This is a genomic window from Streptosporangium sp. LJ11, from assembly GCF_051918945.1.
Lineage (GTDB): Bacteria > Actinomycetota > Actinomycetes > Streptosporangiales > Streptosporangiaceae > Streptosporangium.
On sequence record NZ_JBPXMB010000016.1, the window covers coordinates 171,210 to 227,702 of the forward strand.

At 72.0% G+C, this 56,493-nt stretch carries 51 protein-coding genes (2 of these 51 running past the window's edge); 21 read left to right on the forward strand and 30 right to left on the reverse strand.

Translation table 11 applies throughout. The features are described from left to right. Window positions 1-465: the 3' portion of a DNA recombination protein RmuC gene (gene rmuC, locus ACTOQ3_RS24040; protein WP_440085649.1), read on the forward strand. The gene continues 840 nt to the left of window position 1, outside the view; the window shows 465 of its 1,305 coding nt (coding positions 841-1,305); the start codon falls outside the window, past its left edge; the stop codon is at window positions 463-465. 142 nt (window positions 466-607) lie between these two features. Beyond that, complete coding sequence (locus ACTOQ3_RS24045) at window positions 608-1,147, forward strand: DUF6542 domain-containing protein (protein ID WP_440085586.1); 540 nt, start codon at window positions 608-610, stop codon at window positions 1,145-1,147. Between the two features lie 109 nt (window positions 1,148-1,256). On the opposite strand, the gene ACTOQ3_RS24050 is transcribed toward ACTOQ3_RS24045, so the two are convergent. Further along, entirely contained in the window at window positions 1,257-2,225 is a 969-nt protein-coding gene (locus ACTOQ3_RS24050; RefSeq protein ID WP_440085587.1) for a 4-hydroxy-3-methylbut-2-enyl diphosphate reductase, read from the reverse strand. 112 nt (window positions 2,226-2,337) lie between these two features. Here ACTOQ3_RS24050 and ACTOQ3_RS24055 point away from each other — a divergent pair, with 112 nt between their 5' ends. Beyond that, complete coding sequence (locus tag ACTOQ3_RS24055) at window positions 2,338-3,852, forward strand: hypothetical protein (protein WP_440085588.1); 1,515 nt, start codon at window positions 2,338-2,340, stop codon at window positions 3,850-3,852. A gap of 27 nt (window positions 3,853-3,879) precedes the next feature. Further along, window positions 3,880-5,088, forward strand: coding sequence for an exodeoxyribonuclease VII large subunit (xseA, locus tag ACTOQ3_RS24060; RefSeq protein WP_440068353.1), 1,209 nt, complete (start codon window positions 3,880-3,882; stop codon window positions 5,086-5,088). Here xseA and ACTOQ3_RS24065 read toward each other — a convergent pair. Next, window positions 5,066-5,533, reverse strand: coding sequence for a GNAT family N-acetyltransferase (locus ACTOQ3_RS24065; RefSeq protein ID WP_440085589.1), 468 nt, complete (start codon window positions 5,531-5,533; stop codon window positions 5,066-5,068). The two genes, xseA and ACTOQ3_RS24065, sit on opposite strands and share 23 nt — an antisense overlap. A gap of 188 nt (window positions 5,534-5,721) precedes the next feature. On the opposite strand from ACTOQ3_RS24065, the gene ACTOQ3_RS24070 reads away from it, so the two are divergent. Beyond that, entirely contained in the window at window positions 5,722-5,952 is a 231-nt protein-coding gene (locus ACTOQ3_RS24070) for an exodeoxyribonuclease VII small subunit (RefSeq protein ID WP_350971911.1), read from the forward strand. Window positions 5,953-6,186: 234 nt separating this feature from the next. Here the strand turns inward: ACTOQ3_RS24070 and ACTOQ3_RS24075 are convergent, their stop codons facing one another. The 5 genes from ACTOQ3_RS24075 to ACTOQ3_RS24095 form a co-directional block, all read right to left on the reverse strand. Continuing rightward, entirely contained in the window at window positions 6,187-7,224 is a 1,038-nt protein-coding gene (locus tag ACTOQ3_RS24075; RefSeq protein WP_440085590.1) for a hypothetical protein, read from the reverse strand. Window positions 7,225-7,451: 227 nt separating this feature from the next. Then, the gene (locus ACTOQ3_RS24080; RefSeq protein WP_440085591.1) at window positions 7,452-8,585 is read right to left on the reverse strand and encodes an NAD(P)/FAD-dependent oxidoreductase; all 1,134 of its coding nucleotides are present in this window, start codon (window positions 8,583-8,585) and stop codon (window positions 7,452-7,454) included. Window positions 8,586-8,663: 78 nt separating this feature from the next. Continuing rightward, window positions 8,664-9,542, reverse strand: a complete 879-nt coding sequence (locus ACTOQ3_RS24085) for an RNA polymerase sigma-70 factor (RefSeq protein ID WP_440085592.1) — start codon at window positions 9,540-9,542, stop codon at window positions 8,664-8,666. A 456-nt stretch (window positions 9,543-9,998) separates the two neighbouring features. Next, window positions 9,999-10,532: a DUF4245 domain-containing protein gene (locus ACTOQ3_RS24090; protein WP_440085593.1), complete on the reverse strand. Its 534-nt coding sequence runs from the start codon at window positions 10,530-10,532 to the stop codon at window positions 9,999-10,001. A gap of 38 nt (window positions 10,533-10,570) precedes the next feature. Then, complete coding sequence (locus tag ACTOQ3_RS24095; protein ID WP_440068346.1) at window positions 10,571-11,176, reverse strand: TetR/AcrR family transcriptional regulator; 606 nt, start codon at window positions 11,174-11,176, stop codon at window positions 10,571-10,573. 82 nt (window positions 11,177-11,258) lie between these two features. Between ACTOQ3_RS24095 and glpX the strand changes: the two genes are divergently transcribed. Further along, on the forward strand, window positions 11,259-12,293 hold the full coding sequence (gene glpX / locus ACTOQ3_RS24100) for a class II fructose-bisphosphatase (RefSeq protein ID WP_440085594.1): 1,035 nt from the start codon (window positions 11,259-11,261) through the stop codon (window positions 12,291-12,293). 6 nt (window positions 12,294-12,299) lie between these two features. Here glpX and ACTOQ3_RS24105 read toward each other — a convergent pair whose 3' ends face one another. Continuing rightward, complete coding sequence (locus ACTOQ3_RS24105) at window positions 12,300-12,902, reverse strand: DUF1707 SHOCT-like domain-containing protein (protein WP_440085595.1); 603 nt, start codon at window positions 12,900-12,902, stop codon at window positions 12,300-12,302. 286 nt (window positions 12,903-13,188) lie between these two features. Between ACTOQ3_RS24105 and ACTOQ3_RS24110 the strand changes: the two genes are divergently transcribed. Then, window positions 13,189-14,355 carry an MFS transporter gene (locus ACTOQ3_RS24110; protein WP_440085596.1) on the forward strand — a complete coding sequence of 389 codons (1,167 nt, stop codon included), beginning with the start codon at window positions 13,189-13,191 and terminating at the stop codon, window positions 14,353-14,355. Between the two features lie 10 nt (window positions 14,356-14,365). On the opposite strand, the gene iolD is transcribed toward ACTOQ3_RS24110, so the two are convergent. The 7 genes from iolD to pdxR form a co-directional block, all read right to left on the reverse strand. Beyond that, complete coding sequence (gene iolD / locus ACTOQ3_RS24115) at window positions 14,366-16,207, reverse strand: 3D-(3,5/4)-trihydroxycyclohexane-1,2-dione acylhydrolase (decyclizing) (protein WP_440085597.1); 1,842 nt, start codon at window positions 16,205-16,207, stop codon at window positions 14,366-14,368. Window positions 16,208-16,226: 19 nt separating this feature from the next. After that, on the reverse strand, window positions 16,227-17,045 hold the full coding sequence (gene iolB / locus ACTOQ3_RS24120; protein ID WP_440085598.1) for a 5-deoxy-glucuronate isomerase: 819 nt from the start codon (window positions 17,043-17,045) through the stop codon (window positions 16,227-16,229). Between the two features lie 79 nt (window positions 17,046-17,124). After that, window positions 17,125-18,009 (reverse strand): class I fructose-bisphosphate aldolase, encoded by an 885-nt coding sequence (locus ACTOQ3_RS24125; RefSeq protein WP_440085599.1) that lies wholly within the window; start codon window positions 18,007-18,009, stop codon window positions 17,125-17,127. Continuing rightward, window positions 18,006-18,971 carry a 5-dehydro-2-deoxygluconokinase gene (gene iolC / locus ACTOQ3_RS24130; RefSeq protein ID WP_440085600.1) on the reverse strand — a complete coding sequence of 322 codons (966 nt, stop codon included), beginning with the start codon at window positions 18,969-18,971 and terminating at the stop codon, window positions 18,006-18,008. The genes ACTOQ3_RS24125 and iolC overlap by 4 nt, the downstream gene beginning before the upstream one ends. Then, window positions 18,968-19,987 (reverse strand): TIM barrel protein, encoded by a 1,020-nt coding sequence (locus ACTOQ3_RS24135; protein WP_440085601.1) that lies wholly within the window; start codon window positions 19,985-19,987, stop codon window positions 18,968-18,970. The genes iolC and ACTOQ3_RS24135 overlap by 4 nt, the downstream gene beginning before the upstream one ends. Window positions 19,988-20,037: 50 nt before the next feature. Then, on the reverse strand, window positions 20,038-21,015 hold the full coding sequence (locus tag ACTOQ3_RS24140) for a Gfo/Idh/MocA family protein (protein ID WP_440085602.1): 978 nt from the start codon (window positions 21,013-21,015) through the stop codon (window positions 20,038-20,040). A 143-nt stretch (window positions 21,016-21,158) separates the two neighbouring features. Continuing rightward, window positions 21,159-22,697, reverse strand: coding sequence for a MocR-like pyridoxine biosynthesis transcription factor PdxR (pdxR, locus tag ACTOQ3_RS24145; RefSeq protein ID WP_440085603.1), 1,539 nt, complete (start codon window positions 22,695-22,697; stop codon window positions 21,159-21,161). A gap of 67 nt (window positions 22,698-22,764) precedes the next feature. Between pdxR and ACTOQ3_RS24150 the strand changes: the two genes are divergently transcribed. Beyond that, a complete protein-coding gene (locus tag ACTOQ3_RS24150; RefSeq protein ID WP_440085604.1) occupies window positions 22,765-23,736 on the forward strand; it encodes a DMT family transporter in 972 nt (323 codons plus the stop codon). On the opposite strand, the gene ACTOQ3_RS24155 is transcribed toward ACTOQ3_RS24150, so the two are convergent. Further along, complete coding sequence (locus tag ACTOQ3_RS24155; protein WP_440085605.1) at window positions 23,642-24,010, reverse strand: hypothetical protein; 369 nt, start codon at window positions 24,008-24,010, stop codon at window positions 23,642-23,644. The genes ACTOQ3_RS24150 and ACTOQ3_RS24155 overlap by 95 nt on opposite strands. 248 nt (window positions 24,011-24,258) lie before the next feature. On the opposite strand from ACTOQ3_RS24155, the gene ACTOQ3_RS24160 reads away from it, so the two are divergent. Next, the gene (locus tag ACTOQ3_RS24160) at window positions 24,259-25,911 is read left to right on the forward strand and encodes a fumarate hydratase (protein ID WP_440068323.1); all 1,653 of its coding nucleotides are present in this window, start codon (window positions 24,259-24,261) and stop codon (window positions 25,909-25,911) included. Between the two features lie 26 nt (window positions 25,912-25,937). On the opposite strand, the gene ACTOQ3_RS24165 is transcribed toward ACTOQ3_RS24160, so the two are convergent. After that, complete coding sequence (locus tag ACTOQ3_RS24165) at window positions 25,938-27,278, reverse strand: AAA family ATPase (RefSeq protein WP_440085606.1); 1,341 nt, start codon at window positions 27,276-27,278, stop codon at window positions 25,938-25,940. Between the two features lie 243 nt (window positions 27,279-27,521). Between ACTOQ3_RS24165 and ACTOQ3_RS24170 the strand changes: the two genes are divergently transcribed. The 9 genes from ACTOQ3_RS24170 to ACTOQ3_RS24210 all read left to right on the forward strand — a co-directional run bounded on the left by ACTOQ3_RS24170 (window position 27,522) and on the right by ACTOQ3_RS24210 (window position 39,498). Next, on the forward strand, window positions 27,522-28,706 hold the full coding sequence (locus tag ACTOQ3_RS24170; RefSeq protein ID WP_440085607.1) for a serine/threonine-protein kinase: 1,185 nt from the start codon (window positions 27,522-27,524) through the stop codon (window positions 28,704-28,706). A gap of 35 nt (window positions 28,707-28,741) precedes the next feature. After that, complete coding sequence (locus ACTOQ3_RS24175; protein WP_440085608.1) at window positions 28,742-30,580, forward strand: protein kinase domain-containing protein; 1,839 nt, start codon at window positions 28,742-28,744, stop codon at window positions 30,578-30,580. A 123-nt stretch (window positions 30,581-30,703) separates the two neighbouring features. Further along, complete coding sequence (locus ACTOQ3_RS24180) at window positions 30,704-32,095, forward strand: class II fumarate hydratase (RefSeq protein ID WP_440085609.1); 1,392 nt, start codon at window positions 30,704-30,706, stop codon at window positions 32,093-32,095. Window positions 32,096-32,124: 29 nt separating this feature from the next. Further along, window positions 32,125-32,511: a tautomerase family protein gene (locus ACTOQ3_RS24185; protein ID WP_440085610.1), complete on the forward strand. Its 387-nt coding sequence runs from the start codon at window positions 32,125-32,127 to the stop codon at window positions 32,509-32,511. A gap of 189 nt (window positions 32,512-32,700) precedes the next feature. Further along, window positions 32,701-33,447 (forward strand): 3-hydroxybutyrate dehydrogenase, encoded by a 747-nt coding sequence (locus ACTOQ3_RS24190; RefSeq protein ID WP_440085611.1) that lies wholly within the window; start codon window positions 32,701-32,703, stop codon window positions 33,445-33,447. A 94-nt stretch (window positions 33,448-33,541) separates the two neighbouring features. Continuing rightward, window positions 33,542-35,536, forward strand: a complete 1,995-nt coding sequence (locus ACTOQ3_RS24195; RefSeq protein WP_440085612.1) for a helix-turn-helix domain-containing protein — start codon at window positions 33,542-33,544, stop codon at window positions 35,534-35,536. A gap of 151 nt (window positions 35,537-35,687) precedes the next feature. Continuing rightward, a complete protein-coding gene (locus ACTOQ3_RS24200) occupies window positions 35,688-37,007 on the forward strand; it encodes an MFS transporter (RefSeq protein ID WP_440085613.1) in 1,320 nt (439 codons plus the stop codon). A 20-nt stretch (window positions 37,008-37,027) separates the two neighbouring features. After that, window positions 37,028-38,071 carry an alpha/beta fold hydrolase gene (locus ACTOQ3_RS24205; RefSeq protein WP_440085614.1) on the forward strand — a complete coding sequence of 348 codons (1,044 nt, stop codon included), beginning with the start codon at window positions 37,028-37,030 and terminating at the stop codon, window positions 38,069-38,071. Between the two features lie 2 nt (window positions 38,072-38,073). Beyond that, window positions 38,074-39,498 carry a tannase/feruloyl esterase family alpha/beta hydrolase gene (locus ACTOQ3_RS24210; RefSeq protein WP_440085615.1) on the forward strand — a complete coding sequence of 475 codons (1,425 nt, stop codon included), beginning with the start codon at window positions 38,074-38,076 and terminating at the stop codon, window positions 39,496-39,498. Between the two features lie 84 nt (window positions 39,499-39,582). On the opposite strand, the gene ACTOQ3_RS24215 is transcribed toward ACTOQ3_RS24210, so the two are convergent. Then, the gene (locus ACTOQ3_RS24215) at window positions 39,583-41,559 is read right to left on the reverse strand and encodes a glycosyltransferase family 2 protein (protein WP_440085616.1); all 1,977 of its coding nucleotides are present in this window, start codon (window positions 41,557-41,559) and stop codon (window positions 39,583-39,585) included. Between the two features lie 60 nt (window positions 41,560-41,619). Next, window positions 41,620-42,363 (reverse strand): lytic transglycosylase domain-containing protein, encoded by a 744-nt coding sequence (locus ACTOQ3_RS24220; RefSeq protein ID WP_440085617.1) that lies wholly within the window; start codon window positions 42,361-42,363, stop codon window positions 41,620-41,622. A 313-nt stretch (window positions 42,364-42,676) separates the two neighbouring features. On the opposite strand from ACTOQ3_RS24220, the gene ACTOQ3_RS24225 reads away from it, so the two are divergent. From ACTOQ3_RS24225 to ACTOQ3_RS24235, 3 genes are read left to right on the forward strand one after another with little or no spacing between them, the layout of a single operon-like run. Beyond that, window positions 42,677-43,351 (forward strand): response regulator transcription factor, encoded by a 675-nt coding sequence (locus ACTOQ3_RS24225; protein WP_344921373.1) that lies wholly within the window; start codon window positions 42,677-42,679, stop codon window positions 43,349-43,351. A gap of 50 nt (window positions 43,352-43,401) precedes the next feature. Further along, entirely contained in the window at window positions 43,402-44,799 is a 1,398-nt protein-coding gene (locus tag ACTOQ3_RS24230; RefSeq protein WP_440085650.1) for an ATP-binding protein, read from the forward strand. Continuing rightward, window positions 44,796-45,458, forward strand: a complete 663-nt coding sequence (locus ACTOQ3_RS24235; RefSeq protein ID WP_440085618.1) for a hypothetical protein — start codon at window positions 44,796-44,798, stop codon at window positions 45,456-45,458. The genes ACTOQ3_RS24230 and ACTOQ3_RS24235 overlap by 4 nt, the downstream gene beginning before the upstream one ends. 163 nt (window positions 45,459-45,621) lie before the next feature. Here ACTOQ3_RS24235 and ACTOQ3_RS24240 read toward each other — a convergent pair whose 3' ends face one another. From ACTOQ3_RS24240 to ACTOQ3_RS24290, 11 genes are all read right to left on the reverse strand, one after another. Continuing rightward, entirely contained in the window at window positions 45,622-46,965 is a 1,344-nt protein-coding gene (locus ACTOQ3_RS24240) for a PhoH family protein (protein WP_440085619.1), read from the reverse strand. Window positions 46,966-47,186: 221 nt separating this feature from the next. After that, window positions 47,187-47,954 (reverse strand): isoprenyl transferase, encoded by a 768-nt coding sequence (locus tag ACTOQ3_RS24245; RefSeq protein ID WP_344750149.1) that lies wholly within the window; start codon window positions 47,952-47,954, stop codon window positions 47,187-47,189. A gap of 79 nt (window positions 47,955-48,033) precedes the next feature. Then, window positions 48,034-48,510 (reverse strand): hypothetical protein, encoded by a 477-nt coding sequence (locus ACTOQ3_RS24250; RefSeq protein WP_440085620.1) that lies wholly within the window; start codon window positions 48,508-48,510, stop codon window positions 48,034-48,036. Between the two features lie 88 nt (window positions 48,511-48,598). Continuing rightward, window positions 48,599-49,606 (reverse strand): DUF7064 domain-containing protein, encoded by a 1,008-nt coding sequence (locus tag ACTOQ3_RS24255; RefSeq protein ID WP_440085621.1) that lies wholly within the window; start codon window positions 49,604-49,606, stop codon window positions 48,599-48,601. A gap of 145 nt (window positions 49,607-49,751) precedes the next feature. Further along, window positions 49,752-50,534 (reverse strand): TIGR04222 domain-containing membrane protein, encoded by a 783-nt coding sequence (locus ACTOQ3_RS24260; RefSeq protein WP_440085622.1) that lies wholly within the window; start codon window positions 50,532-50,534, stop codon window positions 49,752-49,754. Window positions 50,535-50,728: 194 nt separating this feature from the next. Next, on the reverse strand, window positions 50,729-51,268 hold the full coding sequence (locus ACTOQ3_RS24265) for a hypothetical protein (protein ID WP_440085623.1): 540 nt from the start codon (window positions 51,266-51,268) through the stop codon (window positions 50,729-50,731). Then, window positions 51,261-52,076: a DUF692 domain-containing protein gene (locus ACTOQ3_RS24270; RefSeq protein WP_440085624.1), complete on the reverse strand. Its 816-nt coding sequence runs from the start codon at window positions 52,074-52,076 to the stop codon at window positions 51,261-51,263. Before ACTOQ3_RS24270 ends, ACTOQ3_RS24265 begins: the two co-directional genes overlap by 8 nt. An 89-nt stretch (window positions 52,077-52,165) precedes the next feature. Continuing rightward, a complete protein-coding gene (locus tag ACTOQ3_RS24275; RefSeq protein ID WP_440085625.1) occupies window positions 52,166-53,128 on the reverse strand; it encodes a TIGR04222 domain-containing membrane protein in 963 nt (320 codons plus the stop codon). A gap of 414 nt (window positions 53,129-53,542) precedes the next feature. Then, complete coding sequence (locus tag ACTOQ3_RS24280) at window positions 53,543-55,342, reverse strand: phosphoenolpyruvate carboxykinase (GTP) (protein WP_440085626.1); 1,800 nt, start codon at window positions 55,340-55,342, stop codon at window positions 53,543-53,545. A 290-nt stretch (window positions 55,343-55,632) separates the two neighbouring features. Next, window positions 55,633-56,160 (reverse strand): hypothetical protein, encoded by a 528-nt coding sequence (locus ACTOQ3_RS24285; protein ID WP_440085627.1) that lies wholly within the window; start codon window positions 56,158-56,160, stop codon window positions 55,633-55,635. Window positions 56,161-56,292: 132 nt separating this feature from the next. After that, window positions 56,293-56,493 carry the final stretch of a C40 family peptidase gene (locus ACTOQ3_RS24290; RefSeq protein WP_440085628.1) on the reverse strand. It continues 1,074 nt past the right edge of the window, so 201 of the gene's 1,275 nt are visible here — the last part of the coding sequence; its start codon lies off the right edge, out of view; its stop codon occupies window positions 56,293-56,295.

Here is a 56,493-nt window from a genome sequence, read left to right on the forward strand (position 1 = left end):
GCGTTCCTCGCCCCGGCCCTGGAACGCGACCCCGCCCTGCTGGAGTACGCCATGCGGCGCCGGGTCCACATCGCCACGCCCACCACGCTGATCACCATGCTCCGCACCGCGCAGTACGCCTGGCAGCAGGCCGCGCTCGGCGAGAACGCGCGGGCGATCTTCGAGGTCGGCAAGGAGCTGTACGAGCGGCTGAGCAGCATGGGACGCAACGTCGACGCCCTGGGCCGCTCGCTGAGCCGGGCCGTGGAGTCGTACAACAGGACGGTCGGCTCGCTGGAGACCCGGGTGCTGGTGAGCGCCCGCAAGCTGAACGATCTGGGGCTGGTCGAGACCGACCTGGACACGCCGCAGGCGGTCGAGGACCTGCCGCGCGCCCTGACCTCGCCGGAACTGCTCACGCAAGAGGAGCCAAGCTCACCTCTCGTATCCCGCCTGAACGGTAGGTTGGCCAACGACCTGCCCTAGAAACTGTTCCCTGACGGCTCCGGCGGCCGGACACTGGAGACATCGGGGTCGACGACGCGGAGGTCCGCGAGGGCCGGGCAGGGTCAAGGGGGCGAGTGGTGGACGAGCGAGGCGGCGTGCAGCCGGCCGGCGGGGTGATCGCATGAGTGAGCTTGACCGGACCGCGGGCATCCGGCTGACCGTCCGGGGCGCGCTGGCCTTCGTACTGGCGTCCACGCTGGTGGGCAGCCTGCTGCAGGCGTTGCTGGGAGTGGCGGCGCTGACCGGGGCGGCGTTCGTGGCCGGTTGCGTGGCCGCCGCGTCGCTCGTGAACCGCCGGGACCTGCTGTCGCTGGTGGTGTCCCCGCCCCTGGTCTTCTTCGTGACCACCGCGCTCATCGAGGCGGTCCGCTCCCTGTTCGCGGCCACCCCCGTCCAGGCCTTCGGCCTGGGCATGTACACGGCGCTGTCGCAGGGAGCCCCCTGGCTGTTCGGCGGCTCGTTCCTGGTGCTGGTCATCGCCTGGCGCCGCGGCCTGACCCGCTGCGTCCGGGAGCTGCGCGAGGAGCTCAAGGCGACCAAGGCCTCGGTCCCCCGCCCGAGGAGCGGCGGCGACGGCGGCGACGGCGGCACCGCCTTCGCCCCCGAGCCCGAGGGATACTTCGAGCCCAAGGTGTACGGCACCCCGCGCGAGGGGCAGTAGCGGCCGGGTGTGAGGCCTCGCCGGTGAGCGAGGCCTCGCCTGAGGGTCCCCGGGTGACGGGGTCTCCCGAGGGGGCGCCTGATCGGAGCCGCGTGATCCGGATCCGTGATCAGACCGTGGCGCGCAGGTCCTTGCGCAGCTCGTGCGGGAGCGCGAAGCGCACGCTCTCGTGGACGGACTCGACCTCTTCGACGTCCTCGAAACCGTTCCGCGCCAGGCGGGCCAGGACCTCGGCGACGAGCTCCTCGGGCACCGAGGCGCCACTCGTCACGCCGACCGTGGTGACGCCGTCGAACCAGGCGTCGTCGATGAGCGAGGCGTCGTCGACCAGGTAGGAGGCGTCGGCCCCGTGGTCGAGGGCGACCTCGACCAGCCGCTTGGAGTTGGAGGAGTTCTCCGAGCCGACGACGATGACCAGCTGGGCCTGGGCGGCGATCTCCTTGACCGCGACCTGGCGGTTCTGGGTGGCGTAGCAGATGTCGTCGCTCGGGGGGTCGATCAGGTTGGGGAAGCGCTCCTTGAGCCGGGAGACCGTCTCGGTCGTCTCGTCCACCGACAGCGTGGTCTGTGACAGCCAGACCAGCCGATCGGGATCCTTGACCCGCACGGTGTCGACCGAGTGCAGGCCGTCGACGAGCTGGACGTGGTCGGGCGCCTCGCCCGCGGTGCCCTCGACCTCCTCGTGGCCCTCGTGGCCGATGAGGAGGATGTCGTAGTCCTGGGAGGCGAAGCGCTTGGCCTCGTTGTGCACCTTGGTCACCAGGGGGCAGGTGGCGTCGATCGTCTTGAGGCTGCGCAGGGCGGCCTCCTGGTGGACGGCCGGGGAGACCCCGTGGGCGGAGAAGACGACGATGGCGCCCTCGGGCACCTCCTCGGTCTCCTCGACGAAGATCGCCCCGCGCTGCTCCAGCGTCTTGACCACGTGGGTGTTGTGGACGATCTGCTTACGAACGTAGATCGGGGCACCGTACTGCTCCAGTGCCTTCTCCACGGCCTGCACCGCACGATCAACCCCCGCGCAGTAACCACGGGGCTTCGCCACTAGTACGCGTCGGGTCGCGGGGGTGTCTGAAGTCATGCTCTTATGCTACGTGGACACGCCCGCGAGACAGCCCATACGTCCCACAGGTTCATGCGGCACAAGTCTTGCCACACTAGCCTTCTCGATACAGACCTCCCAGGGAGACGATATGTCAGTCCCCGACATGATCCGCAATGTCACACAAAAGGCAAAAGACCTGCCGCTGCACATGTTGCAGAGCGCGCTGAGCGGGGTCGGCCAGGCCCTGCTCCTCGGCGACCGCGTCCGGAACAGGTTCAAGGGCACCTCCGGCCAGGGCGAGACCGACGAGCCCCTCGGGACGGCCGGAGACAGCCCCGCGAAGACCGGCGAGAAGACCGCGGACCAGGCGGGGGAGCCCACCCGCCGCGAGCCCGTCATCTTCGCGCCGCGCCCGGAGAAGGCCGCGAGCAGGCCCGCCGCCGAGAGCAACGGGACCAGGACCACTCCCGACCCGGTCATCTTCAGCCCCACCAAGCCCGACACCGCGACGCCCTCCGCCCCCGAGGTCAAGGCTCCCGAGGCCGGGGCCGAGGCCGTCGACGCCCCGGCCGCCGCCGGAACCACCGAGGCACCCGCCGCTCCGGAGGCCGAGACCGCCACGGCGAAGCCCGCCGAGACCGTCGCCGCGGAGGCCCCCGCCGCGGAGCCGAAGACCACGCAGGCCCCCGCCGCCCCGGAGGCGAAGACCACGGAGGCCCCGGCCACCGCCGAAGCCGCCGAAGCCGCCGAAGCCGCCGAAGCCGCCGAAGCCAAGGTCGCGGAGGCCCCGGCCGCCGAGCCCACCAAGCCCGCCGAGCTCGAGGTCACCGAGAGCGCCGCCACAAAGGCCACAAAGGCCACAAAGGCCACGGAGACCACCGCCCCCGAGGCACCCGCCGCCGATGCCGAGGCTCCCGCCAGGAAGCCCAGGACCACCCGGGCCAAGGCTCCCGTCGCGAAGCCCGAGGCCGCGGAGCCCCAGGCCGCCGAGGCGAGCGCGGTCGCCGAGACCCCCGCCAAGAAGCCCCGGGCCACCCGGGCCACCCGGGCCAAGGCCAAGGCTCCGGCCAACGAGGCCGCCGCGCCCGAGACCGTGGAATCCAAGGCCGTGAGTTCCAAGGCCGCGCGGTCCAAGGCCGCGCAGTCCGGGACCACCGCGCCCGAGGCCGCCCAGACCGCTCCGAAGGCCAGGGCGACCAGGACCCGCAAGACCGCCAAGGCCGCCCCCGCGGAGACCGTGGCCGAGAACACGACCGAGAGCGCGGAGAGCGGCGCCCTGACGAGCGCCACGGAGAGCAGCACGGCGAACGCCTCCGCGGAGGCCGTGCTCGAGACCCCCTCGGCGGTGAAGGTCGAGGTGACGAAGGTCGAGACCGCGAAGCCTGAGACCGCGGACGCCGCGGTGGTCGAGGTGACGGAGACCAGGGCCGCGGTCCCCGAGGCGGCCGAGGCGACCGGTTCCTCCACGGCGACGACCGGCACGCCCGCCGAGCCGCTGCCCGGTTACGCGGAGCTGACGGTCGCGTCCCTGCGGGCGCGGATGCGCGGCAGGACGGCCGAGCAGATCCTGGAACTGATCACCTACGAGCGGGCCACCACCAACCGCGAGACCGTCGTGCGGATGTACGAGAACCGCCTGGCCAAGCTGGAGACCGCGGAATAGTCACGTCCGGCGCGTAGGCTCCCGGCCATGAGCTCGAAGACCACCCCTGAGCAGCCCCTCCCGGTTCGCACGGTGTTGCAGATGGTCGGCGGCTGGATCGGCAAGCTCGGCACCGTCTGGGTCGAGGGGCAGATCACCGAGCTGACCGCCCGCGGCGGCACGGTGTTCCTGACGTTGCGTGACCCGGTGGCCAACGTGTCGGCCCGGGTCACCTGCCCGCGCGGCGTGTACGAGGCGACCCTCCCCCGGCCGGTGGACGGCGCGAGGATCGTGGCCCACCTGAAGCCCGACTTCTGGGTCAACAAGGGTTCCTTCGCGTTCACCGCGCTGGAGTTGCGGCCGGTCGGGGTCGGCGAGCTGCTGGCGCGGCTGGAGCGGCTGCGCCAGCTGCTGGCCTCCGAGGGGCTCTTCGGTGTCGACAGGAAGCGGCGGCTGCCGTTCCTGCCGGGCACGGTCGGCCTGATCTGCGGTCGTGACTCGGCCGCCGAGCGCGACGTGCTGGAGAACTCGCGGCGCCGCTGGCCCGCCGTGCGGTTCAAGGTCGAGCCGGTGGCCGTGCAGGGGCCGTACGCGGTCGGCGAGGTCACCGAGGCGCTGCGCAAGTTCGACGCGGACGGCGAGGTCGACGTCATCGTGGTCGCGCGCGGCGGCGGGTCGATGGAGGACCTGCTGCCCTTCTCGGACGAGGCCCTCGTCCGGGCGGTGGCGGCGTGCCGCACGCCCGTGGTCAGCGCGATCGGCCACGAGCAGGACAACCCGCTGCTCGACCTCGTCGCCGACGTGCGCGCGTCCACGCCGACGGACGCGGCGAAGAAGGTCGTGCCGGACGTCGGCGAGCAGATGACGCTGATCCGCCAGCTCCGCGACCGGGGCCGCAGGGTGGCGGGCGGCTGGCTCGACCGCGAGACGGCCTGGCTGGCGGCGGCCCGCTCCCGGCCCTCTCTCGCCGACCCGGTGCGCGAGGTCGAGCGCAGGGCCGAGCAGGCCGAGCAGCTCAGAGACCGGGCGAGACGCTCCCTCACCGCCTCCCTGGACCGCGCCCAGGATTCGCTGGAGCACCTGCGCGCCCGCCTGGTCTCGCTGTCCCCGGCCGCCACGCTGGAGCGCGGCTACGCGATCGTGCAGCGCCCCTCGGGCGATGTCGTACGTCTCGCGAGCGAGGTCTCCCCCGGTGACGAGCTGACGGTGCGCTTCCCCGACGACCGGGTGACGGTCAGGAGTGAGACCGCCACGTGAGCGAGGGATAGCCGTCGTCGACGAAGCCGAACTGCCGGTAGAGGGGCTCGGCGTCGGAGGTCGCGTGCAGGTCGACCCTGTGGACCCCGCTGTCGCGGTACCACTCCAGGAGGGCTCCCATGATCGCCCGGCCGTGGCCCCGGCGCCGGTGCCGGGGGTCGGTGGCCATGCCCTGGACGTAGCCGTAGCGGCCGTCGGGGAGGGAGGGGCCGGGGAAACGCTGGAAGATGAGGCCGATCCCGCAGGCCGCCAGTCCTCGGGGGGCGTCCACCACGTAGACGGCCGTGTCGGAACTGCCCAGCCGCTCCTCAAGGCTCTCCGCGTAGGCCCCCTGCCACTCCTCGTCGATGGGGTAGGTGCCGTCCTGAGCCATCCGGTCGGCCAGGACCTCACGGAGACGCACCAGCTCGGGGATGTCCTCGGGGGTCGCGTCGCGAACACTCATCCGAGCATCCTCCCAGCCGTACGCCGCGGTGGAGCGACCGGGGAGGCGCCTTGTGGATCACCCGCGGGCGGCCGGTACGGCGAGCCGGGGCGCCGCCGGGTGGGCGTCACCGGTGAGACCGTGCCGTGACCACGCCGGGTGGACGTCACGGGCTGAAGATCCCCGGGACACGACCTAAGGTGGGAGGTGTGGCCGATGAGAAGACACCGTCGTACGAGCAGGCGCGCGAGGAGCTGACCGAGGTGGTCCGCAGCCTTGAGGCGGGCGGGCTCACTCTGGAACAGTCGATCGAGCTCTGGGAGCGCGGCGAGAGGCTGGCCGCGGTCTGCGAGGAGTGGCTCCAGGGGGCCAGGGTGAAGCTCGCGGCGGCCATGGCGCAGCGGCGGCAGCCCGACCCCGCCGGAGACGCCCCCTTCTGAGCCTTCTGAGCGGCCCGGTCCGAGCGCGCCCGCGCCAACGGTCACCTCGTGTTCGGCGTCGTCCGGACGGTCCTCGCGGTCACGTGACGGTCCGGCCCGGAGCTCCCGGTCGAGGGCGAGGAGTCTGGCCGCCGTTCCTTGAAGCGTCCGCCAAAGCGGCTTCTCCCGAAGAAACTCCACCCGGCCGTGGCGCACCGGGTCACCGTCCCCGTCGGCACGGGCGGCCCGGGACGGTCACATCACGGCCACCGCCGTCGCCTCGGGTCGCGGACGGCGGGCGGCGCGGCGGTCCGCGACGAGGAGGGACAGCAGGCCGGCGAGGGTCCAGAATCCCAAGGTGAGGGCGGGGGCGCCGGCTCCGGTGCCGTCGAAGAAGCCGATGGCGCGCACGAGGCTGCCGGAGGCGCCCGGGGGGAGCAACTGGCCGAGGGTGGCCCAGCCGGTGGGCAGCCAGTGGGGGCCGGCCAGGCCCGACAGCGGGTTGCCGAGGAACATCATCACGGCGGCGCCGGCGCCGAGGCCCGCCAAGCCGAACAGGGACTCCAGCGCGAGGAAGGGGATCGACAGCGCGGCCATGCCAAGGGCCAGCCCGAGCGCGGTGAGCCAGTAGGTGCCGTGCAGGGAGCCGAACCCGTACTGCAGGACGGCGGCGACGGCGGCTCCGGCGACCAGGGCGAACAGGATCACCCCGGCCAGGCGGCGGCGCAGGCCGGCGTGCCCGGGGAACAGGCGCAGCAGGGCGACCGCGGGCAGGATCCCGCCGATGAGCAGGGGGAAGGCGCCGGCGGTGAATCCGGCACCGCGGGGGTCGTCGGCGGGGAAGGGCACCACGTCCTGGACGGTGGCCCCGCTCCGCTGCCCGGCGGCCATCGCGGTGCCCAGAGCGCTGATCGCCGCGCCGGCCTGCTGACCGGCCGCGCTCGCGGTGTAGACGGTGATGCCGTCGGCACCGAGAGCGAGCCCGCCGACGACATCGCGCTGCTCGATGGCGCTCTGGAGGGCCCGCGGGTCGGAATAGACGGTGACGTCCCAGGCCTCGCCGTCCAGGCCGCCCTGGACGGCGTGGACGGCCTGCCGCGGTCCGGTCAGGCCGAGGGGCACGTGGTGGGGACCGCTGTTGAGGGAGGGGAGGGCGAAGGCGCACAGCATCACGAGGAGCACCGCGGTCAGCCCGACGACGACGCCGAGCAGCGTGCGCACCGTGGCGGGGGGCCGCGGACCGGACGGGGCGTCGGGGCCGGTGGCGGGGTGGGTCATGGGGGTGGCGGACATCGGGAATCTTCTACTTTCGGCTGTCGGGGAGGCGTTGTCGGCCGGTTGCCGGCCGGTTGCCGGCCGTCTTCTGTCCGGCTGCGCCGGTGGCCGTGTATCCGGCGTCTCCGGCGTCTCCGGCGTCTCCGGCGTCTTCAGGGGTGCAGAGGCGTTGGGGCATGGTCACGCGGGGCCGCGGAGATCGTGTCCCACCCGGATCCACCGGTCGGCGGATCCGGGCGGGAGCGTCACCCCTGCCTGGCGCCGATCACGGTCACGGCGGGGTGGCGAAGGTTGTACCAACCGGTGACGCCGAGCACGAACTTCTTGAGCATCGCCACCGGGCGACCCGTGCGCACCTTCCCGTGGGGGCTGCCGTCGAGGTCGGTGGGCTGGAGGAGGCCGTCCCACTCGCCGAGGCTGACGCACAGGGCGTCGGCCTTGACGCGCAGCGGCTTCGGGCTACGCCCGGCCATACGGGCTGTGATCGCGTGGAAGGCGCACGCGGCCGCCAGCCCCCCGGGTCCGCAGCCCATGCGCAGCACCTGTCCGTCCTGGGTGTGCGCGGCGGCGGCGTCCCCGATGCCGTAGACCTCCGGGTGCGACCGCGAGCGCAGGGTTCCGTCCACGACCATGCGGCCGTGGTCGTCCACGGCCAGCCCGGCCTCGCGCGCCAGCTCCGGGACCGTGAAGCCGGTGGTCCACGCCACCGTGTCGGCGGCGACGTGCTCGCCCCCCTCCAGCAGCACGCCGTCCGCGCCGACCTTGGCGACCCTGGCGTGTTCCCACACCTGGACGCCGAGGCGGCTCAGAGCGCGGTGCAGGTAGTCACGGCCCTGCTCGGACAGTTCCTGGCCCAGCGCTCCGCCGGTGACCAGCCGCACCGTGCGGTCGGGGTAGGTCTCGGCCAGCGCGGTGGCCGTCTCCAGACCGGTCGGCCCGGCGCCGACCACGGCGACCGTGTCGGCGGTGCGCATCCGGTCGCGCAGCCGCTCGGCCTGTTCCCCGCCGGCGACGGTGTAGGCGTGCTCGGCCACCCCGGGGACGGTGTCCAGGTCGGCGCGGCTGCCCAGCGCGTACACCAGCAGGTCGTAGCCGATCGGTTCGGCGCCACCGGCCAGTTCCACCCGCCTGCCCTCCGTGTCGACGCGCGTGACCCGGTCGACGATCAGCCGGACGCCGGTGCCCTCGAACAGTCCGCGCAGCGGCAGGTGGCGCACCCTCCGGCCGGAGGCGAGCTGGTGGTTGCGCATCCGCTCCACGAACCGGTCACGGTCGTTGACGATCGTGACGTTCGCGCCGGTGCGCCTGGCGAGCAGCTTGGCGGTCGTGACGCCGGTGTATCCGGCGCCCAGGACCGCGATGTTCGGTGTCGTCGTCATGAGCGTTCTCCATCCGTCGTTCGACGCTGGATGAACGGGATACGGCGGCGATTCGTGACACCTCGACCCGAGAAACGATTACATCTTTTGCTTCGCGATGAAGGTGAGCTTGTCTGGGTTGGCGATGGTACGGAGGGTAACGACGCGGTCGCCGTCGAACTCGAGGGCGGTGACTCCGGACAGCCGGCCGTCCAGGTACACCATGAGGGCGGGCTCCCCGTTCACCACGTCCGGTACGAGGCGGATGCGCTGCGCGTACTCGGCAAGGACGCGCAGGTAACGCAGGACCTGCTCCCGGCCGACCAGCGGACGCCGCACCGCTCGCGCCTTGCCGCCACCGTCGGCCCAGGCGACGACGTCCTCGGCCAGCATCCGCTCCAGCGCCGGCACGTCACCGGCCAGCGTGGCCTCCAGGAACCGCTCCAGGAGTTTCCGGTGCTGCCCGGACGGGGCGGTGAACCGCTTGCGCTCCTCGGCGACATGCCGCTGCGCCCGGCGGTACAACTGCCGTGCGTGCGGCTCGCTCACCTCCAGGATCTCCGCGACCTCGCGGTGGCTGTGACCGAACGCCTCGCGCAGCACGAACACCGCCCGTTCCGGCGGGGTGAGCCGCTCCAGCAGCACCAGCATCCCCAGCGACAGCGACTCCCGCTGCTCCACCGTCTCCAGCGGGCCGAGCGCGCCGCCACCGGTGACGACCGGCTCGGGCAGCCACGTCCCGACATAGCGCTCCCGCTGCGCCCGCGCCGAGGTGAGCCGGTCCAGGCACAGGTTGGTGACCACCTTGGTCAGCCACGCCTCCGGCGAGATCGCCGTGTCGCTGCGCTCCCAGCGCAGGTAGGCGTCCTGCACCACGTCCTCGGCCCCTGAGGCCTCCCCGAGCAGCCGGTAGGCCACCCCGAACAGGCGCCCGCGGTTGGCCTCGAACCGCTCCAGCCGCTCCTCGGTCACGCCCATGACCGGCTCCCGCCCGCGCGCGGCGGGATCCGGGCCGCTATGGCCGGGCCCGCACTCCGGCCGCGCGTGTCAGGGGGGAAGGACATCACGGACGCGCTTCCGCTCGGCTCCCGCAAAGATCGGACACTCGATCAGCGTAACCGCCGGTCGGGTCGCCCTCTTCTTCCCCTGTCACCACACGGGTCCGGAGGCCCCCGGCACGCTCGTGACCGGCGCCGTCCCGTTCGTCACCGGCATTGCCTGCGGCGTCGGAGGCGGAACGGCGCGCCCATGGCATGTCCGGCGGAACGGAGGCGGAACGGCACGCCCCACGGCATGACCGGCGGCGGCGGATGTGGAGCGGCGCGCCCGATGGCCGGGACCCGCGACGAGAGGAGCCGGCGTGCGGCGAGCGCGGAACCGGGCCGGGCCGGGCCCCAGAGTGAGCGCGATCTTCGACCTGCGGGGAAACGGGCCTCAGGAGGTGACTCTCGGCTGCTGCTTGAGGGATCCGGCCAGGGCGGACAGCTCGTCCCACGGGGCGGTGCCGGTGACGACGATCGTGACGTCCGGCAGGAACCGGACGAGGGAACGCTGGTTCTTGTCCTCGCGGAGGCGCTGCTCCCAGGTCACGCCGTTGATCTGGACGGTGCCGGTGACCGTGGAGGTGTTGGAGAGCCGGTTGGCGAACCCGGCCGCGGGCTTCTCGTTGCTCTGGGCGAGCATCGCGTGGAAGCGCTTGGCGGTGGCGAAGCCGAGCCTCCAGGTCGTGACGCCGTTGACGTTCGTGTTCCTGGAGCTGTTCGGGACCCATCCGGTGGCGACGGGCTCGGGTGCCCACACCTGGAAGGGCGCCGTGCGTCGCAGGTCGGCCAGGGCGATCGAGTAGTCGACCCTGGGAATGTGCTCGGTTCTGCTCTGCGGCGTGACCAGCAGGAACAGGCCGACGGCGCCCAGGCAGACCGCCATCGCGAACACGTAGCCGTAGAAGCCCTGAGTGAACTTTTGCACGACTGTCGACACTATCCGTTCGGGAGGGCGGTCCGGCCTCAGGGGCGGCGGATCTGGGCGATGATGGTCAGCACGTCCTCGGCCAGGGCCCGGGAGGCGTCCTCGTCGTCGGACAGGGCGACCTCGGAGACCGCGGCGGCGAGTGCGCCGGTGAGGACCACGACCAGCGCTCCCTCGTCGCCCTCGAACAGGGCCGCGTTGCGCTTGGCCCACTGCCTGAGCCGGTCGCGCATGATGAGCTCGAACCCCGGCGGCCCGTCTCCGCGCAGGAACAGCGCGGAGATCTCCCGCTCGGTCAGGCAGCCCTCCAGGTAGGCGCGGGCCCCGGCGATGAACAGCCGCATCGGGTCGCTCTCACCGTCGGCCCTGGAGTCCTGGACCGCCTGCTTGGTCCGCTGGGTCTGACGGGTCTGGAACTCCTCGAAGAGGGTGAGGTAGAGATCGGCCTTTCCGGAAAAATGGTGGTAAAGACTTCCGACACTCGCTCCCGCGCGGGCGACCACGTCGGTGACCCCGGTCTCGGCGAAACCGCTCGTGACGAAGATCTCCCTCGCGGCGGACAGGAGCGCGACGCGCGTGGCGGCACCCCGCTCGGAGGTCCGCGCACCCACGCCCTTCACCAGTCGTTCCGTGTCGCTGCTCATGGTGGGCACATTATCCTCCGCCGACCGGTCAGAGGGGCGCCAACTACGATCGTTGCATTGACCACGAGAGGGGTTTCCCACCATGTCCGATGAGACGTCCGTTCCCGACGCCCTCGCCACGGGAGAACACGCACCCGATCGCAACCTCGCTCTGGAACTGGTCCGGGTCACGGAGGCGGCCGCGATGGCCGGCGCCCGCTGGGTCGGGCGGGGTGACAAGAACGGTGCCGACGGCGCCGCGGTGAACGCCATGCGCCAGCTGATCAACACGGTGTCCATGAGCGGCGTGGTGGTGATCGGTGAAGGCGAGAAGGACAACGCGCCGATGCTCTACAACGGCGAGCACGTGGGCGACGGCAGCGGCCCGGCGTGCGACGTGGCCGTGGACCCGATCGACGGCACCCGGCTCACCGCGCTCGGCATGCCCAACGGCATCTCGGTGATCGCGGTCAGCGAGCGCGGCTCGATGTACGACCCGTCGGCCGTCTTCTACATGGACAAGCTGGTCACCGGCCCCGAGGCCGCCTCTTCGGTCGACATCAACGCCCCGGTGGCCGACAACATCGCCGCGGTGGCCCGCGCCAAGGGCGGCGAGCCCTCGGACGTGACCGTGGTCGTCCTCGACCGGCCCCGCCACGAAAAGATCATCCGTGAGATCCGGGAGGCCGGAGCCCGGATCAGGCTCATCACCGACGGTGACGTGGCCGGTGCGATCATGGCGGCCCGGGTGGGCACGGGAGTCGACCTGATGCTCGGCATCGGCGGCACCCCGGAGGGCATCATCGCCGCCTGCGCGCTCAAGTGCCTGGGCGGCGTCATCCAGGGCAGGCTCTGGCCGCAGGACGACGCCGAGCGCCGCCGGGCGCTGGACGCGGGCCTCGACCTCGACGCCACACTGAGCACCGACGACCTGGTCAGGTCCGACGACGTGTTCTTCGCGGCCACCGGGATCACCGACGGCGAGCTGATGCAGGGCGTCCGCTACCGCGCGGGGAGGGCCATCACCAACTCCCTGGTCATGCGCGGCCGTTCCGGGACGATACGGAAGATCGAGAGCGAGCACCAGCTCTGGAAGCTGCGGGCCTACAGCGCGATCAACTTCGACAGCGCCAGCTGAGCGGCGTCAGCGGCGGAACCAGGAGCGGCGAGGACGCTTGGGAGACTTGGCCACGATGCTCCCGAGCGTGACGACGCCGGTGATCTCGATGACCGGCCCGTCGGGCGAGGCCGGGACCTGGTTCTTCTTGCCGCCCATGAACGCCGAGGCGGGCATCTCGATCCGCACGCCCTCGGGGACGATCAGGGTGAGGGTGCCGCCCATCACGGTGACGTGCAGGGTCACGTGGCTGGACTGGAGCAGCGCGTCACGCAGGTCGAGCTTGACGTTGGCGCAGATCGCGGTGGCCGTGAACCGGGTCGGCACGACCCAGCGGCCCGAGCGCTCCTCGGAGCCGAAGAACGCCGTCACCGGGCGGACGTCGGTGCGGAGCGGCTGCGCCTCGGGCGGCAGCAGGTCGGCGGTGAGCGCGGAGAGCTCTCCCAGCGTGCGGACGCGGTAGAGGGCCTCGGTGCGCTCGTCGTGCTCCTCGTGGTCGAGGCGCCCGTCGGCGAGCGCGTCGCCCAGCACGGCGGCCACCCTCTCGCGGTCGGCGTCTCCGGCCCTCAGGTCGGCGGGGCGGGGCTCGGGGGCGTAACGGCGGACGGCGGGGGGACGGGGACTCTCCACCCTTCGACCATAATCCCTGCCGGGGCTCCGGCAGCGGCGCGAGAGCACCGGCGTGCCCCGGACGTTCGGGCCCACGACGCCGCGGGCCCGTTCGCCGGCGGGTTCTCCGGTCACCCCGATCCCGGACACGGCGAACCCCGGCCTCCTCCGCTTCGAGCGCCCCCGTCCGGTCCCCCGCCCTCGACGGCACCGGTGAAACCGGCAGGTGACCGGCCATTGACCCCCGGATGGCCCGCCCATACCCTGACGTGAACTTGAATCCCCCTCATGTTCCCCGGAGGTCGTCATGCCGACCCCACGTGACCGGCAGGCGCGCGTGGCGACCTGGGCGGCCTTCTTCGTCCAGGGCCTCTGCCTCTCCACCCTGCTCACCCATGTGATCGACCTCCAGCGCAGGTTCGGGCTCAGCGACGGCGATCTCACCCTGGTCCTGCTGCTCGTGCCGGTGATCGCCGGTGTCGGCAGCGCGGTCGCGGGTCTCCTGGCGAGCCGGTACGGCAGCGCCCCGGTCCTGCGGATCTCCCAGGTCGGCGTCTGCACCGCGGTGGTCCTGTCGGGCTGGAACGACCAGCTCGCCGGCCTGTACGCGCTCAGCGCCGTGTTCGGCCTGTTCCTCGGCGCGGTGGACGCGGCGATGAACATGCAGGCGGTCGCGGTCGAGCGCCGGTACGGCGTGAGCGTGCTGACCGGCTTCCACGCCGTGTGGAGCGTCGGCTCGATGCTGGGGGCCGGATTCAACTCCGCCTTCAGCGAGCTCGGCGTGGAACTGCGCTGGTCCTTCTCCGTCCCGGTGCTGATCGGCGCGGTGATCTCAGTGATCATGCTTCCCCGCCTCTACGGGCGGGAGGAGGAGAGGTCCACCGAGCGGGCCGCGCACGTGGCGGCCCGGGTGCCGTGGCGGCCGATCATCCCGCTCTGCATGGCGATGGCGTTCCTGTACGTCGGCGACGCGGCGGTCTCCAACTACAGCACGGTCTACATGGAGAAGGCGCTGGCGGCGAGCGGCTGGCTGGTGCCGTTCGCCTACTTCGTCTACCAGGCGACCATGCTCCTGGCCCGGGTACCCGGCGATCTCGCCGTCCGCAGGTACGGCCCTGCGCCGGTGGTCCGGGTGGGCGCGGTGATCGCGGCCGTGGGCACGCTGGGGGTCGTCGTGGCGCCCGGCGTCGCGGTGGCCGTCGTGTCGTTCGGCCTGATCGGCGTCGGCCTGTCCGTCATCGCCCCGCTGTCGTTCTCGGCGGCGGGCCGGATGGGCGCCGGGGCGGAGACCGCGATCGCGCGGGTCAACATGTTCAACTACGTCGGCTTCCTCGTCGGTGCCGCCGTGGTCGGGACGCTCAACGACACGGTGGGCATCCGGGTCGCCTTCGTGCCCGCCGCCGTCCTGGTGGCCCTGATCGTGTTCCTCGCCAGGGGCTTCCGGCCGGACCCGGAACCCGCCGCGCGGCCGTAGCCCGGGGACCTCACAGGTAGGTGCGCTGGTCCCGTTTGGCCTGTTCGTAGGCGGCGCGGGCCCGCCGCGCCTCCGGCAGCCCCGACACCTCCGCCACCGGGACGTCCCACCAGGCCGTGGTCTGCGGAGCGGGACCCGGCACCGTCTCGACGTACACGACGGTGGTGCCGACGGCCTCCCTCGCCTTGGTGAGAGCCACCCGCAGGGATTCGGGGCCGTCGGCGCGGATCACGTCGGCGCCCAGGCTGGCCGCGTTGGCGGCCAGGTCGACCGGGAGGAGGGCCCCGTCCAGCGCGCCCCCGGCCCCGCGCATCCGGTAGGCGGTGCCCAGGCGCCCCGCGCCGACCGCCTCCGACAGCCCGCCGATGGAGGCGAAGCCCCGGTTGTCGACCAGCACCACGACGAGCTTGACGCCCTCCTGCACGGCGGTGGCGATCTCCTGGGCCATCATCAGGTAGGACCCGTCGCCGACCAGCACGAACACCTCGCGCTCGGGCGCGGCCAGCTTCACCCCGAGCCCTCCGGCGATCTCGTAGCCCATGCAGGAGTAGCCGTACTCGACGTGGTAGGACTTCGGGTCGCTCGCCCGCCACAGCTTGTGCAGGTCGCCGGGCATCGATCCGGCCGCGTTGACCACCACGTCCGAGGGCCGGGCCACCTCGTTGACCATGCCGAGCACCACCGGCTGGGTCAGCGCGTCCCCGGTCGTCAGCAGGGAGACCTGCTCCTGCCACTCGTGGGTCAGGCGCGTCGCCCTGGCGGTCCAGCCGAGGTCGGCGCTCCAGTCGCCGAGGTCCAGGGCGCGCAGTGCCTCGCGGGCGTCGGCGACGAGCATCTCGCCGGAGTGCTTGGCGGCGTCGAAGGCCGCGACGTTGACGTTGAGGAACGCGGCCTCGCCGAACAGGGTGCGGGAGGCGGTGGTGAAGTCGGTGTAGCGGGTGCCGACCCCGATGACCAGGTCGGCGTCGCGGGCCAGGTCGTTGGCGGCGGCGGTGCCGGTGTGCCCGATCGCGCCGACCGCGCAGGGGTGGTCGTAGGGCAGCGTCCCCTTGCCCGCCTGGGTCTCCCCCACCGGGACGCCGTGGTCGGCGGCGAACGCGGCCAGCGTCTCCCACGCCTCGCTGTAGACCACCCCGCCCCCCGCCACGATCAACGGCCGTCGCGACCGCCTGACCAGCTCGGCCGCCCGCGCCAGCGCGGCGGGTTCGGGGACGGGGCGCGCCACGTGCCACACCCGGCGGGCGAACAGCTCCTCGGGCCAGTCGTACGCCTCCGCCTGCACGTCCTGCGGCAGCGCCAGGGTGACCGCGCCCGTCTCGGCCGGGTCGGCCAGCACCCGCATCGCGGCCGGAAGGGCCGCGAGAAGCTGCTCGGGCCGGTTGATCCTGTCGAAGAACCGGGAGACGGGACGCAGCGCGTCGTTGACGGTCACGTCGGGGAAGCGGGGATCCTCCAGCTGCTGCAGGACCGGGTCGGCGGCGCGGGTGGCGAAGACGTCGCCGGGCAGCAGCAGCACCGGGATCCGGTTGATCGTGGCCAGCGCCGCCCCGGTGACCATGTTGGTGGCGCCGGGGCCGATCGAGGAGGTGCAGGCGAAGGTGGACAGCCGGTTGCGGGCCCGCGCGTAGCCGACGGCGGTGTGCACCATGGCCTGCTCGTTGCGCGCCAGGTAGTACGGGAGGTCGCCGTCCGTGCCCGCCCCTCGCTCGGCCAGGGCCTGCCCGATCCCGGCGACGTTGCCGTGGCCGAAGATGCCCAGGCATCCGGCCACCAGCCGGTGTTCCGCTCCGTCGCGCTCCGACCACTGGTTCGCGAGGAACCGCAGGAGCGCCTGTGCCACGGTGAGTCTCATCACAATGCCTCACAAGGTCTTACGGGGCCTTTGTCATCGGAAGCCTCGGGTCGATCGGCTGCTGTGCCCACGAGGAGCGGATCCAGGCGTGCCGGGGATCGTCGCAGAAGGCCATCGACCGTTCGGGCGCGGGCCCGGCCAGCACGTTCAGGTAGTAGAGGTCGTAGCCGGGGGCCGCCATCGACGGGCCGTGGTAGCCGCTGGGCACGAGCACCACGTCTCCGGCGGCCACCTCGGCCAGGGTGTCGTGCGTGCCGTACACCCGCTGGTAGCCGGGGCCGCCCTCGAAGTAGTAGATCTCCTCGAGCACGGCCTCGTGCTCGGAGGCCGTGTCGTGCTTGTGCGGCGGGTACGACGACCAGTTGCCGCCGGGGGTCAGCACCTCCACCGCGACGAGTTTGTCGCAGTCGAAGGCGTCGGGGGCGCAGAAGTTGTTGACCTGGCGACTGGCCGGCCCCGTCCCGCGCACCTCGACGGGGACCGCCCGCGCGGGACCGTACCGTACGGGGAAACGCCTGGTCGCGCGGGCGGCGGGGAGGGCGAAGCGGCCCTCGCCGGTGATCCGCGCGGTCGCGCCGACGGGCAGGTACGCGAAGTCGGTGACCGCGTGGAAGACCGAGGTCCTGCCGTCCAGCGTGAGCCGCTCCCCGTCGCACTCGACCACGCACGTGCCCGACAGCGGCAGGACCAGCATCTCCTCGTCACCGGTGTCGAACTCCACGCCCTCGCCGGACAGGCAGAGCACGCGGAGCCCCGCGTACGTCCACCCGGCTGCCTCCGGGGTGATCGACAGCGCCCACGGCGCCCGCGCGGTGCTTCCCGCGGGAACGAGGGTCATGGCCGCTCCTCGCCGTCGCCGCCCCGGTCCGGTCTCCCGTGCGTGCCCTCGCCGATGCGGTTCCGGCCCGATCTCCCGTTCATGTCACCTCCAGCATCGCCGCGGCGGTGTCGACGGCCGCGGCCACGTCGTCATCGGAGGGATACAGCAACGCGCGGCCCACCACCAGACCCCGCACGCCCGGAAGTCGCAGAGCCTCGCGCCAGGCCGCGTAGGTGAGCTCCGGCGCGCCGCCCGGGTCGCCCCCCAGGAGCAGCGTCGGCAGCGTGGTGGCCCGCATCACCCGTTCCATGCCCTCCACGACCGGGATCTTGAGCCAGGTGTACGCGGAGGTCGCGCCGAGCCCCTGGGCGACGTGCATGGACCGGATGACCCCCTCGGGCGACAGGTCGTGGGTGATCGCGCCGTCCCCCGCCCGCCGGGACCAGAACGGCTCGACCATCGCGACCAGGCCGTGCGAGGCCAGCTCGGTGACGGCCCGGCCGCACGATTCCAGGGTGCGGGCGGTGGCGGGGTCGTCCATGCCGATCCGGCAGAGCATCTTGCCGCCGTCCAGACCCATCCGGCCGATCGAGGAGGTGTCGTAGGCGGTGAAGCGGTCGTCGAACTCGAAGGCCGACCCGTGCAGGCCACCCCGGTTCATCGACCCGATCACGACCTTGCCCTCCAGCGCGCCGAGCAGCAGGAGGTCCTCGACGATGTCGGGGGTGCCGAGCACGCCGTCCACGCCGGGCCTGGCCAGCGCCACGCACAGCCGGTCCAGCAGCTCGACGCGGCTCTCCATCGCCCCGGGACGGCTGCCGACGCCGACGACCCCCCTGGCCGTGTGGTCGGCGGCGATGATCAGGAGCCGGTCGCGTTCCTCCAGCGGCCCCCTGCGCCGCCGCGCCCGCGCCGCCTCGGCGATCCGCCCGGGAAACCGCGCCCGCGTGTCGATGAGCGCCCGGTGCTCCTGCTCGTTCATGCGCCTCCCGCCTCCGCCCGACCCCCACCGCTCGCGCCGAGCACGTCCATCACCTCGTCGATCCGTGGCATCGCCGGGGCGCAGGCCAGCCGTCCCGCGACGATGGACCCGGCCGCGTTGGCGAACCGCAGCGTGGTCTCCAGGGGCCAGCGTTCGAGGAGGCCGTGGCAGAGGGCACCGCCGAAGGCGTCTCCCGCGCCGAGGCCGTTGACCACCTCCACCGGCACCGGCGGCACCTCCACCGTCTCGCCCGCGGTCATGCCGAGCACCCCGCCCGCCCCCCGCTTCACGATCGCGAGCTCGACGCCCGCCGCCAGCAGCGCCGCCGCCGCCTCGTGCGGCTCGCGGGTGCCGGTCGCCACCTCGGCCTCGTCCTGGTTCCCCACCGCCACCGTGACGTGGCGTAGGGCCTCGCGCACCTGCTCGCGGGCCTCCTCCGCGCCGGACCAGAACATCGGGCGGTAGTCGAGGTCGAGCACGGTGTGCGGCACGCGTCCCCTGGCCCGCCAGGCCGCGAGGTGCGCGCTCCTGGAGGGCTCCTGGGACAACCCGGTGACGGTCGCCCAGAACAGCCGGGCTCCCGCGACGGCCTCCAGATCCAGCTCCTCGGGGAAGATCTCCAGGTCCGGGGCCTTGGGGAAGCGATAGAAGTAGAGGGGGAAGTCGTCCGGCGGCCGGATCTCGCAGAACGTCACCGGGGTGGGCAGGTGCGCGACCGGGGTCACGTAGCCGTCGTCGACCCCGTACTCGCGCAGCGCGTCGTGCACGAAGAGCCCGAACGGGTCGTCCCCGGTCCTGGTGATCACCGCGCTGGAGCGGCCCAGCCGGGCGGCGGCCACGGCCACGTTGGTGGGACTGCCGCCCAGATACTTGCCGAAGGTCTCGACCTCGCGCAGCGACACCCCCACCTGCAGCGGGTAGATGTCCACCCCGGCCCGCCCCATGGCCAGAACCTCGATCATGCGCGTCCCCCGCCGGGCGGCTCGCCGCTCCCGGTCCCGCCGCTCCCCGGCCCGCCGCTTCCGGACGGCCCGGCCTCGTCGCCGGTGAGCTTCCTCAGGTACGCCAGGCTCTCGCGGACGTTCTCCTTGGGGTCGCCGGAACCCCTGGGCGCGTCGGGGCCGCCGGGATCACCGTCGGGATCACCGTCGGGATCACCGTCGGGATCACCGTCGGGATCACCGTCGGTGGAGCCCAGCACGACGTCCTGCTCCAGGACGTACCAGCCGTCGTACCCGGCCCTGGTCAGGCCGCCGACGATGGCGGGAAGGTCCACGTCGCCCCGGCCCAGCGGGCGGTAGAGGCCGTCCTTCACCGCCCGGGTGTAGGTCAGCTCGCCCGCCCTGACCCGCCCGGCCGTGGCGGCGTCCACGTCCTTGAGGTGGACGTGCGCGATCCGCTCCGCGGCGTGGGAGACCAGTTCCGCGGGGTCGGTGCCGCCCGCGAGGAGGTGGCCGGTGTCGAGGCAGAGCGGCATCGCGCTGTCGTCGAGCACCCGCTGGACCTCCTTCCGGTTCTCCACCACGGTCCCGATGTGCGGGTGCAGGGTGACGGTCCTGCCGAACTCCTTGGCGTTCTTGAGGATCCGGCGCAGGTTGCCCATGAGGGTCTTCCAGGCGGCCGCGTCCAGCTCCGGCCTGGCGTCGTAGCTCTCACCGCCGGTGGAGGCGGCCAGCACGACCACGTCCACCGCGCCGTCCATGAAGGCGCGCATCGCGGCCCGGACGACCGGGAGCGGGTCGTGGTCGGCCTCGTGCAGGACGACGGGGACGAACCCGCCCACCGCCCGCAGCCCGTACTCCGCGAGAAGGGAGCGGCAGCGCGTCGGCGAGGGCGGCAGGAACCCCTGGGGGCCGAGCTCGGTGGCCGTCAGGCCCAGCTCCCTCATCTCGGCGAGCACCTGGGAACGATCCAGCTGCCGCCCCCAGCCGGGGACCTCGCAGACCCCCCAGGAAATGGGCGCGCCGGCCGTTCGCACCGGACCGCCTCCGCCGGCGGAGCCGGTCTCTCTCACCGGGTCGCCTCTTCTCACACGATCACCTCCGTGACGCGCACCGGACGACCCTCGCGCCGGGACAGCTCCGCGGCCTCGGCGAGGTAGAGCGCCGCGAGGGCGTCCTCGACAGTGCAGGGACTCTCCGTCTCCCCCCGCGCCGCGCCGAGAAACGCGTCGAGCTCGGCGACGTAGGCGTGCTCGAACCTGGCCGCGAAGTCGGGCCAGGGCTCGCCCGGCGGCTGCAGGCCCTCGGAGCTGGTCAGCGGCACGCGCGGGTCGAGGCCGACCGCCCAGGTCCGCAGGGTGCCCGCCAGCTCCATCCGCACGTCGTACCCGGCGCCGTTGTACCGCGACCCCTGGAGGGTGACGAGCGTGCCGTCGTCCATGGTGAGCAGCGCGGCGCTGTTGTCGACGTCCCCCACCTCGGCGAAGAACGCCTCGCCCCGGTTGGCGCCGGTCGCGTAGACGGTGTCGGCCTCTCCGCCGGTGACCCAGCGCAGGATGTCGAAGTCGTGGATGTGGCAGTCGCGGTAGATGCCACCGGACATCGGGATGTATCCGGGGTCGGGTGGGCAGGGGTCGGCGCTCACCATGTGCACCCGGTACAGCGTGCCCAGCTCGCCGCCGGCCAGCGCCCTCCTCGCCGCGGCGTACCCGGCGTCGAAGCGCCGCTGGAAGCCGATGTGCACGACCGTGCCGCTCCGCCTGGCCGCGTCCAGCACGCGGAGGGTGTCCCGTACGCCGGGCGCCACCGGTTTCTCGCAGAACGCCGGCACCCCCTTGGCGCAGGCGCGCATCAGCAGCTCGGCGTGGGTCGCCGTGGGAGTGGCGATGACCACCGCGTCGCTGTCGAACGCGTCCCCCACCCGCGCTCCCAGCCTGGCGGCCACCTCCTCCGCCCGCCCGCCGTCCGCGTCGCTCACCACCAGCTCGTCGACCCCGGGATGCGCCGCCAGGGTCGCGGCGTGGAACACCCCGATCCTGCCGAGTCCCAGTAGTCCAACACGCATCGTGCCTCCGAAGAAGAAAGCGGTCGATCTCCAGTTCTAAGCGACGAGTCAGAAGCCGTCAAGAATTTGTCAGGACATCCAGACGATCTATCGGACCGCACCGGAAGCTCCGACGTGAACGTATCCGCAGGCGGGAGGCCTGCTCATGGGGCGGGGCGACGGCGCAGGGCGTCCGCGAGGGCGCGGATCGTCGCGTCGGCGCGGCGGGCAGGCAGGCGGGCGAAGCCCATTACCAGCGCGGGCGGGCCCGGGGCGTGCCGCATCGGGCCCACCGGCTCGACCGCGAGCCCGCAGTCCTGGGCCGTCTCCGCCACCGCCGCCTCGTCCCAGCCGTACGGCAGCTCGGCGAGCAGGTGGAGCCCGGCGGAGACGCCCCGCACGGTGATCTCGGGAAGGTGCTCGCCGAGCGCCAGCGCGAAGGCGTCGCGGCGGGCGCGGTACTCCCGGCGCATCCTTCTCAGGTGCCGGTCGTAGCCGCCCGTCGTGACGAAGTCGGCCAGGACGTACTGCTCCAGGACGGGCGAGCCCAGATCCAGCTCGCCGCGGGCCAGCCGCAGCGACTCGGCGATCTCGGGCGGCGCGGCCACCCAGCCCAGGCGGAGCCCGGGGGCCAGGGACTTGCTGACGCTCCCGATCAGGATCACCCGGTCGGCGGCGAGGCCCTGCAGGCAGCCCACCGGGTCGCGGTCGAAGCGGAACTCCGCGTCGTAGTCGTCCTCCAGGATCGCCGCTCCGGTCGCGGCGGCCCACTCGATCAGCTCGGCGCGGCGGCGGGGCGAGAGCACGACGCCCGTCGGGTACTGGTGCGCGGGGGTGAGCAGCACCGCGCGCGCCCCGGTCGCGGCCAGGGCCCCGACGTCGACGCCCTCGCCGTCCACAGGGACGGCGACCAGGTCCGCGCCCGCGGCGTGCAGCAACGGGAGCTGGCGTCCCCCGGCCGGGTCCTCGACCGCCAGCCGGATCCGGCCGGGGGGCGGCGCCGGACGCGAGGCCCGCCGGACGAACCAGCCGAGATCGTGGGGCGACCGGCCCCGGGGAAGCCTCCCCGCGAGCGCCTGGATCGTGAGACTGATCCCCTGGGCCACCCCGCCCACGATCACCAGGTTGTCCGGGCTCACATCGGCCGCCCTGACCCTCCTGAGATAGGCGGCCAGCTCCTCGCGCAGCGCCGGGACGCCGCCGGGATCGCCGTAGTCCAGGGCCTCGGCGGGCAGCGCGGCGAGCGTCCTGCGCATCGAGGCCAGCCATCGCTCCCTGGGGAACGCCCCCAGGTCGGGCGCGGTGGAGCGGCGCCCGTGATACGGCTCGCGCTCCCTTTCCGCGCCGCGGGCCTCCGCGGTCCGGGACCCGGCGCGCGGCGGGTCCTCCGGCGTCCGGGAAGGGCCCTCGGGGCCGTCAGGACCGCCGGGAGGGACGGGGAGGGCGGCGGGACGGCCCGCGGCGGGGGCCACGACGGTTCCCGCCCCGATCCGGGAGATCAGGAACCCCTCGGCGACGAGCTGCTCGTACGCCTCGACCACCACACCCCGGGAGAGGCCGAGATCCCTGGCCAGCTCGCGGCTGGCGGGCAGCCTGACCCCCGCGGCCAGCCGCCCGCGGCGTACCGCCTCGCGGAGCTCGCGGGCGATCTGGGCGGCGACGCCGCCCGCCGCCCGGTCGACGACGAGGTGCAGATCGGCCAATTGGTCCTCTGTTTCGCTGCCACATTGGACCCGACAGGGGTGCCATTGGCTTCCTAGCATTCCGCACATGAACGTGGATGTCAGCACCACCCGCCCCACCACCCGCTCCACCGTCCTACGGGAGTCGCGCGGCCTGGTCCAGGCCGCGACGGCGATGTTCCTGGTGGGCACCCTGGCGGGGGTCGCCGGGGTGATCGGGGACTACCCGGTCTACGGCGGCCAGGCCCTGCGCCACCTGCTCGCGGCCGCGGCCCTGCTCACCGTCGCCCGGGTCGCGGGGCTGCGGTTCGTCCGGCTCACGGCCCGCGAGACGGCGCTGCTGGCGACGCTCTCCCTGACGGGACTGGTGATCTTCAACGTGTGCGTTGTCGAGGCCACCCGGCACGGCGGTCCGGCCCTGGTCGGGACCGTCCTCGGCACCGTGCCGCTGGCGCTGGCCCTGCTCGGCGGGCGCCCCTCGCCCCGGCTGCTCGGGGCGGCGGCGCTGGTCGCCGCCGGGGCGACGGTGGCCGCCGGGCTGGGCAGCGGCGACCTGGCCGGGCTGCTCTGGTCACTGGGCGCGCTGGGCTGCGAGCTCTGCTTCTCCATGCTGGCCATCCCGCTGCTGCCGAAGCTGGGCGCGGTGCGCGTCTCCGCGTACTCGGTGACGCTGGCCGTGCCGATGCTGGTGGTCGCCGGTCTGCTCGCGGACGGCACCGCGATGTTCCGCGTGCCGACGGTCTCCGAGGCAGCGGGCCTGGGTTACCAGGCGCTGATCGTGACGACCGTGGCGTTCTTCCTCTGGTACGACGCCCTGCCCCGGCTCGGCCCGGGAAGGGCGGGGCTGTTCGCCGGGCTGATCCCGGTCGGCGCCATCGTCACCGGCGCCGTCCTCGGCCTGGGCGCGCCGTCGGTGCCCGACCTGCTCGGCGCCGCGCTCGTGGTCACCGGCATCGTCATCGGCCTCAGCTCAGCGGGCTCACCCGCTGCGGGGGTACGTCGGCCGGCTGAGGCGGAGCGGGTCGCTGCCGGGGTATCTCGACCCGCTGGGGCAGGTTGATCTGCCGCGCGGGCTCGCCGGCCCGCCGCAGGGACAGGGTCACCTGCTGCGAGGGCAGGCTCGCCCGGCCGGAGGCGACCTTCGGCCGCTGCCGGGAGAGGGTCATCGGGGGTTCCGGCCAGCTCACCGGCCACTGGGGGGTACGGCCGTTGGATTCCTTGATGCTCGCCAGCGTGATGGCTATCAGTGACACGCCGAGGCCGGCCACCACGAAGACGGCCACGATTGCCAGCAGGACGATGTTTCCGGCCAGGACGGTGTTTCCGATATTCATGCTGTCCCCCAGCTTCCGCCGGACGCTCGGCCCGGCTCTTCTCCCTTTCCCCGTACATTCGGACATATGTCCTCAAAAGACGCATAACCTACTAATGCTTGTCCCAAATATGCTGATTTAGTACTATATGTCCATGCGGTTGTGCGCGGCTCGGGGAGGAGGGCCGCCGCACCGACCGCGAGGACGGAGCGTGAAGGCGAGGCCGTACCCTCTAGGGAAAACAGCGCCCGCACGGAGGATCGACGACGATGCCCGAGTTCGACTACACCGACCTGCTTCCCATGGGACCGGACGAGACGGAGTACCGTCTGATCACCGCCGAGGGGGTACGGGTCGTCGAGGCCGCGGGCCGCAGGTTCCTGGAGGTCGAGCCCGAGGCGCTGCGGCTCCTCACCGAGAACGCCGTCCACGACATCTCCCACTACCTGCGGTCGTCCCATCTCGCCCAGCTCCGCAAGATCATCGAGGACCCCGAGTCGAGCGGGAACGACCGCTTCGTCGCCCTCGACCTGCTGAAGAACGCGTCGATCTCGGCGGGCGGCGTGCTCCCGATGTGCCAGGACACCGGCACCGCGATCGTGATGGGCAAGCGCGGCCGTCACGTGCTCACCGACGGCGCCGACGCCGAGCACATCTCCCGCGGAGTCTACGACGCCTACACCCGGCTCAACCTGCGCTACTCCCAGATGGCCCCCCTCACCATGTGGGAGGAGAAGAACACCGGCTCCAACCTCCCCGCGCAGATCGAGCTCTACGCCGAGGACCCGGGCGGCCACCCCGACGAGTACAAGCTGCTGTTCATGGCCAAGGGCGGCGGCAGCGCCAACAAGTCGTTCCTGTACCAGGAGACGAAGGCGGTGCTCAACGAGAAGCGGATGCTCCAGTTCCTGGAGGAGAAGATCCGCTCCCTCGGAACGGCCGCCTGCCCGCCGTACCACCTGGCGATCGTCGTCGGCGGCACGTCCGCCGAGTTCGCCCTGAAGACCGCCAAGTACGCCAGCGCCCGCTACCTGGACTCCATCCCCACCGAGGGCTCCCCCTCGGGCCACGGCTTCCGCGACACCGAGCTGGAGGCCAAGGTCTTCGAGCTCACCCAGAAGCTCGGCATCGGCGCGCAGTTCGGCGGCAAGTACTTCTGCCACGACGTCCGCGTCATCCGCCTCCCCCGCCACGGCGCCTCCTGCCCCGTCGCCATCGCGGTCTCCTGCAGCGCCGACCGCCAGGCCCTGGCGAAGATCACCCCCGAGGGGGTCTTCCTGGAGCAGCTGGAGACCGACCCGGCGAGGTTCCTGCCGGAGACCACGGACGACCACCTCTCGGACGACGTCGTCAAGATCGACCTCAACCGCCCGATGCCGGAGATCCTCGCCGAGCTGACCAGATACCCGGTCAAGACCCGCCTGTCGCTGACCGGGCCGCTGGTGGTCGCCCGCGACATCGCGCACGCCAAGATCGGCGAGCTGCTGGACGCGGGCGGCGAGATGCCGGAATACCTCAAGAACCACGCGGTCTACTACGCCGGACCCGCCAAGACCCCCGAGGGCTACGCCTCGGGCTCCTTCGGTCCCACCACCGCCGGGCGGATGGACTCCTACGTCGAACGCTTCCAGGCGGCCGGAGGCTCCAAGGTCATGCTCGCCAAGGGCAACCGCTCCAAGCAGGTCACCGACGCGTGCCGGACCCACGGCGGCTTCTACCTCGGCTCCATCGGCGGCCCCGCCGCCCGCCTCGCCCAGGACTGCATCAAGAAGGTTGAGGTCCTGGAATACCCCGAGCTGGGCATGGAGGCCGTCTGGAAGATCGAGGTCGAGGACTTCCCCGCCTTCATCGTCGTGGACGACAAGGGCGAGGACTTCTTCACCGACTCCACCGGCCCCGTCCTGACCATCGGCCGCCGCTGACGTCCCCCTGGCGGGGCGCCGCCCCGTCAGGATCCGCCGTACAGGCGCCCGAGGTCGACGAGTTCGACGTCGGAGCGCCGTGCGGCGGTGTGCGCGAGGTCGGCGGTGAAGCCCGACCGGGAGAACAGCAGGAGCTTGGGCTGCGCGGTGACCTTCGCGCCGGGAAGCAGCCCCCGCAGGTGTTCGAGGCGCTGGAGCTCGGCGAGGGGGACGGGTGTGGTCGTGCCTTTGGCCTCCCCGATGGCGATGATCCTGTCGGCGGCGAACGGAGCCGTCTCGGTCACCACGATGTCCAGCTCGTGGCCCTGCCGGTGCTCCTTGCAGGGGATCTGCGTGGGCCGGACGGCCGCCGCGACACCTCCGAGGGTTTCGGCGGCGGCGTGTTCGAGGCACCACTCCCTGGAGAGGTCCTCGAAGTGCGGACCGTAGATCTTCCCTGAGACCGTGTCCGCGTTGGCGGCCCAGACCTGGGCCGCTCGCCGTACGACCAGTTCCGGCTCGTGCCGCTGAATGAGCAGCTGGTGGAAGCGGACGACGGGTTCCGCGACGCGGAACAGGGCGCGCTTGTCCCGCAGGGCGTCGTCGACCTGCTCGATCAGGCCGATGTCCTGAAGCCCCGACAGCAGGTGCGCCAGGGCGCTACTCGGGCGGCCGAGCGCCGAGGCGATCTCCGAACGCCGGTGGTTACCGGCGCTGAGAGCGCTCAACGTGGCGGCGTAGGAGGTCGGATCGGCGATCGAGGGCTCCTCCCTGAGCAGGAGCGCACCCTCGCGGAACATGGCCGAGGCCGGGTTGAGCAGACGGCGCTCCACCCATCTGTCGAACGCCGCGAGGTCGGCCGGCCCGGATCCACCGCACATCTCAAGGTAGGCCGGAGTCCCGCCGACCAGGGCGTTCAGCCGGAACGCGAGTTCGGGGTCGTGGCCGACGTTCCAGAAGGCGGCGGCATCGCGGAACCTGAACGGCCGGACGACCAACTCCAGCGAGGCTCGTCCGCGAAGTGGTGCTCCACTCCCCAGAAGCCGGGCCATGGTGGTGAGAGCGCTACCGCAGAGGATCATCCTGGTCCGCGTACGCTCCTTCGCGTGGCCGAGCGGGCTGAGCGCCGCCTGGAGGTACGAGGGCAGGGCGGGGGTCGTCGCGGTCAGGTAGGGGAACTCGTCGACGATGACGGGTACGGCCCGCTCCTCGCCGAGACGCAGCAGTTCGTCCAGCGCGTCACGCCAGGTGCCGAAGACGACGGGCACGCCCAGTCCGCGAAAGGCCGCGTAGGCGGCACCGAGATCCGCGAGGTTCTGCCGCTCGCTCTGCTGGGTGGCCGCGAACAGGAATCCGCCAGTCTCCCTGGCGAGCAGGTCTACGACCATCACGGCAATGTCGGGACGAAATCCACCTCGCCGCTGGTGTTCGACGCCTGAAAGCACGCCTATTACCTGCAGTAACGCAACGTACGGCCCGATCATGGAGAGAAGCCGTGGAGCCTGGCCAACTGGGCAGATGTCACGCAAAGTTTCTCAACAGTCACGAGCGCGAAAATCTGACCCAAGTTGGCAAGAAGATTCGGCCCGGTCTCTACTGGTCGCATTACGCAAATCGGTAAGCTGCACCACATGCGTGCGCCGCCCGGATACCTTCTCGCAGCGCGCTACCGGCTGTCAGAACCGGTGGGGCGCGGTGGCATGGGCACCGTCTGGCGAGCACACGACGAGTTGCTCAACCGCGAGGTGGCCGTCAAGGAGGTCCGCCTCCCCCTGGTCCTCGACGAGGAGCTCCGTGCCGAGCTGTGCGCCAGGACCGAGCGCGAGGGACGCGCGACCGCGATGGTCGCCCACCCCTCCGTCATCACCGTCTTCGACGTCGTCACCGAGGACGAGCGCCCCTGGATCGTGATGGAGCTGCTCCGCGCCCGATCGCTGGAGCAGCTCCTCCAGGACCACGGGCCGCTGCCGCCGCGCCAGGTGGCCGAGATCGGCCGGCAGGTCCTGGGGGCGTTGCGCGCCGTGCACGCCAAGGGGATCCTCCACCGCGACGTGAAGCCGAGCAACGTCCTGGTGACCGACGACCGGGCCGTGCTCACCGACTTCGGCCTGGCCGCGCTCGAAGGCGACGTGTCGATCACCCAGGCGGGCATCGTGCTGGGTTCCGCCGGATACATCGCCCCCGAGCGCGTGCTGGGGGCCAAGGCAAGCCCGTCCGGCGACCTGTGGTCGCTCGGCGCGACCCTCTACACCGCCGTCGAGGGCCGGGGCCTGCACGGGCGCCGTACGGCGGCGGCCGCGCTCGCCGCGCTGACCAGTGGTGAGCCGATCCCCATGGAGCGGGCCGGACCGCTCACGCCGGTGCTGCGCGGCCTCCTCACGATCGACCCGAACTCCCGGCTCGAGGCGGGGCGGGCCTCGATGATGCTCGCCAGGGTGGCGGCCGGCGGGATGGCCGAGGAGTCCCTCCCCAGGCCCCCCGGGCGGCCCGAGGGCAGGCCGTCCCCGGGCGGGTCCGACGGGGCGTCGGCTCCGCAGTTCAGCCGCCGCTCGCAGCACCGCGGGCTGCACCGGGTCGGCTCCGCGCCGCCCCCGGCACCGCGGCCCTCCTCGCCCGGATCGCCCCCGCCGCCGTCGGGGCCCGCGTCGGGGCCGACGCCCCAGCTTCGCGCGCACCGGCGTCCCGGCGAGGGCGTCCACCGGAAGCCGACGGAGATTTCGCCAACCTATCGCCCAATTGTCCGTTTTATGACACCCTTCATAAGGTTGGTCCTCCCGCGTCTTCTCTGGCCGAGGGAACTCCGTAAGCGCGGGTAAAGCGCTTCTCAAGGTGGAATGGCTATCTTCTTCTCATGCCGGAACAGCAGACGCGTGTGCTCGCGGACCGTTACGAGCTGATCGCGCCGCTCGGCCGAGGCACGATGGGCACCGTTTGGAAAGCCCACGACCGTTCCCTCGGCCGTGAGGTCGCCATCAAGGAGATCCGCCAGGAGCCCGGCCTCAGCGAGGCGCAGCGCACCGAACTTCGGGAACGGATGATCCGCGAGGGTCGTACGGCCGCCCGCATCAGCCACCCCTCGGTGGCCACCGTCCACGACGCCATCGTCGAGGACGGCAGCCCCTGGATCATCATGGAGCTCGTGCAGGCGCGTTCCCTGGAGCAGGTGATCGAGGAGGAGGGTCCCCTCCCACCCCGCCTCGTCGCCGAGATCGGGGCCGACCTGCTGGGGGCGCTCCGCGCGGCCCATGCCCAGGGGGTCCTGCACCGCGACGTGAAGCCCGGCAACGTGCTGATCACCGAGAGCGGCCGGGTGGTCCTCACCGACTTCGGCATCGCCAAGGCGGAGGGCGACACGAGCCTCACCAAGACCGGCATGGTGATCGGCTCCCCCGGATACACCGCGCCCGAGCGGGCACGCGGCGAGCACACCGGGCCCGAGTCCGACCTGTGGTCCCTCGGCGCCACGCTGTACTTCGCGGTCGAGGGCCGCCCGGCCTACGAGCGGTCCTCGGTGGCGGAGACCCTGGCCGCGCTGATGAGCGAGCAGGTCGACCCGCCGACCCAGGCGGGGCCGCTGCGCCCGGTGCTCGAGCAGCTGCTGGAGAAGGACCACACGACGCGGCTGACGGCCGCCCAGGCGGGCGCGCTGCTCCGGGCGGTGGCCGACACCCCCTCGCACCTCGCGGAGTCCCTCCCCCCGCCCCCGGCGCCCGCCGCGGCCCCTTCCGCCCCCGCCTTCGCACCGTCTCCCCCGGCCTCCGAGACCCCCCTCGTGGAGGACGCCGGAGACACCGGACACATCGGAGACGCAGGAGACGCCGAAGACACCGAAGACGCCGGGCAGGAGCCGGATGGCCCCGGCGCCCCCGAGGACGGCGCCGGCGGTTTCGACGCCGACCGCACCATGGTGGTCATCCGCCCCAAGGACGGTCTGCGCATCCCCGGCGGAACGGCGCCCACGGAACCCTCCGGACCCTCCGGACCCACCGGACCCACCGCCTCCCCGGCGCCGGCCTCCGGCCGTCCGACGACCTCGCCCTACCCGGACCGGCCGCCTCTCGCGGAGCCGGGCAGACCGGTCGCGGGACGAAAGGGTCCCGCCGGTCTCGGCACCCCCGTCGCGCGAGGACCCGCGGCTCCCGGTGGCGCCTTCGGGAGGCCTGGGGCGTTCGGGCCGGGTGCCTTCGAGGCGCCGGCCGAGGAGACGGCGGTCTTCGGAGGCCCGGGAAGCGAGTCGGCGGCCACCCCGCCCCACGGTTTCCCGGTGAGCGGCAGACCCGATCTCTCCGCCACCCCGCCGCACGGCTTCCCCCCGGTCGATCCGGAGCTCGCGGCCTCCGGCGAGGGGCGCCCGGGGTCCCCCGACTCCGAAGCGCCCCCTCCGCCGCTGAGGCTCTTCCCCGGCAACCGGCCGCCCGGCGCCGGCGGCCCGCCCGACCGGGGAGGGCCGGGGGCCGCGCAGCCCTGGCGTCCGCCGGGCCCCGAGGCGTCCGACGGCGCCTACCGCTCCCCGGGCCTGGGCACCGACCTGTTCGCGATCGCGAACCAGAACGCCCGGCCCGACCCCGGCCGTCCCGGACCGAGGAAGCCGCCGTCCCAGAAGACCCGGATCGGCGTCCTCGTCCTCATGGGCGTGGCGGCGATCGCCCTCGTGGTGATCATGATTCTGACGGTGGCCGCCTTCTTCTGAGCACTTCCGGGCACGGTCCTGAGCACTTCTGAGCACGGTCACGAGCACGGCCCGCGAGGAGAACCCCGTACCCACCCGCTCCCCGCCCGGTTTGATTCCCCCTCCAGGACGCAGACTGGGTTCATGAGCGAGTATCGGATCGAGCATGACTCGATGGGTGAGGTACGGGTTCCCGCGGGTGCGAAGTGGCGGGCGCAGACCCAGCGGGCGGTGGAGAACTTCCCCGTCTCCGGGCGCGGGCTGGAGGTCCCGCACATCGCGGCGCTCGGCCTGATCAAGGCACTCGCGGCCGAGGTCAACGCGGAGCTGGGGGTGCTCGACAAGGAGCTGGCGCAGGCGATCGCCGAGGCCGCCACCGACGTCGCGGAGAACGAGTGGGACGGCGAGTTCCCCGTCGACGTCTTCCAGACCGGCTCCGGCACCTCCTCCAACATGAACGCCAACGAGGTGATCGCCACCCTCGCCGAGGAGCGGCTCGGCCGTCCCGTCCACCCCAACGACCACGTGAACGCCTCGCAGTCGTCCAACGACGTGTTCCCCACGTCCATCCACGTCGCCGCCACGACCGAGGTCTCGTACCACCTGATCCCCTCGCTGCGGCACCTGGCCACCGCGCTGCGGGACAAGTCGCTGGAGTTCGACGGCGTGGTCAAGGCCGGGCGCACGCACCTGATGGACGCCACCCCGGTCACGCTGGGGCAGGAGTTCGGCGGGTACGCCACGCAGGTCGAGAACGCCATCGCGCGGGTGCGGGGCGCGCTCCCGCGCCTCACCCAGCTGCCCCTGGGCGGCACGGCGGTCGGCACCGGCGTCAACACCCCTCCCGGCTTCGCGGCCAAGGTCATCGAGAGGCTGCGCGAGGCCACCGGGCTGCCGTTCTCCGAGGCTCCCGACCACTTCGAGGCCCAGGGTGCCCGGGACGCCGTCGTCGAGCTCTCCGGCCAGCTCCGCACGGTCGCGATCTCGCTCAACAAGATCGCCAATGATCTGCGCTGGATGGGGTCCGGCCCTCGGGCGGGACTGGGCGAGATCAACCTGCCCGACCTGCAGCCCGGTTCCTCGATCATGCCGGGCAAGGTCAACCCCGTCGTCCCCGAGGCGGTGACCATGGTCGCCGCCCAGGTCATCGGGAACGACGCGGCCATCGCCTTCTCCGGCGCCTCGGGCACGTTCGAGCTCAACGTGATGCTCCCGGTCATCGCGCGCAACGTCCTGGAGTCGGTACGGCTGCTCGCCAACGCCTCCCGGCTGCTGGCCGACCGGTGCGTGCACGGCATCACCGCCAACGTCGACCGCATGCGCGAGTACGCGGAGTCGTCGCCGTCGATCGTCACCCCGCTCAACCCGTACGTCGGATACGAGGAGGCCGCGAAGATAGCGAAGCAGGCCCTGGCGGAGCGCAAGACCATCCGCGAGGTCGTCATCGAGCGCGGCCACGTCGCCAACGGCACCCTCACCGAGGAACGGCTCGACGAGCTGCTCGACGTGCTCTCCATGACCCGGCCGCCCTCGTAGACCGTGCCCCGGCCTGGGAGACTCAAGGCATGACCCAGATCAAGTTCTACGGCCGCAGGGACGTGTGGGCCGACCGACGCCGGGAGATCTCCGACACCGTCCACGGCTGCCTGGTGGACGTCTGGCAACTCCCCGAGGACAAGCGGTTCCACCGGTTCCTGCTGCTGGACGCCGAGGACATGATCTGCCCGCAGCGGAGCGAGCGGTACCTCATCGTGGAGATCGCCTGTTTCAGCGGCCGGTCGGACGAGGCCAAGCGCTCGCTGATCCGCGCCCTGTTCACCAGGACCGGCGAGGCGCTCGACCTCCCCGCAGAGGACCTGGAAATCGTGATCATGGAGTCGCCCAAGGTCAACTGGGGCATCCGCGGCCTCCCCGGCGACGAGCTCACGCTCATGTACCCGGTCACCATCTGAGAGTCGCGCGACCCCCGGCGGCCGGCTCCGGGCGTTCGCGTCCCGGAACGCGCGAAGGCGCCCCCTGGAACGGGTGCGGAGGGAAGACGGCGTCCCTGCCGGAGCGGAGACTCGCCACATAAGCACGTAACGGAGTGTGGGGGTGGGCGACATGGGCCGGGATTCGGGTCATTGCCTAGATTCGGCAGCATGATTGACCTAGCGGGTCGGCGAGCCGTGGTGACCGGGGCGGGCAGCGGGATCGGGCGCGCCTGCGCGCACCGGCTGGCCGCGGCCGGCGCGCACGTGCTGGCGGTCGACATCGACGCCGAGGCGGCGGCGAAGGTCGCCGCGGAGATCTCGGGAACACCCGTCGTCGCGGACCTGTCGGACCCGGACTTCGTCCGGGCGATCCCGCCCGGCACGGACATCGTGGTGAACAACGCCGGGTTCCAGCACGTCGCCCCGATCGAGGAGTTCCCCCCCGAGGTGTTCTCCAAGATCCTCAAAGTGATGGTCGAGGCACCCTTCCTGCTGGTCAGGGAGGTCCTGCCGGGCATGTACGAGCGCGGCTGGGGCCGGATCGTCAACATCTCCTCGGTCCACGGGCTCCGCGCCTCGCCCTACAAGTCGGCGTACGTCACCGCCAAGCACGCCCTCGAAGGGCTGTCCAAGACGATCGCCCTGGAGGGCGCCCCCCACGGCGTCACCTCCAACTGCGTGAGCCCCGCCTACGTCCGCACGCCCCTGGTGGAGAACCAGATCGGCGCCCAGGCCGGCACCCACGGCATCGGCAGGGACGAGGTGGTCGAGCAGATCATGCTCGCCCCCGCCGCCGTCAAACGGCTGATCGAACCGGAGGAGGTCGCCGAGCTCGTCGCCTACCTCTGCGGCCCGCACGGCTCCTTCATGACCGGCACCTCCCTCCCCATAGACGGCGGCTGGACCGCTCGCTGAGCCCGGTGAACCCGTGGGACCGGCGCCGGAGATCGAACCGACGGGGGAAGGAGCCGGACCTGAGCGGCGTCGCGAGCATCGGAGAATGGTCGGTATGAGCGCACGGGTCTTTCTCGAACTGCTGGCCAGGGAGGCTTCGGCGGTCGAGTTCGAGGGGCCCGTTCTCTCGGCGAGGACCGGCGGGGTCGGCGCGGAGGCGCTGGCGGAGCTGGAGGAGACCAAGCTCGCCGCGCTGAAGGTGCGGGCGCTGCTGCGGCGCAGGGCGAAGCGGGAGGCGGAGCTGTCGGCGCTGTTCGACACGGCGGGCGACCTGGCCGGGCTGCGGGACCTGGACGCCGTCCTGGAGGCCATCGTGCACCGGGCCAGGCAGCTGCTCGGCACCGACGCGGCCTACATGACCCTGCACGACCCGGAGCGGGGCGACACCTGGATGCGGGTGACCGACGGCTCGGTGTCGGCGAAGTTCCGGGCGCTGCGGCTGGCCATGGGCGCGGGGCTCGGCGGGCTGGTGGCCCAGACCGCCACCCCGTACTCGACCGCCGACTACTTCGCCGACGAGCGCTTCCGCCACAAGACCGACATCGACGACGCGGTGCTCGAAGAGGGGCTGGTCGCCATCCTCGGCGTACCGCTCAAGCTGGGCGCCCGGGTGATCGGCGTGCTGTTCGCGGCCAACCGGAGCGTGCGGCCCTTCACCCAGGACGAGGTCGTGCTGCTGGGCTCGCTGGCGGCGCACGCGGCGGTGGCGATCGACAACGCCCGGCTGCTGCAGGAGACCAGGAACGCGCTGGAGGAGCTCAGCGAGGCCAACCGGCAGGTGAACGCGCACAGCCAGGCCGTGGAGCGCGCCGCGCTCGCGCACGACCGGATGACCGGCCTGGTGCTGCGCGGCGGCGGGGTCGAGGACGTGGCGGCGGTGGTGACGGAGGTGCTCGGCGGCTCGCTGACGGTGCTCGACGACGCCGGGCACCCGATCGCCGGGGACGCGGGCGTGCTGGAGGAGGGCGCGCTGGGCGAGGCGGCGTCCGACCAGCCGGCGTCCGGCCAAGAGACGGGATCGAGAACGGGATCGGGGACGAACTCGGGGACCGGCCGGAGACCGGGCTCGAAGCCGGCCGCCAGGCGAGGGACGCGGAAGGCCGCGGACGTGATCGCGGACGCCGCGCGGTCGTCGAGGGCGCTGGGACGCACCGTGCGGCAGGGAGACCTGCTGGTCGCGTCGGTGGACGTGGGCGCGGAGCCGCTGTGCACGCTGGTGCTGCGCAACGGCGGCCAGGTGTCGGACGCCGACCAGCGCATCCTGGAGCGGGCCGCGCTGGTGACCGCGTTGCTGCTGCTGTTCAGGCGTACGGTGGCCGAGGCGGAGGGCCGGGTCAGGGGCGAGCTGCTCGACGACCTGATCTCGCGGCCCGCCCTCGACGGCCTGGCCGACCGCGCCCGGCGGGTCGGGGTGAACCTGGACCACGACCACGTGGTGGTCGTGGTCCGCCACGGCGGCGGGCGGGAGCGGGCAGCGTTCTGGGCGTCCTCCCAGGCGACGCTGCACCACGGCCTCGCCGCGCAGCGCGGCGACGAGGTGGTCCTGCTGCTTCCCGGGGACCGGCCGGGACCCCTGGCCAAGCGGGTGGCGGCCGAGCTGAGCGCCTCGCTCGGCCACCCGGCCACCGCGGGCGCCGGAGGGCCCGTGCGCGGCACCGCGGAGGTGGCCGCCGCGCACCGGGAGGCGCAGCGCTGCGCCGACGCCCTGGTGGCCCTGGGGAGGGCCGGGGAGGGCGCCGGAGCCAGGGAGCTGGGCTTCGTCGGCCTGCTCGTCGGCGAGGGGCGCGACATCGGGGCGTTCCTCGCCTCGGCGCTCGGCCCGGTGATCGACTACGACGCCCGCAGGGGCACCGCGCTGGTCCAGACGCTCACCGCGTACTTCGGCACGGGCGGCTCGCTGTCGCGGACGAGCGAGGCCCTGCACATCCACGTCAACACGGTCACCCAGCGGCTGGACCGGATCGGCCAGCTGCTCGGCGACGACTGGCAGGCCCCCGAGCGGGCCCTGGAGATCCAGCTCGCCCTGCGCCTGCACCGGCTCAGCGGCTGATCCGGCCGCCGGCGGGCCTCGCGGCGGGGCGGCCTCACACATCCACATAGGGCGCCCGTCGGCTATGGCGGTCGTACCCATAGGAGTGACGCCTACCACTACGTACGGTAGCCGGAATCCCCCCCAACAGCGATTCCCCTTGGTGAGTGAGATGGCAGAGAAAACCCGTACCCCCATCGGAAAGATCGTGGGTGCCAGCCTCGTCGGCACCACGATCGAGTGGTATGACTTCTTCCTGTACGGCTCCGCCGCCGCGCTGGTCTTCCCGCAGCTGTTCTTCCCCCAGTCGGAGCCGCTGACGGGCACCCTGCTGGCGTTCCTGACCTACGCGGTGGGCTTCGTGGCCCGCCCGCTGGGCGCGCTGGTCTTCGGGCACTTCGGCGACCGGATCGGCCGCAAGAAGCTGCTGGTGGTCAGCCTGCTGATGATGGGCGGGGCGACCTTCCTGATCGGCTGCCTGCCGACCCACGCGGCGATCGGCATGGCGGCGCCGCTGCTGCTGACCCTGCTCCGGCTCGTCCAGGGCTTCGCCCTCGGCGGCGAGTGGGGCGGCGCGGTACTGATCGTCTCCGAGCACGGCGACGCAGCGCGCCGCGGCTTCTGGGCCTCCTGGCCGCAGGCGGGCGCCCCCGGCGGCAACCTGCTGGCCACCGCCGTGCTGGCGGTGCTGGCCGCGGTCCAGACGGAGGAGGCGTTCGTGAGCTGGGGCTGGCGGATCCCGTTCCTGCTCTCCGGCGTGCTGGTGCTGGTCGGCATGTGGATCCGGCTCTCCATCAGCGAGTCGCCGGTCTTCCAGCAGGCGGTCGCGAACGCCAAGCCCTCGAAGTCCCTGCCGATCGTCGAGGTCTTCAGGTACCACTGGCGCGACGTCCTCATCGCGATCGGCGCCCGCTTCGCGGAGAACGTCTCCTACTACGTGATCACCGCGTTCGTGCTGGTCTACGCGACGGCGCAGGCCGGGCTGGCGAAGCCGGTCGTGCTCAACGCGGTGCTGATCGGCTCGGCCATCCACTTCGTCTCGATCCCGATGTGGGGGGCGCTGTCCGACAGGCTGGGCCGCCGGCCCGTCTACCTGCTCGGCGCCGCCGGGGTGGGGCTGTGGTCCTTCGCGTTCTTCCCGCTGATCGACACGAAGAACTTCGCCGCCGTCACCCTGGCGGTGACCGTCGGGCTGATCCTGCACGGCGCGATGTACGGCCCGCAGGCCGCGTTCTTCTCCGAGCTGTTCGCCACGAGGATGCGCTACTCGGGCGTCTCGATCGGCTCGCAGCTCGCCTCGATCGTCGCGGGCGCCCTCGCCCCGCTGATCGCGGTCGCCCTGCTGGACGCCTACAAGTCGTCGCTCCCCGTCACGCTGTACGTGGCCGGGGCCGCCGTGCTCACCCTGATCACCGTGTACGTCTCGCGCGAGACCCGTGGCCGCGACCTCGTCACCATCGGCACCCACGACGAGGCCGAGACCACTCGCTGACCGGTACGGAGAGACATCTGATGCGCATCGAGAACCGGCCGGTGCCCACCGGCCGGATCACCCAGAACGTCCTGTCGGTCACCGGGAACGACCAGAACGCCGGAAACACTCTGGAAAGCGGCGAGACCGTGCTGTTCGTGCACGGGAACGTGTCGAGCGCCGCCTTCTGGCGGGGCACGCTGCTCGCCCTCGCGGAGGCGGGCCACCGGCCGCTCGCCGTGGACCTGCGGGGCTTCGGCGACACCGAGCCCGCCCCTGTCGACGCCACCCGCGGCCTGCGGGACTACTCCGACGACGTGCTCGCCCTCCTCGACGCCCTCGGGCTGGACGGCGTGCACCTGGTCGGCTGGAGCATGGGCGGCGGGGTCGTGCTGCAGGCGCTGCGCGACCGTCCGTCCGCCGTGCGGAGCGTGACCCTGGTCAACCCGATCTCCCCGTACGGCTTCGGCGGCACGCACGGTGCCGACGGCGTGCTGAACCATCCCGACGGCACGGGCGGCGGGGCGGGGGCGGCCAACCCCGACTTCGTGAAGCTGCTCGCGGAAGGGGACACCTCGGACGGCTCCCCGGTCTCGCCGAGGAACGTGATGCGGACCACGTACGTGAAACCCGGCACGGTGATCGAGGACGAGGACGCCCTGGTCGCGTCGATGCTGTCCACGAGGGTGGGCGAGGACCACTACCCGGGTGACGCGGCGGCGTCGGAGGAGTGGCCGGGGGTCCGTCCCGGCACGCGGGGCGTGCTCAACTCGTTCGCCCCGACGCACTTCCGGATCGACGACCTGCACACGATCGACCCGAAGCCGCCGATCCTGTGGATCAGGGGCGAGGCCGACGTGATCGTCTCCGACACCTCGCTGTTCGACCTGGCCCACCTGGGCGCCCTGGGGGCCGTCCCCGGCTCGCCTGGCACCCCCGCGCAGCCGATGGTCACCCAGACCCGCGCCGTCCTGGAGCGGTACGGCCCGTACACCGAGATCGTCCTGGACTGCGGCCACAGCCCGCACATCGAGCGGCCCGCCGAGTTCCGCTCCGCCCTCTCCGACCACCTGAAGCGGAGCTGACGATGCACAGTACCCATGGCGACGCTTCGCGTCGCGGTTCGGCCGCTCGAACCCGGCTCCTCGGTCCGGTCCCCGGCGCGACCTCACGTACCAGAACGGCCGCGGGATTCGCCGCCGCCGGCCTCGCAGCCCTGGTGGCCCTGTCCGGGGCGCCGGCGGCGAGCGCGGGGACCTCACCGGCGCACTGCGCCCGGCTGGACCGGGTGGCGGTGCCGGGTGCCGAGCACCAGGTGAAGGCCTGCCTGGACGACCTCACGACGGCCGGCACGACCGTCTCCGGGCACACCGACCCGGCCGACTGGGCGGGCCTGCACCCGGCGGGGGCGGTCAACCCGAAGGGCGTGCCCGGCATCCAGGTCGACGGCTACTTCCCCGACACCTCGACCTCCAACACGACGCACGGCTGGAACCACGACTCGCAGTTCGTCCTGCGGCTGCCCGACGACTGGAACGGCGGGCTGGTGGTCACCGGCACCCCGGGCAACCGGGAGCAGTACGCCAACGACTTCACCGTCTCCGACTGGGCGCTGGCCAAGGGCTACGCCTACGCGGTGACGGACAAGGGCAACGTCGGCGCCACCTTCTACAAGGACGGCCGCCGGCCCGGTGACGCGGTCGCCGAGTGGAACGACCGGGTCACGCAGGTCGCGATCGCGGCCAAGGCCGTCGTCGCCCAGCGCTACGGCAGGCTTCCCGAGCGGACCTACGCCGCGGGCATCTCCAACGGCGGGTACCTGGTCCGCTGGCAACTGGAGAACCGGGCCTGGCTGTATGACGGCGGTATCGACTGGGAGGGCACGCTCTGGCGGGTCAAGGGTGACAACCTGCTCAACTACCTGCCCCCGGCGCTGCGGGCCTACCCGGCGGGCGACACCCAGGCGATGTACGACGCGGGTTTCGCCCGCGGCTCGGAGTTCCTGTGGCCGTTCCACCACCAGTACTACTGGGACCTGACCCAGCGCGTCTACCGTGAGGAGCTCGACCCCTCCTTCGACGGCGACACCGACGCGGGCACCCCCTTCTGCGCCTCGGGAACCCCTGCCTGCGACGCCGACTACGACTACGACGCGCGCAAGCCGTACGCGGCGGTGAGGAAGATCGGGCTCACCGGCCGGATCGGCAAGCCGCTGATCACGATCCACGGCACGCTGGACACGCTGCTGCCGATCTCCCGCTCCGGCGACGTCTACGCGGACATGGTCGGCGAGCACCGGCCGTTCCGCTACTACCGGATCACCGACGGCACCCACGTGGACAGCCTCTACGCCTCCTACCCCGACAGGCTCCGCCCGCTGCTGCCGTGCTTCCGCAGCGCGTTCGAGACCCTGGAGGGCTGGGTGGAGCGCAGGCAGAGCCCGCCGCCGAGCGCGACCCTGCCGAGGCCCTCGACCGGCGACCTGCCCAACGAGTGCCGGCTGAGCCTGTGACACCACCCGTGTGACACGCCACCCGTGTGACGCACCGCCCGGCACCACACCGCCCCCGACGGGGCGGGTGGCGCCGGGCGGATGTCAGTTGAGCATGTAGCGCCGCCGGACGGTCCTGGTCACCCGGACCGCGTTCCTGACCAGCGGTATCCGCAGCGCGACCCGCTTCAGCAGCGGGTACCAGGGCTCGGAGAGCCTGGCGGCGGCGGACCTGTGGATCTCCACCCGGCCGCCGCGGTTCATCTCCACCTTGAAGCGGAGCCCGGTCTCCTTGCCGTCCACCCGCAGGAACGGCGCCCAGACGCCCGGCGCGAGAAACCCCTCCCGGTACGCCAGCCGGGTCGGGATCTTGGCGATCAGCCGCCCGGCCAGTTCCCCGGGGACGCCGGGCTCGACCAGCGCGGGGGCGGCGACCTCGCGTTCCCTGCCCGCGGTCTGGCGGAACACCAGCTCCGCGGGCGGCCCCCCGCTCGGCGGCACGTACGGCACGGGCACGACGACGAAGACGTGCTTGCGCTGCCTGATGACCGTCGTACCCGGGGAGACGAGGACGATCGACTCGGGGAACGAGCGCGGCTCCACGCAGATCCCCAGCTCCCCCCGGTCGGACCACCAGGGGACGATCAGCCGCTTGGAGCGGTCGGCGACCATCCCGGTGCAGTTCAGCGGCGACCCGGTCACCCGGGTGCGCGCCTGCTGCGCCCCTCCGTACATGCGCACGTGTATCTCCCAGAGCCCGGGGGGCAGCGGGCCGCCCATGGCCGCCGAGTCGACGTCCAGCCGGGCCTCGCCGGTGACCTGGAGCCTGACCCCGTTGCGGTGACGGCTGCGGATCATCGAGCACTCCGAGGGCAGGAAGTGGACGTCCCCGGTGTCCTCGTGCCTGATGTAGACCTCGAACCGCGCCCTGGCGGCGGCCTGGCTGACGTCGGCCATCTCGGGCGGCAGGCGGAGCCCGTCGAGGGGGACCGGAGGCTGCCAGAGCAGGCCGTCGTTCCCGTACGGGACGAAGCGCATCGGGGTGCCGTCGGCCTGCATGATCTCCACGGTGAGCCCCAGGGCGAGCGCGCCGTCGTCCCAGGTGAGGGCCTCGAGGTCGGCCTGGAGGCGGACGCCGCGCATGGCCCCGGCCAGGACGACGAGCTGGTCGAGCCTGCCCGCGCGGAGCAGCGCGGCGCGGGCCCGCAACGGGACGGGCAGCAGGAGGTCGAGGCGCGGGGGGAAGCGCTGGACCACCAGCTCGCGCAGGGTGGTGAAGGTGGCCGCCCGGCCCGTGGAGGAGGTGACGAACCTGCCCCCGCCGAGCCGCCGCAGCACCGCGGTGCGGAACCACTGGGCGTACATCCGGTCGCGCCGGCGTCCCTCGGGCACCTCGTCGTCGATGATGTCGAGCAGCTCGCGCAGTTCCGCGGCCCAGACGTAGGGGTCCTGGGGCGGGTCGGGCCGCTCGGTGACGTGGCAGCAGACCCGGCCGGCCATGACGACGACTCTCCCGGCCCGCAGGTAGGCACGGAGCGCGAAGGCCTGCTCGGCCAGGCATCCGCCGGGGTCGGAGAAGTTCAGCGCCTCGGCGTCGAGGAAGGCCCTGCGGAAGAGCTTGTGCGGGGTGAGCAGCGTGAGCAGCCGGTCCTCGACGATGTCGGCGTTCTCGCGGTCGGTGTCGAAGACCGTGGAGGGCGGCCTCTGGTCGCTGATCAGCCGCCCGAGGAGGATGTCGGCCCCGGTCCCCACGGCGCGCGAGTACATGCGCTCCAGAGCGTCCCGCTCCAGGCGGTCGGTCTGGTTCAGCAGGTAGACGTACCTGCCCCTGGCGACCATGAGGGCGACGTTGCGGCCGCGCATCGGCGAGCCGGTCCGCTCGAGGTGGAGCACCCTGACGTTCGACCGCGCCGCCGCCAGGGTGTCGAGGCGCTGCCGGGTCCCGTCGTCGGAGCCGTCGTCGGCGAAGATGACCTCGTAGTTCTCGGAGGCCATCGACTGTTCCAGCACCGACCGGATACAGGCGTCGGCGCCATCACCGGGGTTGTGCACCGGCACCACCACGCTGACCTTCACGTCCATGCGGCCAAGGGTGCGGCGCGCGGCGCCGGGAGAAGGTCAGACTTGCCGACTCCTGGTCTCTCAGTACCAGCCTTTGGCCTGGGAATGGGCCCACGCGCCGCAGGGCGAGCCGTAGCGGCCCTTGATGTAGGTGAGCCCCCACTCGATCTGGGTCGCCGCGTTGGTCTGCCAGTCGCTTCCGGCGCTGGCCATCTTGTGGCCGGGGAGGGACTGCGGGATGCCGTAGGCGCCACTGGAGGTGTTCATGGCGCGCTCGTTCCAGCCGCTCTCCTTCATCCAGAGCTTCTCCAGGCAGCCCCACTCGCCGGCCCAGCCCCTGGCCTCCAGCATCTGCTTGCCCAGCGCCCTGTTGCCGGTCGGGTTGGAGGTGCCCGGGGGGAGTTGCTGCGGGTTGAACCCGCCGCCGCCCGGAGCCTCGTCAACGATCTTGACCTGGTTGAGGGCCTTGCGGTTCTCGCGCTCGGCGGCGATCTTGTCGGCCTTGAGCGCCTGGGCGGCCTGGGCCTTCAGCATGTCGGACTCCAGGTCGGAGCCGAACGGGTCGGAGCCGAGCATCTTTGACATCTCGTCCAGGGTGAGCGGCTTCGTCGGCGGCGCCGAGGCGTTCTGCACGGCGGTGTAGGCGGTGAAGGCGCCTCCGCCCACCAGGACCACGAGCGCGGCGCCCAGGATCAGCGCGCGCTTGGAGGTCATACCGCGCTTCGAGCTGGGACCGTCGAGGCCCTTCCCCTTGGCCGCCCTGCGGTTCGTGCGGCGAGGGCGGGGCGCCGAGCGCTCCTTCAGTTGCTGTGATCCTGGACTCACGACCTATGAGCTTGCCGTGGGGAGGGGGGTGGTCCGCAACCGAAACGGCGGAGTTGGTCGGCGTCGGTCGGCGTCCGGCCAGGTTCGCCGGGGTTTCTCACGACCTAACCGCCAGGCCACGAGCCCTTTCCCGGCAAGGAAAGCCTGGGAGTGATTTTGCTCACATTTTGCCGTACGGGGTCTCTTGACCCCCTTTAGTGATCATGGAATTGCCCGAATCGTGGTCTGACCACCACGTTCAGGTACTGTTTGCCTTATGTCTGGGTTTTGTGACCCGGCAGATCCATCCGAGCCTTGGGAGAATGATTACCCGGTGGCAGGCATCCTCCTCGTCGAAGACGATCCCTCGGTCCGTACCGGGTTGGAGCTCGCGCTCACCCGGCAGGGCCACTCCGTCACCGCCTACGCCAGCGGTGAGGAGGCCCTTGAGCACATCAGGTCCCGCCGTCCGGAGATCGCCATCCTGGACGTCATGCTGCCCGGCATCGACGGCGTCGAGGTGTGCCGCCGCATCCGCAGGCTCGACCAGCTGCCGGTGATCCTCCTCACCGCCAGGGGCGACGACCTCGACGTGGTCGTGGGACTGGAGGCGGGGGCCGACGACTACGTGGTCAAGCCGGTCGAGCCCCGGGTGCTGGACGCCCGCATCCGCGCCGTCCTGCGCCGGATGGAGTCGGTCGCCTCCGACCGCATCACCTTCGGCGACCTGGTCATCGACCGGGGCGCGCTCAAGGTGGCGCTGGGGGGCCGCGAGGTCCACCTCACCCCCACGGAACTGCGCCTGCTGCTCGAACTCGTCCGCCACCCCGGTCAGGTGCTCAACCGCAGGTATCTGCTGCGGGCCGTCTGGGACCACACCCACGTCGCCGACTCCCGGCTGGTCGACGCCTGCGTCCAGCGGGTCCGCGCCAAGATCGAGGCGGTTCCCGCCGAGCCCGAGTTCATCCACACGGTACGGGGATTCGGCTACCGGTTCAGCCCGCCGTGAAGCGGACGTTCCCCCCCTCGAAGCGGACGTTCCCTCCTTCGGTGCGGCGGATGTACACCGGCCTGCGCGGGCGCCTGGTGATCACCTTCACCCTGATCGCCGTCACAGCCTCCGCGGTCGTCGCGGGAATCGGCTACGAGTTCGTCAAGAACAGCATGATCAGGCGGGCCGAGCACGTGGCCGTGAAAGAGGTGCGCGACATCCTGGAGGGCAGCAGGCTGCCCGTCGGCGCGCTCTGGCCGGGAGACAGCCCGCCGACCGACGAGGAGATCAGCGCGCTGCAGAAGAGCCTGCGCCCCCAGGGCGGCAGGGTGGTGGTCCGCTACGAGAACTACCCCTACCCCGACGGCGACTTCGGCCCCAAGGACGTCCCCGACGACCTCGCCGCCAGGGCCACCCAGCGGATGGTCGCCAAGCGCATGACCATCGGCGGCGACATGTGGCTGCTCATCGGCACCCCCGTCTGGCGGATCGAGCCCATACACACCGCCCAGCCCACCGGAATGACCGTCTTCGTGTTCGCCCCCCTCATCGAGGAGGAGCGGCTCCTGAACGGCCTGCGGCAGCCGCTCGCCGTCGCCGGCGCCGCCATGCTGATCATCGCGCTGTCCCTGGGGCTGGTGTCGGCCCGCCAGCTGCTGCTGCCGGTCAGGCGGCTCGGCTCGGCGGCCCGCGCGCTCGGTGCCGGCCACCTCGACACCCGCCTGCCCGTACACGGCCAGGACGAGCTCGCCGAGCTCACCGCCACGTTCAACGACACCGCCGCCGCCCTGGAGCGGAGCGTCACCGAGCTGCGCGCGCTGGAGGCGATGTCCCGCCGCTTCGTCGCCGACGTCTCCCACGAGCTCAGGACCCCGCTGACCGCGATGACCGCGGTGACCGACATGCTCTCCGAGGAGGCCGACCGGCTGCCGCCCGAGCCCGCGGCGGCCGTGCGGCTGGTGCTGCGCGAGATCGCGCGGCTGCGCACCCTGATCGAACAGCTCATCGAGGCGAGCCGGTTCGACTCGGGGACGGCCACGCTGAACATGGACACCGTGAACATCGTCGACGTGGTCTGCGACTGCCTGGAGATGCGCGGATGGTCGGACCGGGTACGGGTGAACGTCCCCGAGGGACTGACCTTCTCCGTCGACCCCAGGCGCTTCGACGTCATCGTGGCCAACCTGGTGGGCAACGCCCTGCGCCACGGTGAGCTCCCGGTGATGGTGACCGCCCGCAGCACCCCGAACGGCCTGGAGGTGAAGGTGCGCGACCACGGCAAGGGCATCCCCGCGAAGGACCTGCCCTTCGTGTTCAACCGTTTCTACAAGGCCGGAGCCCGGGGTGACGGCAGCGGGCTCGGCCTGTCCATCGCGCGGGCCAACGCCCAGCTGCACGGGGGCACGATCTCGGTCCGCGCGCAGCGGCCGGGCACCCTCTTCACGGTCTGGCTCCCCCCGGCATGAGACGGCCCACCCGCCCGTACGCCCCGGGCACGGGCGAGCTCACCGGCCCGGCCGCCCCCGGTGGGAGAAGGCTCACCCGCCCGGCCGTCCCCGGCACGAGACGGCCCGCCGGCGCGAGGTGGTTCGCCTGCCTGCTCGCCGCCCTGGTGCTCTGCGGCTGCGGCATCTCCCCGACCGACGTCCAGGACTACGGCCACCCGCCGGTGATCAGCTACAGCCCCACGTGGGTGACGGTCTATCTGCTCCGCGACGGCCGGTTGGAGCCCGTCAAGGTCCCGGTGGTCTCCGACTCGGCCAAGAACATCATCGACACCCTGTTCCGGGCCGGCAAGCAGCCGCCGAAGGCGGGGCTGACCAGCGCGCTCAACGACTTCAGCCACTACGACACCAAGACGACCCGCTACTCGGACAACACCGACCAGCGCAACGAGCCGGACGACAACCTTGGCTACCGGCTGAACGTGATCATCACGGGTGAGGGCAAGGTCTCCAAGGAGGCCCTCGCCCAGATCACCTGCACCATCCGGCAGAACAAGCAGGAGAGCATCTGGAGCGTCGAGGTCACCCGCCTCTTCCCCGGCACCCCGGAGACGATGGGCGACCGGGGCTGCTTCGAGTACCGCAATCTCGCGGCGCCCGGCGTGCGGCTGCCGCCCTGAGGATCCCGCCCCGCCCCGTCACCGCGAGAGACCCTCACCACGAGAGACCCGCACCGAGAGACCGTGTTCACGAGAGACCCGGCGCCGTAACGCGCGGAGCGCGGTCGCGGGTGCTCGTACGGCACCCGCGACCGCGCTCCGGCGGTGGCGTCGGGACGCCCCGTCACATCGTGATGTCCTCCAGCATCTCGGTGACCAGCGCCGCGATCGGCGAGCGCTCCGAGCGGGTCAGGGTGACGTGCGCGAACAGCGGGTGCCCCTTGAGCTTCTCCACCACCGCCACGACGCCGTCGTGGCGGCCCACCCGCAGGTTGTCGCGCTGGGCGATGTCGTGGGTGAGGACGACCCGGGAGTTGGCGCCGATCCGGCTCAGCACGGTGAGCAGCACCCCGCGCTCCAGCGACTGCGCCTCGTCCACGATGACGAAGGCGTCGTGGAGCGACCGGCCGCGGATGTGGGTGAGCGGGAGCACCTCCAGCATGCCCCGGTCCATGACCTCCTCGATCACCTCGGGCGTGGTGACCGCGCCCAGCGTGTCGTAGACCGCCTGCCCCCACGGGCCCATCTTCTCGTTCTCGGAACCGGGCAGGTAGCCCAGCTCCTGGCCGCCCACGGCGTACAGGGGACGGAAGACGATGACCTTGCGGTGCTGGCGGCGCTCCAGGACCGCCTCCAGGCCCGCGCAGAGGGCGAGCGCGGACTTTCCCGTGCCCGCCCGGCCGCCCAGCGAGACGATGCCCACCTCGGGATCCATCAGGAGGTCGAGCGCGATGCGCTGCTCGGCGGAACGGCCGTGCAGGCCGAACACCTCGCGGTCGCCGCGCACCAGCCGCACCGACTTGTCGGGCAGCACCCGGCCCAGCGCGGAACCCTTGCTGGACAGCAGGCGCAGGCCCGTGTGGGCGGGCAGGTCACGGGCCTCGACCATGTCGGCCGTGCCGTGCTCGAAGAGGGTCTCGACGTCCTCCGAGGTCACCTGGAGCTCGTCCATGCCGGTCCAGCCGGACTCCACCACGAGTTCGGCGCGGTACTCGTCCGCGGCGAGCCCGATGGAGGCGGCCTTCACCCGCATCGGCAGGTCCTTGGAGACCAGCACCACGTCCGCGCCCTCCGCGGCGAGGGTCTTCGCCACGGTCAGGATGCGGGTGTCGTTGTCGCCGAGCCGGAACCCGACGGGCAGGATGGACGGGTCACTGTGGTTGAGCTCGACCCGGATGGTGCCCTCGCCGATCGGCATGGGCTCGTCCAGTCGTCCGTGCGTCACCCGGAGTTCGTCGAGGGACCTTAGCGCCTTGCGCGCGAAGTATCCGAGCTCTGGATGATGGCGTTTGCCCTCCAACTCGGTGATGACGACGATCGGGATGACGACCTCATGCTCGGCGAAACGGCTCATCGCCGTTGGATCCGCCAGGAGCACCGAGGTGTCCAGGACGTACGTGCGCCGCTGCACTGCCGGCGACGTGGGTGAGGACGAAGGGTTTGCCACGCGTTCTCCCCCGGGCGCCATGGACGGCGCCCTGCCATGAGCTGGGATGCGGACCGGCCCCGGGCCCGCTCACGAGAACGTCGAGCAGGGACCGTTGACCGGCCCTCCTCAGCAGGTCGTGACGCAAAGGCGGGCCCTCTCCGGCGTAGGTGAGCTGTGCTCTCCTACTTCTTACGGTACGTCCTGAATGCCCGACTTCCAACTGCTTAAGACTGACCGAAAGGGGCCGTTCATGTGGAGTTTCAGGAACCGTACCTGCGGTGCCGCGCGGCGTAGGAGCGGAGAGCCCGCAAGAAGTCGACCCTGCGGAAGTCAGGCCAGTAGGCCTCGCAGAAGTAGAATTCGGAGTGAGCGCTCTGCCAGAGCAGGAAGCCGGAGAGCCGCTGCTCTCCCGAGGTCCGGATGACCAGATCCGGGTCGGGCTGACCGCGCGTGTAGAGATGCTCCGCGATGTGCTCGACATCGAGGACCTCGACAAGGTCCTCGATACTCGCGCCCTTGCTCGCGTGCTCCTGGAGAAGGGAGCGCACCGCATCAGCGATCTCACGCCTTCCTCCATACCCAACAGCAACGTTCACAATCAAACCGGGACGATGTGATGTCGCTTCTTTTGCGTTCTTGAGGACACGGGCCGTGTGATCGGGCAGAAGATCGAGCGCGCCCATGGGCTTGATGTGCCATCCGTCGGCCACGAGCTCCTGGACGACGTCCTCGATGATCTTCATCAGGAGATCCAGCTCGTCCTTGGAACGGTTGATGTTGTCGCTCGACAGCAGCCACACGGTGACGACCTCGACACCGGCCTCGCGGCACCAGCCGAGCAGCTCCGAGATCTTGTCGGCGCCCTTGCGATGCCCGCGGCTCACATCGTCGATGCCCATCGAGCGCGCCCAGCGCCGGTTGCCGTCGACGATCACGCCGACGTGCCGGGGAGCCATCTCCCGCTGACGGGACAGCTTCGCCTCAAGCCTGCGTTCGTACACCCGGTAGACGAGATCGCGCACGCCCATTGAAGCCCCTCCCTCAGCACCCGCCACGAATGGGCACTGACAGGCAATTATCGCCGCCCCGCGGACCCCTCCGCCCCCTCTACAGGGTTCCGGCGGGCTTGCCCGGCTTGCGGGCCCCCAGGCAGTCCTCGGCCTCCGCGACGAGCGCCTCCACGAAAACACCCAGCTCAGAGGATGTCAGAACGGCGCGCATCCCCATCCCGCCGCCGCCCCATGCCTCCAGGAAGGCCCTTCTGGTGAGCCGCCACTCCCCGCCGGGCCCCCGCAGCCCCGGGACCCAGACCGGGATGGTCCGCAGCTGGCAGCGGAGTTCGCCGCCGCCGACGACACCGTTCCTGGCCCGGTAACGAAAGGCGAACAGTTCCGTGTCGCCGGGAAAGCGGTCGTCGGGGTCGGGCCACCGTGCCTCGTGGCCCGCGCGCGCCTCGGCGACCCCCCGCGCCAGCCGGGTGAGGAACCAGCCGCACCGCTCGCCCACCGTCCCGTACAGCGCGCCGTCGCGGTGCAGCTGCAGGGTGATCTCGTACGGTGTGCCGACACTGTCACGGCACGCCACCGGCGTAACAGTCAGATAAGAACCATCAAGACAACGCAGTCCCCCCACCTCAGAGAGGGTATCCCTGGCCCAGTCCGCCAAAACACGATCAACGCCATCCATGTCCCCGCCAGCCGGGCGGCTGATGCCATTCGGTCCAGCCGTACCCGGACCGCCCGTCCTCGGCCTCGAACCGGCACAGGGCACGCGGGAAGCGGGCAACCTCCCCGTCGGGGGACGTCATGTCGACCGGGGCGAAGGCGAGCGGGACGACCGTCATCGGCATGCCGGGCACCTCCAGCCGCGCCCCGGACGGGAAGCCGTCCGCGCCGAACTCGCTCGCCGCGGTGAAACCCTCCCGCTCCTCGGTCGCCCCGCCCGGCGGGACGGTGAAGCACGGCCAGGGCATCTCGAAGCCGACGTTGGCGCGCATGCCGTGGAAGAACGTGCCGTCGTCGAGCCGCCCCGAGCTCCACAGCCACGACATCCGCCACCAGTCGCGCTCCCCCCAGCTGTGGTCGCGCTCGCCGTACCCGGAGAAGGCGATCTCCTCACCCCCGCCGACCCGAATCGTCCCCGCGACCGCGCAGGGGATCTCGTACCGGGACATGAAGCGGTACGGGTACGGATCGCCGCCGCTCCGCCACTCCAGGTCGAACGCGAGCGAGGTCGTCTCGGCGCCCCCGAGGTCCCCGTACGCCATGGCGGGGTCGTCCAGGACGGCCGCCGCCCCGGCGTCGAGGGTCACCCGGAAGGACCGCATGGGGTCCGTCACGTCGTGGACGGCCCGGAACCCCCCGCAGCCCTCGCCGCGCACCGCGAGGACCCCGGGACGCGTCCCCGCCCCGTCCTGCGCGGGAGGACCGGGGACGGACAGCGGGACGTGGTGGTCGGCCAGCAGCACCGCGGGCCGGTCCCTGCCGACCAGACACGCCCAGTACCAGGCGCGGTTCCAGTTGGGATACAGGCCGAGCCGGACGTAACCGGCGAGCGAGCCGTCCTCGGCCGCGAAGTCGAGATAGACGGACTCGCTCCACAGCGGCTCGGGGCCGGCCGGGTGCGGCCCCTCGTCCTCGGGCCGCAGCGGCCATGTCTCGTGATCGACGAACTTCCCCACGGTCACTCCGATGCAGGCGCCCGATCATGGGTCGGCACGTGCCGGCCGGCGTGGATCGACCGGCGTGGATCGACCGGCACGTGTCGGCATGTGTCGGCATGTGTCGGCCCAACCTAACCGACCGCGCCCCGGCCGGACAGGATCCTCAGGAGCTGCCGCCGCAGCCGCCCCCGCCCCCGCAGCCGGAACCCGAGCCGGAATCGGAGCCGCCGTCCCCACCCCCGCCGCCGAAGAAGCCGTAGGAGGCACCCGCCGAGGCACCGGAGGCGCCGCGGCGGCGGGAACCGCGTCGGGGCGCGGGAGGCGGTGGCGGGCCGTCCATGGACAGGATGGCCGACAGCCGTCCGTCCTCCCACTGCTTCAGGCCGTGCAGGGCGACGCCCAGGATGTTCAGCTCGTCGTGGTCGACGTGGCCGCCGCCCCGGGGCGGCAGGGACCTGTCCTCGCGGTGGCGCAGGCGGTGGTGGGCCAGCGCGGTCTTCCCCGCACGGTTGGGGTGGGTGGGGTCGGCCCGGCCGGAACCGGGCGCGTCGATCAGCCCCAGGTCCCTCAGCCGCGCGATCAGCATGGTCACCGCGGCCCCCCGGGCCACCCTGTCCCTGATCACCCAGACCGGCACGCCGCCCCCCTGCCCCCTGAGGTGGTCGAGAATCTCGGTCTGCACCGGCTGGGTGAGCACACCGACCTGGCCTGACACCTGCGTCAGCCGCCCGTCGCGCCGCGCCCTGACCGCCCCTGTCGCGGTCAGCGAGGCCAGTGCGGTGTCGACCACCCTGGGCCGGCCGCCCGCGAGCAGCGCCAGCTCGTACGGCGTCAGCTCGGGCCCCTCGTAGACGCGCGGGGGGCGCACGGCCAGGCGCAGCGCGATCAGCACCGCCACGCCCAGAAGCGCGAGACCCACCACGACGATGATCTGTACGGTCTGCATGACGGCCTCCGGGATGACGTCCCTGCGCCAGGTTCACTACCCAGTGGACGAACGGGGAGGACCAGAAGTTTCGGCGGCGCCCGGTCCGGCACGCCCGATGTGGGGCGGCACCCGGCTCAGCGCCTCCGGTCCGGCGGCACCCGGCTCGACGCGCGCGGTTCGACGCGGCCGGTTCGACCGGCTCGACGCGCGGTTCAACGGCGTCTGCCGAAGAGCGACCACCGGCGGGGCGCGGGGCCGGGCTCGGGGGTCACGGGCTCCTCCGGCAGCCGTCCCGCCGCGCGGAGGCGGCCGGCGAAGTCGCGGGCGTCGGCGTGGGAGCCGCCCGGCGGCTTGGGGCGGCCTCTCGCGTACGCGTCGAACTCCCCGGCGAAGCCGTCGCCGAGCGACGCGACCAGATCGGGCCGTAGCCTGGCCACCGTCCTGCGCCGTTTGGCGATCAGGCCGGCCTCCTGGACGCGCAGCCGCTCCCGGTCGAACCCCCGCGGCGCCTCCCGCCCGGCCACCAGGGCCGCCACCAGGGCCTCCTGGGCCCTGGCAAGGGCCTCACGCGCCGTGTCACCGGTGCCCGGCTCCCGGTGCGTCCCCCGCCCCTCCCCGGCCTCCAGCGGCTCTCTCGCGGCCTCCCGCTCCCTGGCGATCTCTCGAACCCCCTCGACGGCTGCCCGCCCCTCGTGGCCGCCCGGCTCCCGTACCCGGCCGGTGGCGTCCCCGGGCACCGCGTCGTCAGACACGGGCCATCGCGCCGCGGATCCGGTCGAGCTCCCCCTCCAGGGCGCCGTCGCTGGGGTAGTCGTCGTCCCATTCGAGCAGCACACCGGGCGGATCGACCCGGGCGCACAGCTCGGAGAGGATGTCCAGCACGTCCTGCGGGACGTGGGCGGTGTGGGTGTCGTGCCACAGCCCCTGGCGGAAGTGGCCTCCGGCGACGTGGACGTAGGCCAGCTCGGACAGCGGGAGGCCGTCCAGCGCGGCGGTGGCCGACAGGCCCAGGTTGACCTGGTTCGTGTAGAGGTTCGCCACGTCGATCAGGAGCCCGACGCCGGTCATCTCCACCAGTTCGCCGAGGAAGGCCGCCTCGGTCATCTCGTCCTCCGGCCAGCCGAACAGGGCCGCGACGTTCTCCAGAGCCAGCGGTACGGGAAGCGCGTCCTGCGCCCGCCTCACGTTCTCGGCGACGACGGAGAGCGCGGCCCGGGTGCGCGGGACCGGAAGCAGGTGCCCGGCCTCCATCCCGCCCGCCCGTACGAAGGCGAGGTGCTCGCTGACCAGCGGCGCGTCCAGGGCGCGGGCGCAGTCCGCCAGGTGCGCCAGCCGCCGCGGGTCGGGAGGCTCGGCGCCGCCGATGCCCAGCCCGACACCGTGCGGGATCACCGGAACCCCGCGGGCGCGGAGCACCCGCAGCGACTCGGGGAGCCGGGCGGGGCCGATGTTCTCGGCGATGACCTCGACGAAGTCGACCCCGGGCAGCCGCTCCACGGTCAGGTCGATCTCCGGCCGCCAGCCGATGCCCACCCCCAGCGCCGGAGACTCAGCCGCCATCGGAGGCGTCCCCGTTCCGGCCTGCCCGCCGGGCCGCCACCGCCCCTCCGGTGGCACCGGCCGTCCTCACCGCCGGGGCCGGATGCCGCTCACCCACCGCAACCGCCACCGCCGCACCCTCCGCCGCAGCTGGACCCGCCACCGCCGTCACCCGACCCGCCGGAGTCACCCCAGCCACCGGAGCCGGAGTCACCGCCACCGCCGAAGGAGGAACCGTCCCCCGAGCTCGAACCGCCGCCGCAGGCGCCCGTGGCGCAGCTGCTCGAACCGCCCGCTGCCTGGCGCTGGAGCTCCTCCTCCAGGCCGGGCTCGTTGAGCTCGCTCAGGCCGTACAGGGCGACGGGGATGCCGACCGCGAAGGCGAGATCAGGCGCGACGGGGCGGGCACCCCGCGCGTAGGTCCGGCGGGCGGAGGCGAGCACCTCGTGGCCGGCGTGACTCAGAACGTCGCGCAGCGCCCGCTTCTGCCGCGCGTAGACGGAGAAACCACCGATCACCGAGAACATGCCCACCAGCAGCGCGAAGGTGCCGAGTCCCCCGGTGGCCCCCGCGAGCAGGATGCCCGCCACGACGATCACCTCGATGATCGAGGTGATCTGGAGCCGGCTCAGCAGCACCTGAGCGTGGTCGAGCGCGCCCTCGGGCACCAGCAGGCCGAGCCCCAGCAGGCGGTAGCGCAGGCCGTCGACGCTCTGCCCCTCGGCCACCGCGCGGCGGACCTCGCCCACCGGGGCCGAGCCTCCGCGCAGGTGGAGCGACTCCATGACGGCGTACTCGATCGGGTCGGGAGACGGCTGGGCCCCGGCGACCAGGCTGGCCTGACCCCCTCGCGAGATCCGGATCGCCCCGGCCCTGGCCAGCAGGCCGAGCGCGGTGTTGATCACGCGGCGCGGCCCTCCGGAGAGATAGGCGAGCTCGTACGGGTTCGGTGGCCCGCCGTAGTGGCCGATCATGGCCGAGCGAACCCGGCGGTGCTCGCGGTGCAACGCGAAGGCCGTGGAGAGGATGACCAGGCCGACGACGAAGGCGATGACGAACAGTGAGAACCCCATGTCCGCCTCCTTGGGGGGAAAGGTGGGCCACAGGAGTGACGTCCCGTGTACCCAGGTAGACGCGCACAGCCTGGCAGAAGTTTCACCCGACTTCGACGGCGACCCGGTGAGATGTCGGTCACCAGGCGAAACACATGTCACCGGCCCCGGCGCGGCCGGAGCCGGTGGCCTCGGACGCGCCTTTCCCCGGCCCGGGTGCCCGGCCCGGCGATCACCCCAGACGGACACCCGATCCGGCCCGGCGATCGATTCAGGCGGACACCCGATCCGGCCCGGCGATCGATTCAGGCGGGCGCCCGGTCAGGTCCGGCGATCGATTCAGGCGGGCGCCCGGTCAGGTCCGGCGATCGATTCAGGCGGGCGCCCGGTCAGGTCCGGCGCTCGATCCAGGCGGGTGCCCAGCCCGGGCGGCACTCAGCCCAGGCGGGCGACGAGGGCCTCGTACTCCTCCCAGAGCTCCTTGGGCATGTGGTCGCCGAAGGTCTGGAAGAAGGCGGGCATGAGCGACGCCTCCTGCCTCCAGATCTCCTCGTCGACGCTCAGCAGTGTCCGCATGTTCTCCTCGGAGACGTCGAGGCCCTCGGTGTCGAGCTGGGCGGGAAGCAGGCCGATGGGGGTCCGTACCGCCTCCGCCCGGCCGTTGAGGCGGTCGACGATCCACTTGAGCACGCGGGTGTTCTCGCCGAAGCCGGGCCAGATGAACCTGCCCTCGTCGTCCTTGCGGAACCAGTTCACGTAGTAGATGCGCGGCAGCCGGGCGTTCTCCCGCCGGCCGATCCTGAGCCAGTGGGCGAAGTAGTCGCCCATGTTGTAGCCGCAGAAGGGCAGCATCGCGAACGGGTCGCGACGCAGCTCGCCGACCTTGCCCTCGGCGGCGGCGGTCTTCTCCGAGGCGATGTTGGCCCCTACGAAGACGCCGTGCTGCCAGCTCGTCGACTCCGTGACCAGGGGGACCGCGCTGGCCCGGCGCCCGCCGAACAGGATCGCGGAGATCGGCACCCCCTCGGGGTCCTGCCACTCGGGGGCGATCGTCGGGCACTGCGCGGCCGGGACCGTGAAGCGGGCGTTGGGGTGCGCGGCGGGCTCGCCGGAGTCCGGCGTCCAGGCGCGGCCCTTCCAGTCGGTCAGGCGCGCCGGGGGCCGGTCGGTGAGCCCCTCCCACCACACGTCGCCGTCGTCGGTGAGGGCGACGTTGGTGAAGATGCTGTTGCCCCAGAGCGTCCTGATCGCGTTGGCGTTGGTGGCCTCACCGGTTCCGGGGGCGACGCCGAAGAAACCCGCCTCGGGGTTGATGGCGCGCAGCCGCCCGTCGTCGCCGAAGCGCATCCAGGCGATGTCGTCGCCGATCGTCTCGACCTTCCATCCGGGAAGGGTCGGCTGGAGCATGGCGAGGTTCGTCTTCCCGCAGGCGCTCGGGAAGGCCGCCGCGACGTAACGCGTCTCCCCGGAGGGCGGGGTGATCTTGAGGATGAGCATGTGCTCGGCCAGCCAGCCCTCGTCACGGGCCATCGTGCTGGCGATGCGCAGGGCGTAGCACTTCTTGCCGAGCAGGGCGTTGCCGCCGTACCCGGAGCCGTAGGACCAGATCTCGCGGGTCTCGGGGAAGTGGCTGATGTACTTGGTGGGGTTGCACGGCCACGGCACGTCGTCCTGGCCGGGCTCCAGCGGGGCGCCGACCGAGTGGACGGCCTTGACGTAGCCGCCGCGCTCCTCGATGAGCCGCAGGGCGTCGTCGCCCATGCGGGTCATGACGCGCATGGACACGACCACGTACGGCGAGTCGGTGATCTCCACGCCGAGCTGGGAGATCTCACCGCCCAGAGGCCCCATGCAGAACGGCACCACGTACATCGTCCGGCCGCGCATGCTGCCCTTGAAGATCTCGCCGAAGGTACGGCGCATCTCGGCGGGGGCGATCCAGTTGTTGGTCGGTCCCGCGTCCTCCTCACGCTCGGAGCAGATGTAGGTCCGATCCTCGACCCTGGCGACGTCGCCGGGGTCGGAGGTGGCGTGGAAGCTGTTCTGTCGCTTGGCCAGACGCGTGAACGTGCCCTGCTCGACCAGCAGGTTCGTCAGGCGGGTCCATTCGGCCTCGGAGCCGTCGCACCATTCGATCCGGTCCGGCCGGGTCAGCGCGGCGATCTCCTTGACCCACCCGGCAAGCTCCTCGTGGCTGGTCGGGCTGACGGCGGTGACATCTACGGTAACGGACACTGCTGGGGCTCCTTTACACTTCTCCGGGCCAAAACATCATTGACGAACGAACCGCGCTCAATCCAATTGGCATAGACCAGTGAATTCGCACGATCACGCGTCATGGCGCTTCAGGCCCGGCGCCTCCCACGGCGTATGGCCTGGCAGGAGACGCAAGGTTTTGAAACCCCTACCCAAAAGAAGTGAATCTAAAAAAGCCGCATCGGCAGTGGTATAGGCCAATGAGAAAGGTCTAAACCAATCGGCGAACAGGTTCAGACCAATTCATTGGTCATTTCCGCTGCCCAGGCTCAGGAATTCACGTCCGGACCCGCCGCCCGGACGCGATCGACGTGCTGGAGCGCGTCCCTCAGATCCGCCAGCCAGGTGTCGGTGTGGTTGCCCACCAGGCGCACGCACCAGGCGAGCGCGTCACTGCGGCTGCGGGCCACCCCGGCCGCGACGAGGGTGTCGAGCACCTGACGCTCCGACTGCTTGAGCCGGGTCATGACAGGCACCGAGAGTGTGGTGAACATCACTGTCTTGTCGCCGACGGCGACTCCCCAGGAGACCTTTCTGCGGAAGCGCTGCTCGGCCTCGAGCGCGATCTCGACGCGCCGCTCCCTGGTCTCCTCGCGGAAGCGCAGGATGCCGCCCTCCATGGCGGCGGAGTGCTCCACCTCCGAGACGTCGTCATCGAGCACGGGAGCCCGGAGCCTGCCGACCACCGCGATCTCCTCGCGGTCCAGCACGATCTCCACCCCGCCCTCGAACCACTCCTCGGGCAGCCTGCCCGCGAACCAGCCGCGCAGCTTCGCCACCGCTTCATCTTTTCCCATGTAATTTAGATTACAACGCTTCACCGAACGAGGCCAGCATCGCGCCGCGCCGAACGCGGGCAGCCGAAACCCCGCGGGAACACGGGGAAACGCGGGGGAACGTGCGGGAGGCGTGGAAACGGAGGACGCGGGCTAGCGGACCCGGGCGGCGACCTGCGGGCTGATCCGTACGGCCCCGGCGAAGTTGCGGGTGGTGACGGGGACGAGCTTGACCACGTCGCCGGTCCTGGGGGCGTGCAGCATCTTGCCGCCTCCCCAGTAGATGGCCACGTGCGAGACGTAACCGGGGTTGGTGGGGTCGTGCCGCCAGAACAGCAGGTCACCGGGCTGGGC

Coding starts and splice junctions, on each gene's coding strand:
- iolD (WP_440085597.1), bottom strand. CDS start 16,207: ATGAGACTCACCGTGGCACAGGCGCTCCTGCGGTTCCTCGCGAACCAG.
- ACTOQ3_RS24275 (WP_440085625.1), bottom strand. CDS start 53,128: ATGGGGTTCTCACTGTTCGTCATCGCCTTCGTCGTCGGCCTGGTCATC.
- ACTOQ3_RS24085 (WP_440085592.1), bottom strand. CDS start 9,542: ATGGGCGTGACCGAGGAGCGGCTGGAGCGGTTCGAGGCCAACCGCGGG.
- ACTOQ3_RS24150 (WP_440085604.1), top strand. CDS start 22,765: ATGAACGTGGATGTCAGCACCACCCGCCCCACCACCCGCTCCACCGTC.
- ACTOQ3_RS24165 (WP_440085606.1), bottom strand. CDS start 27,278: ATGGTCGTAGACCTGCTCGCCAGGGAGACTGGCGGATTCCTGTTCGCG.
- ACTOQ3_RS24180 (WP_440085609.1), top strand. CDS start 30,704: ATGAGCGAGTATCGGATCGAGCATGACTCGATGGGTGAGGTACGGGTT.
- ACTOQ3_RS24055 (WP_440085588.1), top strand. CDS start 2,338: ATGTCAGTCCCCGACATGATCCGCAATGTCACACAAAAGGCAAAAGAC.
- ACTOQ3_RS24215 (WP_440085616.1), bottom strand. CDS start 41,559: ATGGACGTGAAGGTCAGCGTGGTGGTGCCGGTGCACAACCCCGGTGAT.
- ACTOQ3_RS24110 (WP_440085596.1), top strand. CDS start 13,189: ATGCCGACCCCACGTGACCGGCAGGCGCGCGTGGCGACCTGGGCGGCC.
- ACTOQ3_RS24210 (WP_440085615.1), top strand. CDS start 38,074: ATGCACAGTACCCATGGCGACGCTTCGCGTCGCGGTTCGGCCGCTCGA.
- ACTOQ3_RS24170 (WP_440085607.1), top strand. CDS start 27,522: ATGCGTGCGCCGCCCGGATACCTTCTCGCAGCGCGCTACCGGCTGTCA.
- ACTOQ3_RS24095 (WP_440068346.1), bottom strand. CDS start 11,176: ATGAGCAGCGACACGGAACGACTGGTGAAGGGCGTGGGTGCGCGGACC.
- ACTOQ3_RS24050 (WP_440085587.1), bottom strand. CDS start 2,225: ATGACTTCAGACACCCCCGCGACCCGACGCGTACTAGTGGCGAAGCCC.
- ACTOQ3_RS24235 (WP_440085618.1), top strand. CDS start 44,796: ATGAGACGGCCCACCCGCCCGTACGCCCCGGGCACGGGCGAGCTCACC.
- xseA (WP_440068353.1), top strand. CDS start 3,880: ATGAGCTCGAAGACCACCCCTGAGCAGCCCCTCCCGGTTCGCACGGTG.
- ACTOQ3_RS24065 (WP_440085589.1), bottom strand. CDS start 5,533: ATGAGTGTTCGCGACGCGACCCCCGAGGACATCCCCGAGCTGGTGCGT.
- ACTOQ3_RS24175 (WP_440085608.1), top strand. CDS start 28,742: ATGCCGGAACAGCAGACGCGTGTGCTCGCGGACCGTTACGAGCTGATC.
- ACTOQ3_RS24045 (WP_440085586.1), top strand. CDS start 608: ATGAGTGAGCTTGACCGGACCGCGGGCATCCGGCTGACCGTCCGGGGC.
- ACTOQ3_RS24140 (WP_440085602.1), bottom strand. CDS start 21,015: ATGCGTGTTGGACTACTGGGACTCGGCAGGATCGGGGTGTTCCACGCC.
- iolC (WP_440085600.1), bottom strand. CDS start 18,971: ATGATCGAGGTTCTGGCCATGGGGCGGGCCGGGGTGGACATCTACCCG.
- ACTOQ3_RS24285 (WP_440085627.1), bottom strand. CDS start 56,160: ATGGGAAAAGATGAAGCGGTGGCGAAGCTGCGCGGCTGGTTCGCGGGC.
- ACTOQ3_RS24205 (WP_440085614.1), top strand. CDS start 37,028: ATGCGCATCGAGAACCGGCCGGTGCCCACCGGCCGGATCACCCAGAAC.
- ACTOQ3_RS24270 (WP_440085624.1), bottom strand. CDS start 52,076: ATGGCGGCTGAGTCTCCGGCGCTGGGGGTGGGCATCGGCTGGCGGCCG.
- ACTOQ3_RS24245 (WP_344750149.1), bottom strand. CDS start 47,954: ATGGGCGTGCGCGATCTCGTCTACCGGGTGTACGAACGCAGGCTTGAG.
- ACTOQ3_RS24195 (WP_440085612.1), top strand. CDS start 33,542: ATGAGCGCACGGGTCTTTCTCGAACTGCTGGCCAGGGAGGCTTCGGCG.
- ACTOQ3_RS24240 (WP_440085619.1), bottom strand. CDS start 46,965: ATGGCGCCCGGGGGAGAACGCGTGGCAAACCCTTCGTCCTCACCCACG.
- glpX (WP_440085594.1), top strand. CDS start 11,259: ATGTCCGATGAGACGTCCGTTCCCGACGCCCTCGCCACGGGAGAACAC.
- ACTOQ3_RS24230 (WP_440085650.1), top strand. CDS start 43,402: ATGTACACCGGCCTGCGCGGGCGCCTGGTGATCACCTTCACCCTGATC.
- ACTOQ3_RS24075 (WP_440085590.1), bottom strand. CDS start 7,224: ATGTCCGCCACCCCCATGACCCACCCCGCCACCGGCCCCGACGCCCCG.
- ACTOQ3_RS24160 (WP_440068323.1), top strand. CDS start 24,259: ATGCCCGAGTTCGACTACACCGACCTGCTTCCCATGGGACCGGACGAG.
- ACTOQ3_RS24155 (WP_440085605.1), bottom strand. CDS start 24,010: ATGAATATCGGAAACACCGTCCTGGCCGGAAACATCGTCCTGCTGGCA.
- ACTOQ3_RS24185 (WP_440085610.1), top strand. CDS start 32,125: ATGACCCAGATCAAGTTCTACGGCCGCAGGGACGTGTGGGCCGACCGA.
- ACTOQ3_RS24125 (WP_440085599.1), bottom strand. CDS start 18,009: ATGAACGAGCAGGAGCACCGGGCGCTCATCGACACGCGGGCGCGGTTT.
- ACTOQ3_RS24080 (WP_440085591.1), bottom strand. CDS start 8,585: ATGACGACGACACCGAACATCGCGGTCCTGGGCGCCGGATACACCGGC.
- iolB (WP_440085598.1), bottom strand. CDS start 17,045: ATGACCCTCGTTCCCGCGGGAAGCACCGCGCGGGCGCCGTGGGCGCTG.
- ACTOQ3_RS24260 (WP_440085622.1), bottom strand. CDS start 50,534: ATGCAGACCGTACAGATCATCGTCGTGGTGGGTCTCGCGCTTCTGGGC.
- ACTOQ3_RS24200 (WP_440085613.1), top strand. CDS start 35,688: ATGGCAGAGAAAACCCGTACCCCCATCGGAAAGATCGTGGGTGCCAGC.
- ACTOQ3_RS24190 (WP_440085611.1), top strand. CDS start 32,701: ATGATTGACCTAGCGGGTCGGCGAGCCGTGGTGACCGGGGCGGGCAGC.